This is a genomic window from Sphingomonas qomolangmaensis, from assembly GCF_024496245.1.
Classification (GTDB): Bacteria; Pseudomonadota; Alphaproteobacteria; order Sphingomonadales; family Sphingomonadaceae; genus Sphingomonas; species Sphingomonas qomolangmaensis.
This window is the reverse complement of sequence record NZ_CP101740.1, coordinates 1,632,151-1,688,918: the sequence shown is the minus strand read 5'-3', so window position 1 is coordinate 1,688,918 and position 56,768 is coordinate 1,632,151. Positions and strand designations below refer to the sequence as shown.

53 protein-coding genes, 1 tRNA gene and 2 pseudogenes (2 of these 56 only partly in view) are annotated in these 56,768 nt (G+C 65.3%); 28 read left to right on the top strand and 28 right to left on the bottom strand.

What is annotated here, in order from left to right; all coding sequences use genetic code 11:
- Positions 1–530, top strand: the 3' portion of a protein-coding gene (locus tag NMP03_RS07960) for a sigma-70 family RNA polymerase sigma factor (protein ID WP_256507939.1). Its footprint begins 109 nt before the window's first position; 530 of the gene's 639 nt are visible here — the last part of the coding sequence; its start codon lies beyond the left edge, outside the window; its stop codon occupies positions 528–530.
- A gap of 7 nt (positions 531–537) precedes the next feature.
- Here the strand turns inward: NMP03_RS07960 and NMP03_RS07955 are convergent, their stop codons facing one another.
- The gene (locus NMP03_RS07955) at positions 538–798 is read right to left on the bottom strand and encodes a hypothetical protein (protein WP_256507938.1); all 261 of its coding nucleotides are present in this window, start codon (positions 796–798) and stop codon (positions 538–540) included.
- Here NMP03_RS07955 and NMP03_RS07950 point away from each other — a divergent pair.
- From NMP03_RS07950 to NMP03_RS07925, 6 genes are all read left to right on the top strand, one after another.
- On the top strand, positions 797–3,490 hold the full coding sequence (locus tag NMP03_RS07950) for a bifunctional [glutamine synthetase] adenylyltransferase/[glutamine synthetase]-adenylyl-L-tyrosine phosphorylase (protein ID WP_256507937.1): 2,694 nt from the start codon (positions 797–799) through the stop codon (positions 3,488–3,490). The genes NMP03_RS07955 and NMP03_RS07950 overlap by 2 nt on opposite strands.
- Positions 3,487–3,960, top strand: coding sequence for a peroxiredoxin (locus NMP03_RS07945; RefSeq protein ID WP_256507936.1), 474 nt, complete (start codon positions 3,487–3,489; stop codon positions 3,958–3,960). Before NMP03_RS07950 ends, NMP03_RS07945 begins: the two co-directional genes overlap by 4 nt.
- A gap of 229 nt (positions 3,961–4,189) precedes the next feature.
- Complete coding sequence (locus NMP03_RS07940; protein ID WP_256507935.1) at positions 4,190–5,368, top strand: M23 family metallopeptidase; 1,179 nt, start codon at positions 4,190–4,192, stop codon at positions 5,366–5,368.
- Positions 5,369–5,431: 63 nt separating this feature from the next.
- Positions 5,432–5,773 (top strand): iron-sulfur cluster insertion protein ErpA, encoded by a 342-nt coding sequence (gene erpA / locus NMP03_RS07935; RefSeq protein ID WP_256507934.1) that lies wholly within the window; start codon positions 5,432–5,434, stop codon positions 5,771–5,773.
- A 4-nt stretch (positions 5,774–5,777) separates the two neighbouring features.
- Positions 5,778–6,548, top strand: coding sequence for an exodeoxyribonuclease III (gene xth / locus NMP03_RS07930; protein ID WP_256507933.1), 771 nt, complete (start codon positions 5,778–5,780; stop codon positions 6,546–6,548).
- 161 nt (positions 6,549–6,709) lie between these two features.
- The gene (locus tag NMP03_RS07925; protein WP_256507932.1) at positions 6,710–6,949 is read left to right on the top strand and encodes a hypothetical protein; all 240 of its coding nucleotides are present in this window, start codon (positions 6,710–6,712) and stop codon (positions 6,947–6,949) included.
- A gap of 46 nt (positions 6,950–6,995) precedes the next feature.
- On the opposite strand, the gene NMP03_RS07920 is transcribed toward NMP03_RS07925, so the two are convergent.
- Positions 6,996–8,144 (bottom strand): N-acetyltransferase, encoded by a 1,149-nt coding sequence (locus NMP03_RS07920; protein WP_256507931.1) that lies wholly within the window; start codon positions 8,142–8,144, stop codon positions 6,996–6,998.
- An 85-nt stretch (positions 8,145–8,229) separates the two neighbouring features.
- On the opposite strand from NMP03_RS07920, the gene NMP03_RS07915 reads away from it, so the two are divergent.
- Entirely contained in the window at positions 8,230–9,327 is a 1,098-nt protein-coding gene (locus NMP03_RS07915) for a fatty acid desaturase family protein (RefSeq protein ID WP_256507930.1), read from the top strand.
- A gap of 10 nt (positions 9,328–9,337) precedes the next feature.
- Here the strand turns inward: NMP03_RS07915 and lptG are convergent, their stop codons facing one another.
- From lptG to NMP03_RS07875, 8 genes are all read right to left on the bottom strand, one after another.
- Complete coding sequence (gene lptG, locus NMP03_RS07910; RefSeq protein WP_256507929.1) at positions 9,338–10,432, bottom strand: LPS export ABC transporter permease LptG; 1,095 nt, start codon at positions 10,430–10,432, stop codon at positions 9,338–9,340.
- 31 nt (positions 10,433–10,463) lie between these two features.
- Positions 10,464–11,633, bottom strand: a complete 1,170-nt coding sequence (locus NMP03_RS07905) for an LptF/LptG family permease (protein ID WP_256507928.1) — start codon at positions 11,631–11,633, stop codon at positions 10,464–10,466.
- Between the two features lie 370 nt (positions 11,634–12,003).
- Entirely contained in the window at positions 12,004–13,272 is a 1,269-nt protein-coding gene (gene spt, locus NMP03_RS07900; RefSeq protein ID WP_256507927.1) for a serine palmitoyltransferase, read from the bottom strand.
- 140 nt (positions 13,273–13,412) lie between these two features.
- The gene (locus NMP03_RS07895) at positions 13,413–13,655 is read right to left on the bottom strand and encodes an acyl carrier protein (protein WP_256507926.1); all 243 of its coding nucleotides are present in this window, start codon (positions 13,653–13,655) and stop codon (positions 13,413–13,415) included.
- A 64-nt stretch (positions 13,656–13,719) separates the two neighbouring features.
- Positions 13,720–14,616, bottom strand: coding sequence for an NAD-dependent epimerase/dehydratase family protein (locus NMP03_RS07890; RefSeq protein WP_256507925.1), 897 nt, complete (start codon positions 14,614–14,616; stop codon positions 13,720–13,722).
- A complete protein-coding gene (gene proB / locus NMP03_RS07885) occupies positions 14,613–15,725 on the bottom strand; it encodes a glutamate 5-kinase (RefSeq protein WP_256507924.1) in 1,113 nt (370 codons plus the stop codon). Before proB ends, NMP03_RS07890 begins: the two co-directional genes overlap by 4 nt.
- Before the next feature lie 22 nt (positions 15,726–15,747).
- Complete coding sequence (gene obgE / locus NMP03_RS07880) at positions 15,748–16,821, bottom strand: GTPase ObgE (protein WP_256507923.1); 1,074 nt, start codon at positions 16,819–16,821, stop codon at positions 15,748–15,750.
- Between the two features lie 169 nt (positions 16,822–16,990).
- Positions 16,991–17,569 (bottom strand): TetR/AcrR family transcriptional regulator, encoded by a 579-nt coding sequence (locus tag NMP03_RS07875; RefSeq protein WP_256507922.1) that lies wholly within the window; start codon positions 17,567–17,569, stop codon positions 16,991–16,993.
- A gap of 54 nt (positions 17,570–17,623) precedes the next feature.
- Here NMP03_RS07875 and NMP03_RS07870 point away from each other — a divergent pair, with 54 nt between their 5' ends.
- Positions 17,624–18,478 carry a metal-dependent hydrolase gene (locus tag NMP03_RS07870; protein ID WP_256507921.1) on the top strand — a complete coding sequence of 285 codons (855 nt, stop codon included), beginning with the start codon at positions 17,624–17,626 and terminating at the stop codon, positions 18,476–18,478.
- A gap of 40 nt (positions 18,479–18,518) precedes the next feature.
- Here NMP03_RS07870 and NMP03_RS07865 read toward each other — a convergent pair whose 3' ends face one another.
- The 4 genes from NMP03_RS07865 to hspQ form a co-directional block, all read right to left on the bottom strand.
- Positions 18,519–19,088, bottom strand: a complete 570-nt coding sequence (locus NMP03_RS07865; protein ID WP_256507920.1) for a GNAT family N-acetyltransferase — start codon at positions 19,086–19,088, stop codon at positions 18,519–18,521.
- A 152-nt stretch (positions 19,089–19,240) separates the two neighbouring features.
- A complete protein-coding gene (gene rpmA, locus NMP03_RS07860) occupies positions 19,241–19,510 on the bottom strand; it encodes a 50S ribosomal protein L27 (RefSeq protein ID WP_033920798.1) in 270 nt (89 codons plus the stop codon).
- Between the two features lie 23 nt (positions 19,511–19,533).
- Positions 19,534–19,887: a 50S ribosomal protein L21 gene (gene rplU, locus NMP03_RS07855; protein ID WP_256508058.1), complete on the bottom strand. Its 354-nt coding sequence runs from the start codon at positions 19,885–19,887 to the stop codon at positions 19,534–19,536.
- Positions 19,888–20,002: 115 nt separating this feature from the next.
- Positions 20,003–20,386, bottom strand: coding sequence for a heat shock protein HspQ (gene hspQ, locus NMP03_RS07850; protein WP_256507919.1), 384 nt, complete (start codon positions 20,384–20,386; stop codon positions 20,003–20,005).
- Between the two features lie 133 nt (positions 20,387–20,519).
- Here hspQ and NMP03_RS07845 point away from each other — a divergent pair.
- Positions 20,520–20,609, top strand: a tRNA-Ser gene (locus tag NMP03_RS07845).
- Between the two features lie 552 nt (positions 20,610–21,161).
- Here NMP03_RS07845 and NMP03_RS07840 read toward each other — a convergent pair.
- The 3 genes from NMP03_RS07840 to NMP03_RS07830 all read right to left on the bottom strand — a co-directional run bounded on the left by NMP03_RS07840 (position 21,162) and on the right by NMP03_RS07830 (position 22,575).
- Positions 21,162–21,476, bottom strand: a complete 315-nt coding sequence (locus tag NMP03_RS07840) for a hypothetical protein (RefSeq protein ID WP_256507918.1) — start codon at positions 21,474–21,476, stop codon at positions 21,162–21,164.
- Between the two features lie 110 nt (positions 21,477–21,586).
- On the bottom strand, positions 21,587–21,919 hold the full coding sequence (locus NMP03_RS07835) for a DUF5681 domain-containing protein (protein WP_256507917.1): 333 nt from the start codon (positions 21,917–21,919) through the stop codon (positions 21,587–21,589).
- Positions 21,916–22,575 (bottom strand): DNA-methyltransferase, encoded by a 660-nt coding sequence (locus NMP03_RS07830; protein ID WP_256507916.1) that lies wholly within the window; start codon positions 22,573–22,575, stop codon positions 21,916–21,918. Before NMP03_RS07830 ends, NMP03_RS07835 begins: the two co-directional genes overlap by 4 nt.
- A 62-nt stretch (positions 22,576–22,637) precedes the next feature.
- On the opposite strand from NMP03_RS07830, the gene NMP03_RS07825 reads away from it, so the two are divergent.
- The gene (locus tag NMP03_RS07825) at positions 22,638–23,729 is read left to right on the top strand and encodes a PD-(D/E)XK nuclease family protein (protein ID WP_256507915.1); all 1,092 of its coding nucleotides are present in this window, start codon (positions 22,638–22,640) and stop codon (positions 23,727–23,729) included.
- 420 nt (positions 23,730–24,149) lie between these two features.
- Here the strand turns inward: NMP03_RS07825 and NMP03_RS07820 are convergent, their stop codons facing one another.
- The 3 genes from NMP03_RS07820 to NMP03_RS07810 all read right to left on the bottom strand — a co-directional run bounded on the left by NMP03_RS07820 (position 24,150) and on the right by NMP03_RS07810 (position 26,977).
- Complete coding sequence (locus tag NMP03_RS07820; protein ID WP_256507914.1) at positions 24,150–25,010, bottom strand: HNH endonuclease family protein; 861 nt, start codon at positions 25,008–25,010, stop codon at positions 24,150–24,152.
- Positions 25,010–26,293 carry an AAA family ATPase gene (locus NMP03_RS07815; protein ID WP_256507913.1) on the bottom strand — a complete coding sequence of 428 codons (1,284 nt, stop codon included), beginning with the start codon at positions 26,291–26,293 and terminating at the stop codon, positions 25,010–25,012. The genes NMP03_RS07820 and NMP03_RS07815 overlap by 1 nt, the downstream gene beginning before the upstream one ends.
- A gap of 360 nt (positions 26,294–26,653) precedes the next feature.
- Positions 26,654–26,977 carry a metalloregulator ArsR/SmtB family transcription factor gene (locus tag NMP03_RS07810; protein WP_256507912.1) on the bottom strand — a complete coding sequence of 108 codons (324 nt, stop codon included), beginning with the start codon at positions 26,975–26,977 and terminating at the stop codon, positions 26,654–26,656.
- 89 nt (positions 26,978–27,066) lie between these two features.
- Between NMP03_RS07810 and NMP03_RS07805 the strand changes: the two genes are divergently transcribed.
- Both NMP03_RS07805 and NMP03_RS07800 read left to right on the top strand, forming a co-directional pair.
- Entirely contained in the window at positions 27,067–28,029 is a 963-nt protein-coding gene (locus NMP03_RS07805) for an acyl-CoA desaturase (protein ID WP_256507911.1), read from the top strand.
- 4 nt (positions 28,030–28,033) lie between these two features.
- The gene (locus NMP03_RS07800) at positions 28,034–29,389 is read left to right on the top strand and encodes a hypothetical protein (protein ID WP_256507910.1); all 1,356 of its coding nucleotides are present in this window, start codon (positions 28,034–28,036) and stop codon (positions 29,387–29,389) included.
- Positions 29,390–29,485: 96 nt separating this feature from the next.
- Here the strand turns inward: NMP03_RS07800 and NMP03_RS07795 are convergent, their stop codons facing one another.
- Positions 29,486–30,562, bottom strand: coding sequence for a DUF3616 domain-containing protein (locus NMP03_RS07795; protein ID WP_256507909.1), 1,077 nt, complete (start codon positions 30,560–30,562; stop codon positions 29,486–29,488).
- A gap of 582 nt (positions 30,563–31,144) precedes the next feature.
- Here NMP03_RS07795 and NMP03_RS07790 point away from each other — a divergent pair.
- Entirely contained in the window at positions 31,145–31,420 is a 276-nt protein-coding gene (locus NMP03_RS07790; protein ID WP_256507908.1) for an HU family DNA-binding protein, read from the top strand.
- A 104-nt stretch (positions 31,421–31,524) separates the two neighbouring features.
- On the opposite strand, the gene NMP03_RS07785 is transcribed toward NMP03_RS07790, so the two are convergent.
- On the bottom strand, positions 31,525–32,037 hold the full coding sequence (locus NMP03_RS07785) for a MucR family transcriptional regulator (RefSeq protein ID WP_256508057.1): 513 nt from the start codon (positions 32,035–32,037) through the stop codon (positions 31,525–31,527).
- A gap of 213 nt (positions 32,038–32,250) precedes the next feature.
- Between NMP03_RS07785 and NMP03_RS07780 the strand changes: the two genes are divergently transcribed.
- Complete coding sequence (locus tag NMP03_RS07780) at positions 32,251–32,622, top strand: hypothetical protein (RefSeq protein WP_256507907.1); 372 nt, start codon at positions 32,251–32,253, stop codon at positions 32,620–32,622.
- Between the two features lie 402 nt (positions 32,623–33,024).
- Here NMP03_RS07780 and NMP03_RS07775 read toward each other — a convergent pair whose 3' ends face one another.
- A complete protein-coding gene (locus tag NMP03_RS07775; RefSeq protein WP_256507906.1) occupies positions 33,025–34,062 on the bottom strand; it encodes an HlyD family type I secretion periplasmic adaptor subunit in 1,038 nt (345 codons plus the stop codon).
- 48 nt (positions 34,063–34,110) lie between these two features.
- On the opposite strand from NMP03_RS07775, the pseudogene NMP03_RS16250 reads away from it, so the two are divergent.
- From NMP03_RS16250 to NMP03_RS07715, 12 genes and pseudogenes are all read left to right on the top strand, one after another.
- Positions 34,111–34,818 (top strand): annotated as a pseudogene (locus NMP03_RS16250) (IS6 family transposase).
- 855 nt (positions 34,819–35,673) lie between these two features.
- Positions 35,674–36,543, top strand: a complete 870-nt coding sequence (locus NMP03_RS07765; RefSeq protein ID WP_256507905.1) for an AfsR/SARP family transcriptional regulator — start codon at positions 35,674–35,676, stop codon at positions 36,541–36,543.
- Positions 36,544–36,745: 202 nt separating this feature from the next.
- Positions 36,746–36,886, top strand: a complete 141-nt coding sequence (locus NMP03_RS07760) for a hypothetical protein (RefSeq protein ID WP_256507904.1) — start codon at positions 36,746–36,748, stop codon at positions 36,884–36,886.
- Positions 36,887–36,910: 24 nt separating this feature from the next.
- Positions 36,911–38,092, top strand: coding sequence for a hypothetical protein (locus NMP03_RS07755; RefSeq protein ID WP_256507903.1), 1,182 nt, complete (start codon positions 36,911–36,913; stop codon positions 38,090–38,092).
- Positions 38,082–38,660, top strand: coding sequence for a hypothetical protein (locus NMP03_RS07750; protein ID WP_256507902.1), 579 nt, complete (start codon positions 38,082–38,084; stop codon positions 38,658–38,660). The genes NMP03_RS07755 and NMP03_RS07750 overlap by 11 nt, the downstream gene beginning before the upstream one ends.
- Complete coding sequence (locus NMP03_RS07745; RefSeq protein WP_256507901.1) at positions 38,657–39,253, top strand: hypothetical protein; 597 nt, start codon at positions 38,657–38,659, stop codon at positions 39,251–39,253. The genes NMP03_RS07750 and NMP03_RS07745 overlap by 4 nt, the downstream gene beginning before the upstream one ends.
- Positions 39,254–39,278: 25 nt before the next feature.
- Positions 39,279–39,848 carry a PASTA domain-containing protein gene (locus tag NMP03_RS07740; RefSeq protein WP_256507900.1) on the top strand — a complete coding sequence of 190 codons (570 nt, stop codon included), beginning with the start codon at positions 39,279–39,281 and terminating at the stop codon, positions 39,846–39,848.
- Positions 39,849–39,917: 69 nt separating this feature from the next.
- A complete protein-coding gene (locus NMP03_RS07735) occupies positions 39,918–46,055 on the top strand; it encodes a S8 family serine peptidase (protein WP_256507899.1) in 6,138 nt (2,045 codons plus the stop codon).
- A 24-nt stretch (positions 46,056–46,079) separates the two neighbouring features.
- Positions 46,080–48,407, top strand: a complete 2,328-nt coding sequence (locus NMP03_RS07730; protein ID WP_256507898.1) for a peptidoglycan-binding protein — start codon at positions 46,080–46,082, stop codon at positions 48,405–48,407.
- A gap of 366 nt (positions 48,408–48,773) precedes the next feature.
- Positions 48,774–49,496, top strand: a complete 723-nt coding sequence (locus NMP03_RS07725; protein WP_406698375.1) for an IS6 family transposase — start codon at positions 48,774–48,776, stop codon at positions 49,494–49,496.
- Positions 49,497–49,651: 155 nt separating this feature from the next.
- Complete coding sequence (locus NMP03_RS07720; protein WP_256507897.1) at positions 49,652–50,092, top strand: hypothetical protein; 441 nt, start codon at positions 49,652–49,654, stop codon at positions 50,090–50,092.
- A gap of 149 nt (positions 50,093–50,241) precedes the next feature.
- Positions 50,242–50,667 (top strand): annotated as a pseudogene (locus NMP03_RS07715) (DDE-type integrase/transposase/recombinase); the annotation flags it as partial.
- A gap of 367 nt (positions 50,668–51,034) precedes the next feature.
- Here the strand turns inward: NMP03_RS07715 and NMP03_RS07710 are convergent.
- From NMP03_RS07710 to NMP03_RS07695, 4 genes are read right to left on the bottom strand one after another with little or no spacing between them, the layout of a single operon-like run.
- Positions 51,035–51,640, bottom strand: a complete 606-nt coding sequence (locus tag NMP03_RS07710; protein WP_256507895.1) for a response regulator transcription factor — start codon at positions 51,638–51,640, stop codon at positions 51,035–51,037.
- A complete protein-coding gene (locus NMP03_RS07705) occupies positions 51,637–52,740 on the bottom strand; it encodes a sensor histidine kinase (protein ID WP_256507894.1) in 1,104 nt (367 codons plus the stop codon). The genes NMP03_RS07710 and NMP03_RS07705 overlap by 4 nt, the downstream gene beginning before the upstream one ends.
- A gap of 32 nt (positions 52,741–52,772) precedes the next feature.
- Complete coding sequence (locus NMP03_RS07700) at positions 52,773–53,525, bottom strand: ABC transporter permease (RefSeq protein WP_256507893.1); 753 nt, start codon at positions 53,523–53,525, stop codon at positions 52,773–52,775.
- Positions 53,525–54,430: an ABC transporter ATP-binding protein gene (locus NMP03_RS07695; RefSeq protein ID WP_256507892.1), complete on the bottom strand. Its 906-nt coding sequence runs from the start codon at positions 54,428–54,430 to the stop codon at positions 53,525–53,527. The genes NMP03_RS07700 and NMP03_RS07695 overlap by 1 nt, the downstream gene beginning before the upstream one ends.
- 856 nt (positions 54,431–55,286) lie before the next feature.
- Here NMP03_RS07695 and NMP03_RS07690 point away from each other — a divergent pair.
- Positions 55,287–56,273, top strand: coding sequence for a TerC family protein (locus NMP03_RS07690; RefSeq protein WP_256507891.1), 987 nt, complete (start codon positions 55,287–55,289; stop codon positions 56,271–56,273).
- Positions 56,274–56,634: 361 nt separating this feature from the next.
- Here the strand turns inward: NMP03_RS07690 and NMP03_RS07685 are convergent, their stop codons facing one another.
- Positions 56,635–56,768 carry the 3' end of a hypothetical protein gene (locus tag NMP03_RS07685; protein ID WP_256507890.1) on the bottom strand. Its footprint extends 265 nt past the window's final position, so the window shows 134 of its 399 coding nt (coding positions 266–399); its start codon lies off the right edge, out of view; the stop codon is at positions 56,635–56,637.

Below are 56,768 nucleotides of genomic sequence, written 5' to 3'. Positions count from 1 at the left end.
ATCTTCGCGCCTTCGGGCGGTCTTTGTCGGGCAGCCGTGACCTGGCCGACGATCTGGTGCAGGAAACCTTGCTGAAGGCATGGGCGGCGCGCCAGCGCTTCCAGGCGGGTACCAACATGCGTGCCTGGACCTTCATCATCCTGCGCAACCTGTATCTGTCGCAGATGCGGCGGGCGCGGTTCAAGGGGGAGTGGGACGATCTCGTGGCCGACCGGCTGCTGGCGGCTCCCGCTAGCCAGGACCGTCATGTCGAGCTCACCGATATGCAGCGTGCCCTACTGCATCTGCCGCGCCCGCAGCGTGAGGCGCTGATTCTGGTGGGGGCGGGCGGTTTCGCTTATGAAGAGGCGGCGGAAATCTGCGAAGTCGCGGTCGGCACGATCAAGAGCCGGGTGGCGCGTGGCCGCGTAGCGCTGGAGAATCTGCTGACCGACGGCGCCTTGCCGTCACGCCGCGAACATGATGCCGGCGGGCGCAGTGCGCTCGATACGATCATGGGCGAAGTCGAGGAACTCAGCCGCGATCGCTGAGCATGGCCTAGGCGTCGAGGGCGGGCGAAGCGTCGATCCGTGCAAGAAGCTCGAGCATGTCGCCCGGCAGCGCGCGTTCGCGACCATACACCCGGCGCAGCACCCCGCCGATGGTGTCGCCGGCTTGCGGCATCGCGATGACGACGTGCATGGCATCGTCATTGGTTCCATGATGCGGCGAAAGCATTTTCATACAGGCGACAACGAGCCATTGGCCGATTTGTTGCCGCAATGTTGCAGCTTCAGCGAATTCTTCTGCGGGGCACATGATGAACCCAATTGCTGACGCCCGCGCGCTGTCCGAAGCGCTCGATCGCGCGCGCCAATTCGCGCCTTTTCTCGCCTGGTTGATCGACCGCGAGCCCGACCTTGCTGCTGATGCTGCGGCCGCCCTGGCCGATCCGCTGCGCATCGCGGCGGGGGACATCGACGAGCGACCGGTCGCGCAACGCTTGCGGATCGAGCGCCGGCGGCTGGCGCTGCTCGTGGCGCTCGGTGACTTGGCAGGGGTTTATCGCTTCAAGCAGGTGGTCGGAACGCTGACGAGCTTTGCCGACCACGCGCTCGACACCGCGATCCGCACCGCGATCGAGGAGCGCACGCCGGGGGCGGCGCCCACCGGGTTCGTCGCGATCGCCTTGGGCAAGCAGGGGAGCCACGAGCTCAATTACTCGTCGGATATCGATCCGATCCTGCTGTACGATCCTGCTACCTTGCCGTGCCGCCCGCGCGAGGATGTCGAGGATGCCGCGGTACGCATCGGCAAGCGCGTGGTCGAATTGCTGCAGGCGCGCGACGCCGATGGCTATGTGCTGCGCGTCGACCTCCGGCTGCGGCCTTCGCCCGAGATCACCCCGATCGCGCTGCCGGTCGATGCCGCGATCGGCTATTATGAATCACAGGCGCTGGCGTGGGAGCGCGCGGCGTTCATTCGCGCGCGTTCGGCGGCGGGCGATATCGCGCTGGGTGAGCGGTTCCTGGCCGCGATCCGGCCGTTCGTGTGGCGCCGCGCGCTCGATTTCGGGACGATCGCCGAGATCCGCCAGATTACCGTCCGCATCCGCGACCATCATGTCCAGGGGCAGGCGTTCGGCGCGGGATACGACCTCAAGCGCGGCCGCGGCGGCATCCGCGAGATCGAATTTTATGCGCAGGTCCACCAACTGATCCACGGTGGCCGCGACCCGGTGCTGCGCGCGCCCGCCACGCTCGATGCGCTCGCGGCCTTGGCGGCGGCGGGCTGGATCGACGCCGGCGACGCGGTCCACCTTGCCGAGGCCTATCGCCTGCTGCGCACGATCGAGCATCGCGTCCAGATGATCGACGATCGCCAGACCCACGCGCTGCCGAGCGGCGAGGCGCTCGATCGCGTGGCGCGGCTGCATGGCCTGCAGGATGGCGCGGCGCTGCTCGACCTGCTGCGCCCGCATGTCGAGCGGGTGGGGCGGATCTACGACGCTATCGAACCGCAGGGCGAGACGCGGCTTCCGGGCGGCGACGATGGGCTGGGCGAGCGGCTTCGCGTGCTCGGGTTCGGCGAAACCGACGCAGTGGTGCGGCGGATCGAGCAGTGGCGGACGGGCAACTACCCTGCCTTGCGCAGCCCGCCCGCGCGCGCCGCGCTCGAAGCGGTGCTGCCGCAATTGTGCGAGGCGTTCGGCGACGCGCCCGATCCCGCGGCGGCGGTCGCCCGGCTCGATACGATGCTCGCGCGGCTGCCCAGCGCGATCAACTTCTTCCGCCTGCTCGAAGCGCAGCCGTCGCTGATGCGCCTGCTCGCGACGACGCTGAGCTATGCCCCGACGCTCGCCGACACGCTCGGGCGGCGGATCGAATTGCTCGACGGGCTGATCGACGCCAGCGCGCTCGATCCGGTGGGGTCGGTCGCCGAACTGGCGGGCGAGATGCGGCTGCGCTCGTTCGACGGCGACGGCTATGAGCGCCAGCTCGATCATGTCCGCCGGATCGTCAACGAAAAGCGCTTTGCGCTTGGGGTACAGATCGTCGCGGGCACCGCCGATCCGCTCGACGTCGCGGCGGGCTATGCGCGCGTCGCCGAAGCCGCGATCGTCGCGCTGGGCGATGCGACCGTCGCCGAATTCGCGCGGCGGCATGGCGTGGTGCCCGGCAGCGAACTGGTGGTGCTCGCGCTCGGCCGGCTCGGCGGGGCGGCGCTCACCCATGCGTCGGACCTCGACCTGATCTATCTCTTCACCGGCGATCACGGCGGCGAGTCGGACGGCGCAAAGCCCTTAGCCGCGGTGCTCTACTACAACCGATTGGCGCAGCGGCTCACCGCCGCGCTATCGGTCGCGACCGCGTCGGGGCCGCTCTATCCGGTCGATACCAGGCTGCGCCCTTCGGGAACGCAGGGGCCGCTGGTGGTCTCGCTAGAGGGCTTCGCGCGCTACCAGCGCGAGAGCGCGTGGACCTGGGAGCATATGGCCCTCACCCGCGCGCGGGCGGTCTTCGGCTCGCCCGCCGCGCGCGCCGCGACGCAAGCCGCGATCGATACGGTGCTGGCGGGCGAACGCCCCGAACGCGACATCGTCGCCGAAGCGCGCGCGATGCGGCGCGACATTCGCGCGCACAAGCCCGCGCAAGGCCCGCTCGATGCCAAGCTGCTCGATGGCGGGCTGGTCGATCTCGAATTCGCCGTCCATGTTCGGCAGCTGGTGCATCGCTCCGGCTTTTCGCCCGATCTGCCCACCGCGATCGCGTCGCTGGTCGCCGCGGGGCATCTGCCGGCGGCGATCGGCCCGGCGCATGATCTGCTGACGCGGCTGCTGGTGACGCTGCGGCTGGTCGCTCCCGACGCGCAGCCCCCCGCGGTGCCGACGCAGGCGCTGATCGCGCGCGCGCTGGCACTGCCCGACTGGGGCGCGGTGGTTGCATCGCTCGAGGCGACGCGCCAGGAAGTGCGCGCCGCCTGGGCGGCGATTGGTGGAGACGAAGAATGACGCTCGAACCCGGTGCCCCGATCCCCGACGTCGCGGTGACGCTGCCCGACGGCAGCGTGCGGCGCCTGGCCGACGCTACCGGCCGCCCGCTGGTGGTGTATTTCTACCCCAAGGACGATACGCCGGGCTGCACCCGCGAGGCGCAGGGCTTTTCGGAGGCGATGCCCGCTTTCGAGGCGGCGGGTGTCGATATCCTCGGCATCTCGAAGGATCCGCCCGCCAAGCACCAGAAGTTCGCCGCCAAATATGCGCTCGCTGTACCGCTCGCCAGCGACGTCGACGACAGGGTCTGCGAAGCGTTCGGCGCCTGGGTCGAAAAGAGCATGTACGGCAAGCAATATATGGGGATCGACCGGTCGACCTTCCTGTTCGGCGCCGATGGCCGGCTGGTGCGCGCCTGGCGCAAGGTGAAGGTGCCGGGCCATGTCGACGAGGTGCTCGCGGCCGCCAACGCGCTGCCGCGGGGGTAGCGCTAACGGGATTCGGGCCGGACGTTGGGCTGGAATTCGGCTGATTAAGCCGCCGTTCAACGACTCGCCGTGCCGCCAACCCGGTCTAACGCGCACAAATCATACTGCTATTGCTGTCGATGCGTAGTTTCCGCACAACCCAATCGTCAGAGCGCGGAGGGGCTGCGATCGTGACAAACCTCTCGCAGCCGCCATTCTGGGGGCCGCGCAACATGGTCGCCGGGGAAAAATGAACAATCTTTCCAGCAGCAAGAACGAAAGCCTGTCCAACAGGTTCCGAAGCTTTTTCAGCACCCGCGATTTCATCTTCCATGACGGCCACAAGCTCCGCCGCCTTTCGGTGACCGGCCGTACCCAGGCGATGATGGCCGGGGTCGCCGCGATCACGCTGACCTTCTCGGCGCTCGGCGTCGCTCAGACCGTCGATGGCGCGCTAGAGACCAACGGTTTCGCCGCCGCCGATGCCGAACTGGCGCAGATGGAAGCCGAAGTCGTCCGGATGCGCGCCGACGTCGCGTCGGTGAAACAGACCGCCGAGGCCCATGCCGCCCGCGTCGAGCAGCGCCAGGCACTGATCGCCTCGGTCCTCAGCGGGAAGGGTGACCCCCAGGAACTCGCCGCACTCGCCGAAATCCCCGCCAACCCCGCTGCCGCCTCGATCATCGCCCCCCTCCGCCGGATCGAGAACCAGCAGGTCGCCTTCGCCATCCAGGCCCGCGCCGCCACCGAGCAGCGGATCGCCGCCACCGAAAAGCATCTCCGCCGCCTGGGCGTCCGCCCCGACCGCGTTCTTTCGAAGGCCGGCCTGGCCATGGGCGGTCCGTTCGAGCCGCTCGACCGCGAAGCCGAGGCGGAAGCCGCCGCCGAGCCCAATGCCGATGCGCAGTTCCGCTCGCTGTTCCAGAGCTGGAAGAAGCTCGACACGCTCGAACAGGCGGTGATCGCGATCCCGTCGCTCCAGCCGGTCGAGAACCTCACCTTGACCTCGAGCTTCGGCGTCCGTTCGGATCCGTTCCGCGGCACTGCGGCGATGCATGCCGGCCTCGACATTCCCGGCCCGATCGGCACCCCGGTCTATGCCACCGCCGACGGCGTCGTCAGCCGCGCGCAGCGCGCCGGCGCCTATGGCAACCTCGTCGAGATCAACCACGGCAAGGGCATCCAGACGCGCTACGGTCACCTCTCGCGCGTCATCGTGTCGGACAACACCCGCGTGAAGCGCGGCCAGCTGGTCGGGCTGATGGGCTCGACCGGGCGTTCGACCGGCAGCCATCTTCACTATGAGGTCCGCATCGACGGTCGTCCGGTCAATCCGATGCCGTATATGCAGAGCGCCGACATGCTGCTCGCCTCGCAGGACAAGGCGCTGCGCCAGCGCGCGAACGTCGGCGGTCCGCTGTCGAAGTAAGCCGATCGGTCGGGCAGGGCGCCATCCATTGCCGGTGGCGCCTGCTTCCCCTATCTCTGATCCATGGCCAGTATCGAACCATCCGCGATCGCGTTGACGCCCTCGGCGGCGGCACGCGTTGCCGCGATCGCCGCCAAGCAGGCGAAGCCCGCGATCCTGCGGCTCTCGGTCGAGGGCGGGGGCTGTTCGGGCTTCCAGTATCGCTTCGGACTGGCCGATGGCCCTGATGCCGACGACACGATCGCCGAAACCGATGGCGTGCGATTGATCGTCGATTCGATGAGCCTCGATCTGGTGCGCGGCGCGCAGGTCGATTTCGTCGAGAGCCTGGGCGGCGCCGCGTTCAAGGTGACCAACCCGCAGGCTGCCGCGGGTTGCGGATGCGGCTCCAGCTTCGCGATCTGACCCTGTGCGAATCACGAGTTACAACGTCAACGGCATCAAGGCGCGGCTGCCACGGCTCATCGAGTATCTCGATGAGGTGAAGCCCGATGTCGTGTGCCTGCAGGAACTGAAGTCGAGCGACGAGACCTTTCCCGAACGCGATATCCGCGACGCGGGTTATGGCGCGATCTGGCATGGGCAGAAGGGCTTCAACGGCGTCGCCATCCTGGCGCGCGGCGCGGACCCAGTCGAGCGGCTGCGCGGGCTAGAGGGCGAGCCCGAGGACGAACATAGCCGCTATCTCGAGGCCGAGGTCGACGGCGTGGTGATCGCATCGATCTATCTGCCCAACGGCAACCCGCAGCCCGGCCCCAAATTCGACTATAAGCTGCGCTGGTTCGAGCGGCTGTCGGCGCGCGCACGGGCGCTGCTGGGCGAGGAACGCGCGGTGGTGCTCGCCGGCGACTACAACGTCATCGCCAATGACGACGACACCTATTCGGTGCGCGCGATGGCCAGCGACGCGCTGATGCAGCCCGAATCGCGCGAGGCCTATCGCCGGCTGCTGTCGCAGGGCTGGACCGATTCGCTGCGGACCCGCTTCCCCGGCGGCGGGGTATGGACCTTCTGGGACTATCAGGCCGGCGCCTGGCAGCGCGACGCCGGGTTTCGCATCGATCATCTGCTGCTCAGCCCGATGGCCGCCGATCGCCTGGTCGATGCCGGGGTCGACAAGGCCTATCGCGGGCGTGAAAAGGCGAGCGATCACGCGCCCACCTGGGTCCAGCTACGCTGATTGGCGCGCGGCGCCATGTTATGGCGCGATTCACTGACTACTAGTGTAAACGCCGAGCGAGAATCTCGCTAAGTTGTTGATATTGCTTTGATCGAGTGTCTGGCATGCTTAGTGCACTGCTACACGTGCCGCCGCGTAAGGCGGTTACGGAGGACAAGCCGATGACCCGTTTCACGCCGATTTTCGCCGCCGCCTGCGCGCTTGCAATCGCCGCACCGGCGCTCGCCGAAGACCCCAAGCCGGCGACGCGCGCCACCGCCGCCGAATCGCAAAAGGCGGCGCCCAACCCCAATCAGCGGATCTGCTTCCGCGACACGATCACCGGTTCGCGCATCCCGCGCACCGAATGCAACACCCGCGCCGAATGGGCCAAGCAGGGGATCAAGGTATCCGTACGGTGACGCTTCACGATGCCGGGCCGCGACGATCGCGGCCCGGTATCCGCCGCTACAGCGTGCGTTCGTAGATCGTGTAGCGCTTGTTGATCTTGGCGTGGATCGCATCGGCGATCGCGATCATCCCCTGATTGTCGTCGAGGATCCAGCCGATCTCGCCGCGAGTCGCGCCGAACTTGGCGAGCGTGTCGCGACGGACATATTCGATCATCATGAAGGCCAATTGGCTCGCCATCCGCGAGGCCTGCAGCCTTTTGACCACCCCCATCAGTGGCACGCGCACCGTCCGGCATTGCGGCGGCGTGCGCAGCCACCACAGCAACTTGGCCCAGCCGAAGGGGAAGAGATTGCCGTTCAGCGGCGCGATCGCTTCGTTGAGGTCGGGCAGGGTGATCAGGAACGCGACGGGCTCGCCATCGACTTCGGCAATGCGGATCAGGTCCTCGAACACGATCGGCTTCAGCTTGCGCCCGACATCGGCGATCTCGGGCGGGGTCAGCGGCACGAACCCCCAATTGTCGCGCCAGGCATCGTTGAGGATGGCGAGGATGATCCCAGCCTCTTCGTCGAAGCGCGACTTGTCGACCCGGCGGATGACGATCCGCTGGTTCTTCTCGCCCGCGGCGATGATCCGCTGGACGATCGGCGGGAAATCGGGGGTGATGTCGAGGTCGTAGGTGACGAGTTCCTTGGCGGGGGTGTAGCCCGCGCGCTCGATCCAGCCGCGCTGCTCGGGCAGGTTATGCCCCATCATCACCGTCGGTGGATGATCGAAGCCCTCGACCAGCAACCCCGGCTGTTCCCAGATCGACAGGCTGATCGGCCCCAGCGCACGGGTGAGCCCGCGATTGCGCAGCCATGTCTCGGCGGTGGCGATCAGCGCGTGCGCGACTTCCTCGTCCTCGGCTTCGAACAGCCCCCATTGCCCCGCGCCGGGGCCGAAGCCGCGGTCGGCGGGCATCGTCAGCGCCAGCGTATCGACATGCGCCGAGATGCGCCCGACGACCTGTCCGTCGCGTTCGGCCAGGAACAACTGCCCCTCGGCGTGGCTGAACCAGCCATTCTTGCCGGGGTCGATCGTCTCGGCCACTTCGCTGCGAAGCGGGGCGATCCAGTTGGGATCGCGGGCGTTGAGCCGATAGGCCAAGTCGATGAATTTGCTGCGATCGGCGCGTGTGGCGACGGGGCGGATGGCGATCATGGCAGCGTCGTCCCGCGTCGCCCGGCGGATGTCAACTTATTGAATGCCCATATACTGCCACTATCTGGCGTTAATGACGAGTACCATGAATTCTTTCTCTCTCGACGGGCTCGACGCCACCGGTATCGCCTCGGCGCGGCTGTCGCTGCCACTCGGCCAGGTGGCAGACGACAAGGCGATGTTGCGTACCGCCGCCGAAATGACGCGTGACCTGCTCGCGCCGCGGCCGGCGCTCTATTGGACCGACCTGCTGCTATCGACCGCGGTGGGCTATGCTGCGCTCGCTGGCGCGATCCTGTTCGAACCGCTCGACTGGGCGATCGTGTCTTGGCTCGTCTCGGTGCTCGCGCTCTATCGCGCCGCCAGCTTCATCCACGAAGTCAGCCATATGAAGCATGCCGCGGTGCCCGGCTTCCGGTTGGGGTGGAACGCGCTGATCGGCGTGCCGCTGATGGCGCCGTCGTTCACCTATGAAGGCGTGCACAACCTGCACCACGCCAAGACTCGCTACGGCACCGCCGAGGACCCCGAATATCTGCCGCTGGCGCATATGAAGCCGTGGAGCGTGCCGCTGTTCGTGCTGGTTTCGGCGCTGGCGCCGATCGGCTTCCTGGTGCGCTATGCGCTCCTGACACCCCTGACGATCCTGGTGCCGTGGCTTCGTCGCCCGGTCGAGGCGCGCTTCTCGGCGCTGTGCATCAACCCCGAATTCCGCCGCCGCCCGACCGAGGGCGAGGCGATGCGCCGCTGGTGGCAGCTCGAGATCGCGACCAGCATCTGGGCGATCGGCCTGATCGCCGCGACTGCGACCGGGGTGCTGCCGCTCAAGGCGTTCGTCATTTTGCTCGCGACGATCTCGGGGATGATGGCGATCAACCAGGTGCGCACCTTGGTCGCGCATCTGTGGGAGAATGAGGGCGAGGAAATGTCGCTGACCGCGCAATATCTTGATTCGGTCAACGTGCCGCCGCCCGCCACGCTGCCTGTGCTGTGGGCGCCGGTGGGGCTGCGCTATCACGCGCTGCATCATCTGCTGCCGGGGCTGCCCTATCATTCGCTGGGCGAGGCGCATCGCCGATTGTCGACCGCGTTCGACGGGCATTCGCCCTATCACAAGGCGAGCTACGACGGGTTGCCGGGGCTGCTGAACCGGCTGGTGCGCGGAACGCTGCGCAGCCGCTAGACGCTGCGGATCATTCCTCGGTCCGCACCAGCACCGCTTCGCCGATCAGGAAGAACAGCAGGAACGGTGCCCACGCCGCCAGGAACGGCGGATAGGCCCCAAGATTGCCCATCGCGAGCGCGAAATTGTCGGCGACGAAATAGGCGAAGCCCAGACCCATCCCGATCACCGCGCGGATGAAGAGCTTGCCCGATCGGGCGATGCCGAACGCCGCGACCGCGCCCAGCAGCGGCATCAGGATCGACGACAGTGGCCCCGACAATTTATGCCACAGCGCGCCCTCCAGCGCCTTCGTCGGGCGACCCGCCTGCTCCAGCTCGCCTACCGCGGTCTTGAGCTCGCCGAACGACAGCGCATCGGCCTCGACCGACGACAAGGTGAACTGATCGGGGCTGATCCCGCGCCCGATCACGATCGAGGGCAGGCGCTGCACCTCGCCGCGGCGAACGTCGAACCGCGTCGCGTTGGTCAGCCGCCAGCCATCTCCCTCGCGCACCCCGCGCTCGCCCATGATCACCGACACGATCGATCCGCCCTGGCGCTTATACTGGCTGATGCCGCGTAGTTGCGCCGCATCGCCGCGCCCACGCACTTCGCGCACCTGCACCAGGTCGTCGCCTTCGCGTACCCAGATATTCGCGCGATCGCCGCGATCGACGGGCATCGGCCCGAAATCGACCCGCTCCCAGGCGCTCAGCGTCGCGGTCGCGCGGCTGACGACGCGGTCGTTGAACGCGAACGACAGCACCGCGACGCCCAACGCAGTGACGATCAGCGGCGCCAGCACCTGGTGCGCCGAAAGCCCCGCGGCCTTGAGCGAGATGATCTCGCTATTCTGGTTGAGCGTCGATAGCGTGATAATCGTGCCGAGCAGCACCGCAAAGGGCAGGAAGCGCGCGATGATCTGTGGCGTGCGCAGCGACGCATAGCGCCACACCTCGGCCTGGCCATTGCCCTCATAGGCAAGGATGCGTCCGCTCTCGCTCAAAAGGTCGAGCGCCTGGAGCACCATTACGAGCGCCGCCAGGATGGCGAAGGTGCGGATCAGGAACATCTTGCCCATGTAGAGCGACACCGTCCGCGACGGGAAAAACGACACGTTCATTGCGATAGCGCCTTAAGGAAGCGATCGGGCATCAAGCGGTCCGGCGCCGGCCGGGCAGGCGGCTGGTCACTGCCTTCACCAGCTTGCCCGCCACGCGTTCGAGTCCGCCGATCGGCTGGCCGCCGGGGACATAGGCGATCTGATAATACATCCAGCCGACCAAGGCGGCGAACAGGGCAAAGGGTACCCAAAGCGCAATGATCGGATCGACGCGGCCGAGCCCGCCCACCGCTTCGCCATATTCGTTCACCTTGTGATAGGTGACGATCATCACGATCGACAGGAAGACGCCCAGCGCGGATCCCGACCTTTTGGCGGGAACGCCGAGCGCGAGCGCGAGCAGCGGCAGCAGGAACATCGTCGCCACCTCGACCACGCGGAAGTGGAACGCCGCGCGGCTGGTGTTGCGAAGCTCGGGGCTGGCATCGTCGTCACCGCCCAGCCGCACCAGCTCGGGCAGGGTGCGCTCGAGATTGCGGTCGCCGCGCGCGCGGAAGCGCCCGAATTCGGGCAGCGGGATCGGCAAATCATGGCTGGTGAAGGTCAGCACGCGCGGGCGCACGAAGCCGGGTGAATTATGCACCAGCGTGCCGCGCGTCAGGCGAAACAGGATCGTGTTCGGATCGTCGGTCGCGAGGAACTGGCCCTTCTCGGCGGAGGCGGCGTACCAGCCGCCCTCCTTGTCGCGAAAATTGACGAAGATGCCCGAGAGGTCGCGGCCGCTGTCGCGGCTGTCCTCGATCCGCATCGTCATGTCAGCGCCGAAGCTGGTGAATTCGCCGACCTTGATCGACGCGCCGAGCGCGCCCGATCGCAGCTCGAAGCGGAGTTCTTCGTAGGCATAGCGCGCGGTCGGCTGGACATAGCCGACAATCGCCAGGTTCAGCGCCGCCAGCACGATGGTGTAGAAATACGGCACGCGCAGCAGCCGCCAATAGCTCATGCCGACGCCCTGGAGCACGTCGAGCTCGGACGAGGCGGCCAGCTTGCGGAACGCCAGCAGGATGCCGAGCAGCAGCCCGATCGGAATGCCCAAGCCCAAATATTCGGGCAGCAGATTGGCGAGCATCTTCCAGACGACGCTTACCGGCCCGCCCTCGGTCGCGACGAAGTCGAACAATCGGAGCATCCGGTCGAGCACCAGCAGCATCGCCGCGATCACCAGCGTCGAAAACAGCGGCACCGCGATCAGGCGTGCCATGTAGCGGTCGATCGACTTCATGTCGGGAAAAGCGTGCTTTCGCTACGGGGTGAACGCCCGGCTATACCCGGCAGAGACCAAGGCGTCAGCATCGAATTCGCCATCGGTACGTCACCCCGGCCCTGGGCGAGGGGGCTAGCGCCGAGCGCCCAAGACGCGGCCGGATGCCGTAACCCCTTATTCCTCCCCCGCCAGGGGGAGGTGGCGGACGCTTCGGCGTCGGTCGGAGGGGGCGGATGGGGTGCGGTCGGTGGTTGTGCATTTTGGCTAACCAGCGCGTGCAGGTCGCGGGCGCTTCGTGTCCGCCCCCTCCATCAGACTTCGGCTGCCACCTCCCCCTGGCGGGGGAGGATGGAACGAACCCCAAGATTTACGAAATCACCCCCACCGCACGCCCCGCCGCGCCGAACATCGCCAGCACCCGCTCGATCTGTTCGGGGGTGTGTTCGGCGCATAGCGAACAGCGCAGCAGGAAGGTGCCTGCAGGCGTCGCCGGCGGGCGCGCCATGTTGACGTACAGGCCGCCTTCGAGCAGCGCCTGCCACATCACCACCGCCTGCTGCTGGTCGTCCAGGATGATCGCAATGATCGCCGAATCGGGCTGCGCGGTGCCGAGCTTAAACCCCATGTCGGTCAGCCCGCGATGCAGCGTGCGCGCATTGTCCCATAATTGCGCGCGCTTCTTGTCGGCGGTCATCAGCTTGCGGATCGAGGTCGCCGCAGTCGCGACCACCGAGGGGGGCAGCGAGGCGGTGAAGATATAGGGCCGGCACGACAGCCGCATCACTTCGAACTTGGGATGGTTCGACACGCAGAAACCGCCGACGGTGCCCACCGATTTCGAGAAGGTGCCGATCACGAAATCGACATCGGTGCCGAGTTCGAGCCCGACTTCCTCGTACACGCCGCGGCCATGCTCGCCGAAAAAGCCCATCGAATGCGCTTCGTCGACCAACACCATCGCACCATGCTTGCGCGCGACCTCGACCATTTGACGAAGCGGGGCGATGTCGCCGAGCATCGAATACACGCCTTCGAGCACTACCAGTTTGCCGGCTTCGGCGGGCAGCCGGCCGAGGCGCTTGTCGAGATCCTCGACCGAATTGTGGCGAAAGCGCACGATCTCGGCATTGCCCAGCGCGCAGCCGTCATAGATCGACGCATGGCTGTCGGCGTCGAGGATGATGTACTCACCCTTGGTGGCGATCGTCGACAGGATGCCGAGATTCGCCTGGTAGCCGGTCGAAAACACCATCGCGTGGTCGGCCCCGTAGAATTCTTTGAGCGCTTCCTCGGCATCGACATGGTCGCGGAAGGTGCCGTTGAGCATCCGGCTGCCATTGGTGCCCGATCCGAACTGGTCGAGCGCCGCCTTGCCCGCGGCGATCACGTCGGGGTCGAAGGTCATGCCCATATAATTATAGGTGCCGAGCAGGATCGTGTCCTTGCCGCGGATCACCGCCTCGGTCGGTGATTTCACGCGCTCCATCACGATCGCGAACGGATCGCGCACGCCCGTGGCCAGCAGCGCCTCGCGCTCGGCGATCAGCGGGTCGAACTTGCTGAACAGGTCGCGCGCGGGCGGCGCGGTCGCGGGTTCGACGGGCAGGGCATGGGGCGCGGTTGCGGCTTCGGTCATCTCAAATCCATCCTGGCCCGTTCGTCCTGCGTAAGGGCTGAGCTTGTCGAAGACCCGTATCGAAGGAACATGCCCAAGACGACCCGGTCCTTCGATACGCCATTTCGACGGGCTCAATGGCTACGCAGGACGAACGGTGGTTACTGCTTCAGCTTCTGCACCGCATCGACCAACTGGCCGACGGTTTCGATCTCGGCCTGCATGTTCATCGTGATCAGCACGTCGAACTCGTCCTCGACCGCGGCGACGAAATCCATCACCGTCAGGCTGTCCCATTCGAGATCGCCGGCGAAGGTGGTGCCTTCCTCCAGCGCGATGCCCTTCTTGTTGAAGGGTTCGATCTGGGCGGTGACGGTGTCGAAGATCGCCTGACGGTCGGACATTCGGTGCTTTCTGGCTAAGTTGCGTATCGGCCTGCCAGCAAAATGCGGCGGCTTTCCGGCGCTGCTATAGCAGGCCGTTGGCGCGATACCACTGGGCGGTGGCAGGTAGCCCCTCTGCAGCGGTGATCCGCGGTTGCCACAGCGCAGCGGGCGGGCGGCGATCGGGGTCGGCGGTCCAGTCGGGATGGCAGAAATAGGCGACGCGATCGGGGGTCAGCTTGGCCTTGTCCCCCTGTACCGCGCGCGCGACCCGCGCCGCGATCGCCAGCAACGGGCGGGGCAGCGACAGCGGCATCACCCGCTGGCCGACCGCACGACCGAGCGCGCGCGCGAAGCTGTCGTGCGTCCAGGCGCCGGGGGTCTGGTCGTCGACTTCGTAGATCTCGCGCGCGCCTTTGCTGCCCGCGAGCGCGAGCAGCAGCCGCACCAGATCATCGACGTGCAGGATCGAAAGCTTGCCCGGCGGCGGCAGCGGCATCACCCCGCGCGTCGCCAGCCAGAACATATCGCGCAGCTCCATGTCGCCGGGGCCATAGATCGCGGGCGGGCGGACGATGTCCCAATCGCGGTCGCTCGCGGTCACCAGCGCGTCACCCTGCGCCTTCGACCAGCCATAGGTCGAAAGATCGGGCTCGCGCGCCGCGAGCGACGAGACATGGACGAAGCGTGCGACCCCCGCCGCCTTGGCTGCGTCGAGCACCCCGCGCGTGCCGTCGATATTGCCCGCGACGAACCCCGCGCGGTCGGGGGCGTTCACCACGCCAGCGACGTGGATCACCGCATCGGCGCCCTCGCAAAGCGCGCCGATGCGATCGAGCGCGCCTTCGATCCAGGTCACCCCCTCACGCGGCGGCTGCGCGCGGCGGGTGAGGGCGCGCACCGGGTGGCCATCGGCGAGCGCCCGCGTGATCAGCCGCGACCCGACGAAGCCGGTCCCGCCGGTGATCGCCAATACGCTCACAGCAACGCCATGTGGTTGCGATGCACCAACGCCGAGCGCGGCGCGTAACCGAGCAGGTCACCCAGTTCGTCGCTCCGCCGCCCGATCACCAGCGCGGCATCGGCATCGCCATATTCGGTTAACCCCCGCGCGACATGGCTGCCATCGGGTGCGACCAGCAGCACCAGGTCGCCGCGCGCGAATCGCCCGTCGATCCGCTGTGCGCCCGCAGGAAGCAGGCTCTTGCCCGCGCGCAACGCCTCGACCGCGCCGGCATCGATATGGATCGCACCGCGCGCGGTAAGCCCGCCGCGCAGCCACGCCTTGCGCGCAGGCGCGCTCGCGGGGGCGACGAAGACGGTACCATGGCCGCTGTCGGCGAAGCGTTGCAACGGATTCAGCCCATGCCCTCCTGCGATCGCCAGATGCGCGCCAGCCGCCGTCGCGATCCGCGCCGCCTCGACCTTGGCGAGCATGCCGCCCGATCCCATTCCCGATCGCGACGACCCATCGGCCATCCCCTCGATCGCGGCGATCGTCTCGACGCGCGGGATCAGCGTCGCCGCCGGGTCGGTCGCGGGGTTGGCGGTGTAGAGCCCGTCGACGTCGGACAGCAGGATCACCCCCTGCGCCATCGCCGCGCCGGCGACCCGCGCCGCCAGCCGGTCATTGTCGCCGAAGCGAATTTCCTCGGTCGCGACCGAATCATTCTCGTTGATGATCGGCACGACGTTCAGCCGCAGCAGCCGGTCGAGCGTCGCGGCGGCGTTGAGGTAGCGGCGGCGATCTTCGAGATCGTCGAGCGTCAACAGCATCTGCGCGGCGGTTAGCCCTTGTTCGTGGAGTAGCCCCGCCCAGGTGCCCGCCAGCGCGATCTGCCCGGTCGCCGCCGCCGCTTGCGCATCCTCGAGGCTCGCGCGGCCGCCCTTGGCGAGCTTCAACCGCCGCGCCCCCAGCGCGATCGCGCCCGACGACACCACCGCGATTTGCTGGCCCGCACGCGTCCGCTCGGCGATGTCGGCGACCAGGCTCGCCAGCCAGTCGCGGCGAATCTCCCCCGCCGGATCGACCAGCAGCGAAGACCCGACCTTGACGACCAGCCGCGGACAGGCGGCAGGCGAAAAGGTCACGCTTGGGCCTGCGAGTGCGCGATCAGATCGGCGACCATGCCTTCACTTCTCCAGCACCCTCGTCGTCCTCGTCATCATCATGGTCGAGCTCGTAATGCGTCCGCTCGACCGGGCCGATCGTCTCGATCATCCGGTCGAGCAGCGGTTCGATACCCGCGCCGGTCGCGCCCGAAATCGCGAAGATCTCGGCACCGCCCGATGCCTCGCGCAATTCGGCGGTCATCGCTTCGACCAGTTCGGCATCGAGCAGGTCGCATTTGTTGAGCGCGATCACCTCGGGTTTGTCGTCGAGGTCGGCGCCATAGGCGGCGATCTCTTCGCGAACGATGCGATACGCTTCCATCACGTCATCGCCATTGGCGTCGACCAGATGGAGCAGCACGCGGCAGCGCTCGACATGGCCCAGGAACCGGTCGCCGATCCCCGCGCCATCGGCGGCACCCTCGATCAGCCCCGGAATGTCGGCGAGCACGAATTCGCGCGACTTGTGGCTGACCACGCCCAATTGCGGGCGCGTGGTGGTGAACGGATAGTCGCCGACCTTGGCCTTGGTGTTGGTCACCGCGTTGATGAAGGTCGATTTGCCCGCATTGGGCAGCCCCAACAGCCCGGCATCGGCAAGCAGCTTCAGCCGCAGCCACACCCACGCCTCGTCCCCCGGCCACCCGCTGCCATGCTGGCGCGGGGTGCGGTTGGTCGAGGTCTTGTAACTGGCGTTGCCGCGCCCGCCATCGCCACCGCGCATGAACACCTGGCGCTGGCCCGGCTTGGTGAAGTCGGCGAGCACATGTTCCTTGTCCTCGCTGATGATCTGGGTGCCGACGGGCACCTTGATCACCAGATCCTCGCCGCCGCCGCCGGTGCGGTTGCTGCCGGCGCCGCCATTGCCGCGCGGCGCGCGGAAATGCTGGGTGTAGCGAAAGTCGATCAGCGTGTTGAGGCCGGGGACGGCCTCGAAGATGATGTCGCCACCCTTGCCGCCGTCGCCGCCGTCGGGGCCGCCATATTCGATATATTTCTCACGCCGGAAGCCAACCGCTCCGCCGCCGCCCGCGCCCGATCGGACGAAGATCTTTGCCTGGTCAAGAAAATGCATGGGGTGCCGATAGCGCAGTTACGGGGAAATGTCGAAGCCTACGGAGTCCTCCCCCGCAATGGGGAGGTGGCAGCCCGAAGGGCTGACGGAGGGGGCGGAGTACCAACGGCCGCTCGTGCCCGCCCCCTCCACCGCTTCGCTGGTCCCCCTCCCGCTGGCGGGGGAGGATCTAGGCGTTCACCCCGTGCGATCGCACCAGCGCCTGCAACGCCAGTCGCCTGGCGGTATCGCGCGGCAGGCCGAGCGCCTTGGCCATCGGCCCACCCATCAGCGCATCGCCCAGCGCCATCAGCACCAGCTGCAGCGTGTCGTCATGGATCGGCCGGTCGCCATGGCCCGCCGCCGAAAGATCGTCGACCAGCCGGTGGATCGCCTCGAGGATCGGGTCGAGCGCGTCGTTGTTGCCCGACAGGATCATCCAGCTCGCCAGCGCGCCGGCGCCTTCCTTGTCGAACGCATCGAACGTCAGCTCGACCACCTCGCGCGGGTCCTGCTCGGCGCGCGCGCGCAAGGCCGCGGCACCGATCTTCGCGGTGATCGTATCGGCCATGCTCTCGGCCAGCGCCTTTTGCAGCCCCGCTGCCGATCCGAAATGGTGGAGCAGATTGGCGTGGGTGCGCCCGATCCGCGCCGCGACCGCCTTGAGCGTCACCGCCTGCGGGCCGGCTTCGATCAGCAGCTCGCGCGCGGCCTGCAGCGCAGCGACTCGCGACTGCTCCGGGCTAAGCCTTTTGCGTTCTATTGACATGAATGTAAGTAGCGATTATCTCGGGCCATCTGTCGCAAACCGTGGAGGATTTCGGTGTCGAAAGCAAAGACTCCCGCCGACCTGACGATCACCCCGCGCGATCGTCGCTTCGGTCGCGGCGGCGATCGGTATCGCCGCTGGTGGCTGAACGACGATCCGATCGCGACCGCCTTCTACAACGCGCTGTCGGTCACCTTCCCCAAGGGGGAGGGGTTCTTCGTCGATTCGGTGCGCAAGTTCCGCGACGATGCGCCGCCGCGGCTTGCCGCCGAAATAAACGCGTTCGTGAAGCAGGAAGTGCTCCACACGCGCGAACATGTCGCGTTCAACCGCCACGTCACCGACCAGGGCTATGACGTGTCGCGGCTCGAGCGGCGCGTCGATGACGAACTCGCGATCACCAAGGGGCGGCCGCCGATCGCCAATCTGGCCGCGACAATGTGCCTCGAACATTTCACCGCGATCCTGGCGCACGAGCTGGTCGCGACGCCGGCGCATCTGGCAGGCGGCGATGCGGAGGCGGTGGCGATGTGGCGCTGGCACGCGATCGAGGAGATCGAGCATAAGGGGGTCGCATACGACACCTGGATGCACGCGACGCGCGACTGGACCCGGCTGAAGCGCTGGTATGTAAAATCGCTCGTGATGGTGATCGTGACCGCCAAGTTCTTCCACGGGCGGACCACCGGGATCCTTGACCTGCTCGACCAGGACGGGCTGCGCGGGCCAGCGGTGCAGTGGCGGCTGTTCCGCTACGCCTTCGGCCGCCCCGGCATGGCGCGCAAGATCATGGGCGCCTGGGCAAGCTTCTTCCTGCCCGGCTTCCACCCCTGGAACCACGACGATCGCGCGCTGATCGGCAAGGTCGACAGCAATTATGCCGCGGCGAGGATGCCGGCGGTGGCGTAAGTCCCCCTCCCGCTTGCGGGAGGGGTTAGGGGAGGGCCTGTCACGCCGCCGCTTCGACAAGCCCTCCCCCGACCCCTCCCGCAAGCGGGAGGGGAGAAGGCGTTCTGCTTTCATACAGCACGCACGGCACCGCGACACCGCGGGCGCGCGACCAGCGCGGCTCGACCGCCCCGGTCGGCACAAACCCGAGCTTTGCGAGCACCCGGCCCGACGCCGGATTGTCGATGAAACGCCCCGACCCGATTCGTTCGATCCGCAGGCTGGCGCGCAGCGTATCGAGCACCGCCGCGCCCGCCTCGGTCGCATAGCCGCGCCCCCAGGCATCGCGCCTTAGCCAATAGCCGAGCTCGAGCGCGCCGGCGTCGTCGCGGTGCACGCCGATGCTGCCGATCAGCCGGACCGCGCGATCGACATGCTCGAAGATCAGGAAATTGGGTTCACCCGCGCGCGCAGGCTGCGCCAGGAATGCCGCCGCGTCGACGGGGCCATAGGGCCAGGGCGCCCGTGCGAGCATCTTGACGATGCCGCGATCGGCGATCGCCGCGCACAGAGCGGGGGCGTCCTCGGGCCAGCCGGGCCGCAATGTCAGTCTTGCCGTTCGTATGAACATGCTCGCGCTCCTCGCAAACGCCGTCGCCGGCGAGCGGCGGGGCAGGGGAGGGAGCATGAAAAAAGGGAGACCGGGGTGACCCGTCTCCCTTGTTCGCTGGTTCCTTGACGGAACACCGGGTCGCCCTGGTGGGCAACCCGGCCGGTTGCCCGTTATTCTGCGGCTTGCGCCATCGGCTGGACCGCACAGAAGGTGCGGCCGAGCTTGCCCTTGTTGAACGCGACATGGCCGTCGACCAACGCGAACAGCGTGTGGTCCTTGCCGATGCCGACGTTCGGGCCGGGATAGAATTTGGTGCCGCGCTGGCGCACCAGGATGTTGCCCGGCACGACCAGCTGGCCGCCGAACTTCTTCACGCCAAGGCGCTTGCTCTCGGAGTCGCGACCGTTGCGCGACGAGCCGCCTGCTTTCTTATGTGCCATTGTCTATGCTCCTCGTGCTCGGATCAGGCCGTAGCGTCTTCGCTGGCGCCGGCCTTGGCCTGCTCGCCCTTGGCCCGCTCGCCGCCGATCGCCACGATCTTGAGGATCGTGTGATTCTGGCGATGGCCGTTCTTGCGGCGATAATTGTGGCGGCGACGCTTCTTGAAGACGATGACCTTGTCGCCCTTCGCCTGCGCAATGATCTCGGCGGCGACGGTAAGCCCGCTGCCAGCCTTCAAATCGCTGCCTTCACCGGTCATCAGGACATCGCCCAGCGTGACCGAATCACCAGCTTCACCGTCGATCTTCTCGACGACGATCTTGTCTCCGGCGGCAACGCGATACTGCTTGCCGCCCGTGCGCACGACTGCGAACATGGGCTTTCGACTCTTCTTCAATGCGTAATCCCCGCGAAAAGCCAAAGCCCCGCGAGAAGGAAAGGTGCGGTTATGCCAAGGGGCGGCGGCTGTCAACCGCCTGCGCCCCTGGATGTCAGTGCCGATGGCTCTGTTTCAGCCGATATCGACCGTTATCGAGCTTGTCGAACAGCCCGCCGATCGCCGGATGGTCGATCGGCTCGTCGCTGTCGTCGGTCACCAGGTTCTGCTGGCTGACATAGGCGACATAGCTCGAATCGGCATTTTCAGCGAGCAGGTGGTAGAAGGGCTGGTCCTTGCGCGGACGAACGCTCTCGGGGATCGCGTCATACCATTCCTCGGTATTGGCGAAGACCGGGTCGACGTCGAAGATCACGCCGCGAAAGTCGAACAAGCGGTGGCGGACGACTTCGCCCACGTTGAAGCGCGCATGCGCGATCGGCGGCAGCGGCACGCCGGGGTCGAGCGGGTGATCATGGGGAAACTGGTTTTGCGACATGCCCCCAATCTAATGGTTGTTGCGCAGTGCACAAGCAGCCCCTTGCACGGCTGTCGATTGTCGATTAGACGCCCGCCTTCGTCGACCGGAGCCGGTCTCGGACACGCTGTCCGCCGGCACCAAATGACCTCGCGGAGAGGTGGCAGAGTGGTCGAATGTACCGCACTCGAAATGCGGCGTGCCCTTGCGGGTACCGTGGGTTCGAATCCCACCCTCTCCGCCAAACAGTCTTCGAATTCCTCGGGTCCGAAGAATGCGCCTGGTAACTGGCGCGTTCCCGGGCCGTTTTGGCTAGGTGAGGTACTGCAGAGACGCATCGGCGGCCAAAGGTAGCGCGGTTTCCCGTCCGATTCTCTGCAAGGGGTCACGGCAGTACCTCATCCGTGCGATGTACGCGGACGACGATAGCCTGAATGTGCCGTTCCTTCGCGGGTTTTCGGCATCTCACCGGGCAGTACGGTTCCGCGCCTGGGCCCCGTCCCACCAGAACCAAATTTCCAACGGCCGGGATCCACCGATGGATGGGGGCTGGGACTAGACCAAGTGGTTGATCTGTATTGAAACTATTCGCCGGGCAGAGGGTGAAGCTCGCAATAAATTGCAGGTAGGTTGCAGGGGCTATTTGGCAGGTTAGACGGCTTTGGCAGGAGGCCGAACGCAATCTGGCAGGCCGCGTTTACCAGACTGGGTCAACGGCGTTTTGCAAGTCACGTCGGCGGGAAATCTGGCTGATCAAGCCGTTTACTTTGCACCCAACAGCAATCAGACAATTGGATCAGCGGGCGGTGGGCAGCGCTGCCATGTAAGCGACGATGGCGTCGTCAATCGCCGCATTGGTGTTGGACATGATGGCAGCGTCGAGTTGCTGTCTCGCGCAAATAAGCGCTGGGTTAGGGGTTGGTGCTGGCTGATCCGGTTCGGGTTCCACGGCGGCGCACTCGATGACCAACCGCAGGAACGCGGTCGGCGAAGTGCGGCGACTGGTCTGACCCGTAGCCAAGCGCAACAGCAGTGCTTCGAACAGCGGAACGGTACGTCGGCGACCGTTGGAAGTGCGGACTGCGGTCGGCGCGTTCGCGACCAGCAGCACCGAAGCCCGCCATGCTTCATGCGCTGCGATGGCAGGAGCGGCTGCTGCCCGGCCGCGCCCCCGGTCCGGCGAGAAGCCAGGAGCAAAGCGCCCGCCAGCGTCCCGTCCGTTCAATACCCCCGCTCCCGCCGCTTTTCTCGGCGTTCGAGCTCCTCCAGAAAGGACGCTGCGTCCTTCGTCAGCTCGATGACGTCCTTCGACGCAAGGCGATTAGACGGCTTGCCGGACGCCAGGCCCCATACATTCGCCTCCAAGAGGGTAACGTCCTGCGGCTTTCCAGCGATCATCATCTGCGTCCGGCTGGTAAAAACACGGAGGATCGTGCGATTGATTTCTTCCAAGTTCATTAGCTCCCCCCGCCGACGGGTACGCGCCCCCTCGGGGTTGCCAGACTGCCCCTTGGCAAACCGGCCATTGCCGCCGCGCGCGACGCTGCCACTCATGCCGCGTCCTCCAAGGCAAGGGTCGCGACGCGGTCCATCTCTGCGTTGCGGCGTGCGTACACCTCGGCGAACGTTTCTCCGGTAGCCACGAGCACCGCGTCGCGCTTTGCAAGCTTCTCCCAACGGCGGATCGTAACCGCGCAATAGTTGGGCTCATACTCGATCAGTCGGCCATGGCGGCCCGTCTTGTGAGCGGCAATAAGAGTGGAGCCCGAGCCACCGAATGGGTCGAGCACGATCTCGCCGCGCTTCGAAGTGTCCTTTATAGCATCCATGATCATCGTTACCGGCTTCACAGTCGGATGCAGCGCAAGCTCGGGGTCCCGTCCCGTCCTGGTTGCACCGCGATAGTGCCAGACGTTGGTCCGATAGCGCCCGTTCCTGCCGAGCTCGACCGTGTTGAGGTGTGGCGCCTTACCCACCTTCCAAACGAATACCATTTCGTGCTGGCTTCGGTAGAAGCTTCCCATGCCGCCATTGTCCTTGACCCAGACGCACAGGTTCTGAAGACCTGAATACACCTGCCGGCCGGCCCTCTGCATTTCCTCTACGTGCCCCCAGTCCATGCACTGAAAATGAATAGCGCCGTCGATGCTCACTGCCGCGGCATTAGCGAACACGCTGCGCAAAAACTCGGCGAACTGTGCTTCACTCATCTCGCCGCTGGCTAGCCTCGCAAGCAGTCGGAGCGCAGCCGCAGAGCCGACACCCGGACGCTGTGCAGGTGCTCACCTACCATCAAGCGAAGGGCCTGGAGTGGCCGATCACGGTGTTGGTTGAACTAGAATCCAAGGCGAAGGGTTCGCCGTTCGGCATCGTCGCCGAAGACGAAAGTCCGCCGGACTGGCGTGCGCCGCTTGCAGCGCGTGTCCTACGTTACTGGCCATGGCCCTATGGCGAGCAGCAGGTAGGTGTAGGCCTGGACGTCTCGGCGCCAGCAAGCCCTCAGGGCATCGAAGCGCTTGCCGCTGAACGGCTTGAACGCACACGGTTGCTATATGTCGGCATGACGCGACCGCGCGACCACTTGGTTTTCGCGCTCACGGGGCAGCCGGCGGAATGGCTGGACGAACTAACGGGTGACGACGGTGCGCCCCTCGTCGCTGCCAGCAGCGGCGTCGTCAGTGTGGGCGGAAGACGGTTTGAGGTGCGCACGCCGTCTCCAGCTTGCGATTCAACGCCCCCCGCGGCCGGTGAGTTCGTCCGACCATTGTTTGAGCGCACTGCGCACCCGCCGCTGCGGCTCCGGCCCAGTGCGACTGCGGCCGACGGTATCGTCGCGGTAGTGGAGACCATCAGCGTGGGACCAAGGATCGCGCTTGTTGGCGATCCCGACCTTCAAGCGCTCGGAGAGGCCTTCCATCGATTTCTTGCCTGTGACGACCCAAGCATCGACCCGCAGACGCGACGCGAGGTGGCTACTGACATGTTGTCCCGGTGGGGTGCTCTGCAGGTCAATCCGAATTATCTCGTCGCCGTCTCGGACCGTTTTCATTCCTTCCTCAGCGGGCGCTTCGGAGATTCTGCCAGGCTGCGGGAATGGCCGGTCCATGCGGCGGTGGGTATGCAGACAATCGGTGGCCGCATTGATCTCCTTATTGATGACGGAAACGGCTTCGTCGTGATCGACCACAAGAGCTTTCCTGGGTCTATGGCTTTAGACGAAAGCAGATTGCGTTCCTTCGCCGGCCAAGTCGCACTGTATTCTAGGGCGCTCGAGGAGGTGACCGGGCGCCTGTGCAGAGAATTCTGGGTGCACCAGCCGGTCGCCGGCGTCATGACGAGGGTCGAACTGCTGGGAGCGCAGTGATCGTCAATGGGTTACCATCGGCAGTTACCGGGGCTTTGCCGCTACCTCACTGCCGCATGCTTGATACTATTCGAAGAAGCACGGTGACCCCCAGTGCAGAATTGCTTGTGTCTCAATGTCGAGATTCTCTAACCGGGCAGCTAGCTCCCGGTCCGGTGCGACCGCGCGGACCGCCTCCGTGATTTGGTCGATTGGCGCGCGGATAAAAGCCAGCGGTACTGTCAAACTAACCAGCATCTGGTTCGTTGTGCCTCCGCTTCGGAAAAAGACGCATTTTCGGCGGGAGGCGAACGCGATACAAGCCAAAATCAAATAGTGAACATACGGTGGTTGCGAGCGCTCCAATCACAGTTTGAACCAACCTGGATAGGGGCGGTGCATCAGCTCTGACAGTACCTTCCAAAACCTTCTTGGCATCAGCTACGTTGCAGCGTCAGGTACGACCTTCCAGTCTAACATTTCTGGCGCGCGAGCGAACAAGTCGAGCAGGTCTGGTAAGAGACTTCGTTGCCGACGTATATCCTCGAACACACTCAAATGCGGCGTCTTGAGGAGATCGGTCTCCAAATGCGCCAGTTCGTGCGCGTCGGCCTCGTTTTCCTTCGAAGCAACATATTGATGCATTCGTGCCGAGAACCCGCCGAACGCGTTTTTGCGCGCTTCGCGGATTGCTTCGCGGTTGAGGCCAAGAACATCGATCGTGAAGGTTGCGCGGGCAAGATCGGCCTCGCCGAGCCCGTCCAGCGGCAGAATGTCAAAAGTGCCTTGAATGCGCGTTCCCCCGGGCGTCACACCTCCAAGGTCAATCTCGAGGAACGAGAACGGGTCCTCTGTGCGCGGATCGATGAAGCCCGGTACGCCCGCTGCAGGCGGTACGACTGCGTCATTGCGCCCGCGCATGAACTCGTCGACGATCGTTCCGTTCAGCACGCCGTAGCGGTTGCTTTTCGGACCGTTACAGGGACCACAAGCGAACAGGTAGTTACCCCAAACAAAGGCGTGCTCGGGGAACAGGTTTTTTGGTTGAATGTGCTCGATTTCGTCAGCAAGGGAATCTTCGCAGTAGCTGCAACGTGCCGAGCCGACGCACATTTTGGCGAGGGTCTCACGTATCGTCTTGAAAGCATCCTTCTTCGCATTAGAACTGATCTTTGCATCCCACTCACTCTTGGCCTTGGCCACGCGTGCGGGATAGTCCGCTGGTTTATCGACGATCGCCTGGATCGCATTTAACGTCTTGAGAGCCGATTCAGGCAGATCACGCACAGCAATCTTAAGCATTAGGCTGCGACCGTTGCCGCCGTCGTCGGCAGCATCGATCGTAGATCTTCCATACGATCTTCGTCGCCCGCGGCGAGTTGGCCTTTCAGCGCCTTGCGGTTCAACTGCGCCAATTCGTTCATAAGCTGCTTCGAGTCCTCGGAGCGCGCAATGTCGCGACCGAAGAATTCGGTTCCAAAAGCGTCTAGGATCGACCCATGTATGAGGCGGTTCAACGCCACGCCCTCGATCAAGCCGGATTGCTCTCCGCTCCCCGGACTCGCCAGCCGCCAGACAGTCGTCGCGTTCCGGCAGATGATCGGACTGTGGGTCGTGACGAGAAATTGAACCTTCGGGAAGCAGCGGGTGAACCAGGGCCCTATGTCCCGCTGCCAAGACGGGTGCAGATGGGCATCGACTTCGTCGATGGCGACGACGCCGGGTAGGTTGACGGAGCTCCCCGCGATGTCGAGGGCGTTCACAACGGCATCGACCCCGTACGACCGGGTCATCTGCCGGAGGATCTCGAAAATCATCGAGAGGACGGAGCGATAGCCGTCGCTCAATTGCTCTACGATTACTCGCGCTCCGTTCGCATCGGTGATCACGATCTCTTCGCTTCGGACCTCGGAAATTTTCGCCCCATGCGGGAGCAGCTCCGAGCTATTCAAAAACTTGATCAGATGCTCGAGCAGATGGCCGTCCTCCGAACTGCTTTCGAGCTGGCGTACGCGCAATTCGCGAAGCCAGCGCAACCCTTCGGTAAGCGCGACATCCTCGCCAAACGCGGAGAGGTGGGGAGCCAGACGGGGATTGGAGAAGAACAGTCGGTCATACTGTTGGTCGCCGCCCGTGAACCGCCGAAAAGGGCCGAAGGATGCCGAGAACCAGCCCGCATTTGTGCCCCAGATTGAGCGAGCGCCAACCTGCTGACCGGTCCCAGGTGTGACGTCCACCCGGGGTCCGCCGATCGAGGATTCAACCGCTTTGAAGAGCAGCTCCACGTCGATGGTATCCGTGCGCCGGCCAGTCTTCGTGAAAATGTCTTTCGGATCGACTTCGACCTGAAGTTTGATCGAGGCATCCTCCGATCCGTAACGTTGCCAGTTACTCCAGTTCTGTCTGAGCGCGGCGGCTTCTTTAGGGCCGGAGAGCGCTAGCGCAAGCGAACGCACCACGCTCGATTTTCCTGCGCCGTTAGAGCCAAGAATAACATGCCAGCCTGCGGTCTGTGTCGACGCGAAACGCAGGTCCAAGCTGTCGATCGACCGGATGTTCGCGATCTGGAGGCGTCTGACATACATGATAGCGGATCCATCGGCGGGAGGGCTGGCATAACTTTCAGCGACTAGAACTTCTAGCGAATTACCCCGTCGGAACCAACAGCCGTCATCCCCGAAACGCTGGGTGGTTAATCAGAGCAATCTGCCGCCTATTTGACCCTTATCTCAGCGGCCTACCAAGCGGATCGGGTTGATCGCGCGTTTGAGGCTTTTGACGGAACGCGCGTCCGGTTTTTGCTAGCGCGGTCATTCGTGGTGACCGCTATGCTCCATTTTTCGCCGTTCTAACGGCGCTGCGGGGTGATCGAGAACTGATGAATGGACGTCGGAAATTGGGAAGGCGATTAGCCGCCGGGAGTGGCCGGGTTTGGCTCGAACTCGCTACTTGTCGCCGGAAGCCGCCTGTTTGCGCGCTTGGTTGGCGCTTTCCGCCTTCAGGGGGCGCGACACGGGGCAGACTTCCTGGACGTAAGCGTTGAGGGTATTGGCGAGATTGTCCGCGACCAGTCGGTAGAACACGAACTGGCCGCGCTTCTCGCTCGCCACCAGTCCAGCGTTCTCCAGCACGGACAGATGCTGGGATACCGCGGGTTTGGACATTTCGAAGCGCGACGCGATCTCGCCCGCGCTCAGTTCGGCATGCGCCAGATAGGCTAGGATCTTGCGGCGGGGGATGGAGGCGAGTGCCTCGAAAACTTTCTGCATGCCGATTAATTAAGGGATGAGCTAACCACTTGACAAGGGGCGCCGTCTCGTGGGTAATTAAGCCCTGAGTTAAACACCTGGAGGCTGGCATGACACTCTATCCCGATCGCTGCCACGTGAACACGCTGGTTGAGCTGCCCGGAAGCAGTCCGGTTGCGGGCGTCGTACGGTGGGATTCAGTGCATTCTCTGTGGACCGGCACCATGATGGCCGCTTCGTTGGTGGTGGCGCCATTGCTGTTCAGCTGGGGGGCGCTGGCGGTGTGCTTGCTGCTCACTGGCGCGACGCTATTGCTGGGCCATAGCGTGGGTTTTCATCGCCGGCTGATTCACCGCAGCTTCGAATGCCCGTTGTGGCTGGAGCGGCTGCTTGTCTGGATCGGCACGCTAGTCGGCATGAGCGGGCCGTTGCGGATGATCCGCACCCACGACCTGCGCGACTGGGCGCAGCGGCGGAGCGATTGCCACGACTATCTGGCGCACCGCCGCCCGCCGCTTCACGATGCATGGTGGCAGCTGCATTGCCGGCTGGAGCTGGCGCATCCGCCCGCGTTCGATCTGGGCCGGGCGGGGCGGGACCCGTTCTACCGTTTCCTGGAGGCGACGTGGATGGCGCAGCAGCTGCCGATCGCGGCGTTGCTGTTCGCTGCCGGGGGCTGGAGCTGGTTGGTCTGGGGCATCTGCGTACGTGTCACGCTGTCGGTGACGGGGCACTGGTTCGTCGGACACATGGCACACCGGACGGGGCCGCAAAGCTGGTTGGTGACTGAGGCGGGCGTGCAGGCGCACGACGTCCCCTGGGCGGCAATCGCGACGATGGGCGAGGCCTGGCACAACAATCACCACGCGTTTCCGGGATCAGCGCGGATCGGTCTCTACCCCGGCCAGAGTGACTGGGGGTACGCGTTCCTGCTGCTTCTGGAGAAGGCCGAGCTTGTCTGGGATATCGCGCTGCCGCAACATCTGGCGCGAGAGGGTGCGTTGACCCGGGTTGCGCCTGAACATGGGCATCCGAGCCCGCCGGCTGCGGTCGCTGTCGTGGGAAGGGGTTGAGCCGATGCCTCGTTTGCCTTCCTTCGCCGGCACGACGCGCCCGGCCGATTACGCGATCCTCGCGCCGGTGCTGCTACTGGTGCCGCACCTTGCCGTGTTCCTGATGCTTGTCGGGAGCGGCGGCTCGCTCGTCCCCGATGCAGGCTTCTGGCTGTTGCCGCTCCGGCGGTTCGCGATGCGCCCCGATCTGCCGGCTAGCCAGGCCGCGTTGGCCTTTGCCATCTCGCTGACCTCGGCCGGCGTCCTGGCGCTGGTGTCGTTCCGGCGCGCAAACTGGTCGGGCGGGGGGCATGCGCTCGCGGCGGTGGCGGTCGTGCCCGCGCTGCAGTTCGCCGTCGTGCTGGTGCTGGCGTTGCTACCACGCTTTGCTCGACGGACGGAGGCCGCACCGGAGCGCGTGCCGGGGGCGGATGTCGCGCATGTGATCCAAGGCGTGCTGGCGGGTGTCGGGCTGATCGTCGCGGCGGTGCTGATCTCCGCGCTGACGCTCGGCAGCTATGGCTGGAGCCTGTTCGTGGCGACGCCCTTCCTGGTGGGCGTGACCACCGGCTATCTGGCGAACCGGCGGTTGCTGCTTACGGGGCGCAGCACCGCGCGGCTCGTGCTGATCTCGGCGGCGCTGGGGACGGTTGCGCTGGTCGCGTTGGCGCTTGAGGGCCTCGTCTGCATCCTGCTGGCCGCTCCGCTCGGTGCGATCGTTGCGGTGGTCGGCGGTGCCGCCGGGCGTGCGGTGGCACGAGCGGCGCTCGGCAACAGCCGGCCGCTGGCGAGCGTGGCGCTGTTGCCCGCGCTGTTCATGCTGGAGGCCGCGATGCCGCCCGAAGTGCCGATCGCCAGCCGACAGTCGGTCGACGTGGCGGCCCCACGCGCGGCGGTCTGGGCGGCGCTGATAGGCAACGGAACGATCGCGGGCGGCCCGGGACTAACCGGTGCGGCGGGCCTCGCCTATCCCGTGCGCGGGCGGTTGCTGGGGCAAGGCGTCGGCGCAGTGCGACTGGGCGCGTTTTCGACTGGTATCGCGCGCGAGCGGGTGACGGAATGGGTGCCCGGTCGGCAGCTTGCCTTCGCCGTGCTGACCCAGCCGCCCGCCATGGAGGAGATGAGCCCGTATCGCCGCGTCCACTCACCGCACGTCCAGGGCTATTTCGACACCGGCACGACCCGCTTCACGCTCCTGCCGCTTCGGGGTGGGGGCACCCGGCTTGTCATCGACGCCCGCCATGTCCTTCGCATCGATCCGGGGCTGTACTGGGAGCCGTTGGCCCGGCTTGCAATCCGGATCAATTTGTCCCGGGTGCTCAACGACCTGAAGCGGAAAGCCGAACAAGTCGCCAAGGCTGATCGAGTTCTAGATGTGTAGCTCCGTTCGCCAGGACAGGCTTCGATACCCCGATGAACAAACGGCTGTTTTCGGAGAATGAATGATGCCTGCTGAGCGTCCGGTTGTGGGTCGTCACTACCGGAGCCGATCCGAGCTCGGGTCGCCCGCTTTTTGCAACCCTCGCTGTTTGATAGGCATGCGGAATCGATCGCACCGCACGCTGCGCGTCGCGGGATCGAGGCGGCTCGCGGCAGGACTGTCGCAGATCACGAGCACGTCGCGTTCGCCGTTGATCCCGTCGAGTAACACCAACCCCTCCGGGTGATCGTCGCCGCGACCAAAGGGGAGGTCGATGATCCGTTCCGGCCTGTGCCGTCGCACCACTGTATAATCCCGCGGCGGATCGCCGAGCCAGTCTGCCCAACGGTAAATGGCGCATGGCCCGTCGAGCCCGGTCGTCGGTCCCGCAAGGATCAGGAGATCCGCGCCATCACGCTTCAGGTCGCGGATACCCAAGCCGTCCAGCTCGAGAAGGCGCATGTGAAGTTGGCCGGCGATCGTCAGGCGCCCCGAAGGCTTCGGAACGATCTCCACCTCCAGCAGCACGGCGTAGGTCTGGATGACCGGCCCGCGCATGCCGATCGCCACCCTACCGCCCGCAACGGCAATCCCCTCCAGATCGACGCCGCCTTCCTTGGCCGCGATCCGGGTGAACGGCTTCAGAAGCGCGCTATCCTTCATCATATGCGCCAGGCGATTGCCGTGTTTGGTCTGGCGCACCATGCCTGCACGGCGCTCTCCATCGAGCCGCACCGGCCGCATCGTGGCCGGAATGTTCGGGTCTACGGCCAGCGGCACGCGCGCGAGGAGACAGCGGGGGCGGGTATCTTTCAAGGTCGCGAATGCGGACAAGTCGATGTGGTCATTGTCTGCTTTCCCCACCTTGGGGCGCGTTCGGGCGTGCGACCCCAGCACCCAGAGCCAGCCACCGTCCTCCGCAAGCCCTTCGATATCGGCCTCCTCTGAGGCATCGAGATCGAGGATAGCATCAAGCGGGAAGCGCTGGTGGTCTGCCCACGCGGCCGCGCCGCGGCTTAACCGCTCCAGACAGACACCCTCGTCACTACCAAGGAACAAGGTGTTCCCGTGCCGAGCGGCGGCGGACAGATCGAGGGTCGGATCGTCCACACCCCCGCAGTCGGCATCCAGCACCAGATCTTCCTCCCCCGCAGGTTTGGTCGTGGAAGCCCAAGGCGAACGCAAGGAAGGGGATTTGGGCATCTACGGCTTTCAACGGCGATTGGGCTTTGCGCGTTTCCTCTTATGAACCAAATCCGTCGTCCAAACGAGATGAACTAACGTCCGCTTGCGGGCCGGGCCGAGAATAGGCTGAACGTCCGCTTGTGGGTCGTGATGTCACGTAGCTGCCCGTCGGCATTGCGCCCCAATTCCTGCCGTCGAGCGACGCTCTGAGCGACGCCAGAAGCTGCCAAACGCTCCGCCCGCGGCTTCTGCATAGAAGCGGCTCGACAATTCCCCCCAGGCAATCATCGACCTAGTTTCGGCCCGAATTATCTGGCCTCGCTCGCCCATTTCCCGAAGCCTGAGGCATAGGGCGAGTCCGGGTCGAGCAGCTGAACCAGGTCGCGCATCGGTGGTGTAAGCGAGGGTGAGTTGCGACCAGTCGCATCACGGCGCTGGAGCACAGCGCAACGGCCTAAGGGGCAAGCAGCGCTGGACGCCGATCGCTACCGAATCTAGAGGGCGCGCCCCAAGCAAACGGAGCATAATGCCATGAACAATTCCGATCTCGCCGACCGCGTTTCCGAGGCGCACGAACTTTCGAAGGCCGATGCGCGCAAGCTGGTCGACGCCGTCTTTGCCGCGATCACCGAAGCCGCCGCCGCTGGCGACGAAGTGTCGCTGAACGGTTTTGGAAAGTTTAAGGTGAGGGAAAGCGCGGCGCGCGAAGGTCGCAATCCCGGTACCGGTGCAGCGATCCAGATTGCTGCTTCGAAGAAGCTTGCCTTCACACCGGCCAAGGCGGTGAAGGACAAGCTGAACGGCTGATCCGAATTACGGCAGTCGGCGCCGCCGACGCAGTCATGCGCCGGCAGTAATCGGCTGGAGAACGGCTGGCGGCGCGCGACCCAAGGGTCGCGCGCCGCTCGCATTCATGCAGTCGCGACCTTGAGGCGTGTGCGCGCTGCGGGCTTTGCCGCTTCGGCAGGGGTGGCCGCTGCGGCGCGGGCCTGGCGACCCTTGCTACCGAGCCCGATCTTCTTGGCCATCGCGCGACGCGCTTCCGAATAGCTCTCGGCGACCATCGGATAGTCGGCCTTGAGGTTATAGCGTGCGCGATATTCCTCCGGCGTCATGCCATGCGTGTTGAGATGCCGGCGCAGCGTCTTGTACGGCTTGCCGTCGATCATCGACAGAATGTGATCCTTCGATGCCAACGACTTACGCGCGGTAACTGCCGGAACATATTCAGGCGCCGCGGCCTCGGCAGTGTTCTCATCGCTCTGAGCAGAGACGCCATTTGCGAGCTCGGTGACCGTCGCGTGCATCGTCCGCAGGAAGGCCGGAACGTCATCTGCAGCCGCGCGGTTATTCTGGTTACCGAGCCATGCGATCGTCAGTTCGGTTGCGAGGTCGACTGCATTCGATTGTACTTCGTCGGTCATTTTGATCTTTCGAAAGGGAAGGGAATCGCTGGCGCTGTTTCCGCCGCGCTGAAAACAACCATATCGGCTGTAATCCGAATGTCGAATGGTCTTTCCAGCGCAGCGTTCCATGCTTGAACCATATCAGGAAAATCGAACCGTCTGACCTTCTCACCGTACTGAACCCTGCACACTCGCCGGGTGAGTGGTTGTTCGACATTTACAAGCCAGGCATTGCTTGCCAGCCGTACCGCGCCCGATGCGCTCCGTCCGCATGAGCAGAGCGATCTGGAGACTGCGCTCGCGAAAGACTTGGGGCTCATCGCTGAAGCCGCCGAGGGTCGCACGTCGACGACAATCCGGGCGATTCGGATGGAAACCGAACTTCGGGTCGCGTCGGCGGTGCGGCGGGGCCATTCCCACTCTTTGGGGATGCTGGTTGCGCAGGCAAGCTACGGGCAGATGCCGTCGCTTTCCGCCGCAGGCGCCCGCCGTGGCGGCCCTCCTTCTAAATTCGCGGAGGACGACGATGACCCTGGCGGACCAATCAGCATCGTTCGGCTGAATTTTACAAACCGCGAGCACATTGAAGACGATGGAGCCTGATTGCTCATCATTTGATCGCACCGCTTTATGCGCCCGAGACCCAGCAATGCGGCGGTGGCAGCACCGATGTGCCATGTATCGAGCACCAACCGTATCGCATGAACGAATGGCATAAATCCGAGAGCGCGGAAAGGCGTCCAAATGTCCGCATCTGGGTCATGATGCCGAGTAGCTGCCATTCGGCTTTGCGCCCCAACCCAGTCATTCGCGCCACGAGGCAGCAAGCCTAAATCCTGCCGTCCGATGATGACCCCACGTCACCGCCATGATGGTCTGAGATTGGGGGCTTTCATGCCGGTCAGCTTTCAGGATTGGAACGGTCAAAGCCGCCGGTACGTGGTGTCACAACCGTTCGGTTGTGACACCGGCATGGCCTCTGTTGGCAAATCAAACTTGTTGTTCTTACTGTTCGCGGAACGACGACCAGAAGCTGCCGACCAGCGGTTCGAGCGCGTAATCGACCGCGGTGCGTTTGCGTAGCGGCACCAGCACTTCGACTGGCATGCCGGCGCGCAGCGGGAAATCCTCGCCGCGCAGGTTGCTGATCAGGCGTAGCTGGTCGCGAGGCACGGTAACCTCGCCAGTGTAATAGCTTTGCCCGGTCTTCTCGTCGGTAAAGCTGTCAGCCGATAGGCGGGTGAGTCGGCCCTGAAGATTGGGTAGCGTCCGTTCGTGCAGGCCGGAGAACTTTACGAGCGTTTGCTGCCCGAGGCGCAGGTCATCGGCATCGCTAGGTGCGATCCGCGCTTGGATGCGTAATGGCGTGTGTTCCGGGACTATGTCCATCAGCTTTACCCCCGGCGCGATGACGCCGCCGGGGGTAAACACCGTCAGTCCGACCACCTCGCCGGTCGCGGGGGAACGGATCGCGGTGCGCTCTAGCTGGTCGCGCGCGGCGATCCATTTGGGCATGACGTCGCCAAGACTGGTCTCGACATCACGCAATTCGGCGGCGGTGCGCTCGCGAAAGCTTTGCTCGGCCTCGAGCACCTGTATCTCGTTCTCGCGCGCGGCCCCCCGGCTCTGCGCTACGCTGGCGCTGTACTGGCCGCGCTGTCCCTGAATCTCGGCGCGCGCGCGTTCGAGTTCACGCATCCGGGTCTTTGACACGAAGCCGCGATCGGCGACGGGCTTCAAAGCGGTAATCTGTTCGTCGATCAACCGCAGCTGTTCGGCGGCAGAAGTCGCTTGGTCGCGATATCCGCGTCCCTGCTCACCCGACTGTGCCACCCGCTGCCCCAGCGCCCCGCGCTGCGCCGCGAGCACGGCGGTGCGTGCTGCCAGTTCAGTCCTCTGCAAGCGCATCGCCAAGGTTGCATCGGCGCGGTCCTCTGGCGACAGCGCGGTGAACGCACGCGGCGTATCGATGCGCATGGTGCCCAGCTGTTCGGATTCGAGCCGCGCGCGCTGGGCTAGCAGTCGGATCGCCTGCGAGGGCATTGTCAGACCAACGTGGCAGCGTTGGTAGAAGGGTGATAGGCGGCATTCATGAGCCGCAAATCCCGCGCCTTGCCGCCTAGCCCGTTCCGCCGTTTCAATTCGTCGCCCGAGGTGGTCCGCTTGGTGGTGATGATGTACGTGCGGTTTCCGCTGTCGTTGCGGAACGTCGAGGACCTGCTTTTCGAGCGCGGCATCGAGATCTGCCATGAGACAGTGCGGATGTGGTGGAACCGGTTCGGCCCAATGTTCGCCGGTGACATCCGGCGTCAGCGGGTCAGCCAAATGCGGGGCTTTCGACACTGGCGCTGGCACCTGGACGAGATGTAAGTGAAGCTCAACGGCGAGATGGTCTACCTCTGGCGAGCGGTCGACCACGAGGGCGAGGTTCTCGAAAGCTACGTCACCAAGACCCGAGACAAGGACGCAGCGCTGCGCTTCATGCAGAAGGCGCTCAAGCGCCACGGTTCACCAGCAGCGATCACCACCGACGGCCTGCGCAGTTATGGCGCGGCAATGAACGAGCTCGGCTGCCGCGATCGCCAGGAAGTGGGACGCTGGGCCAACAACCGGGTGGAGAATTCGCATCTGCCATTCCGACGACGAGAGCGGGCGATGCTCCGCTTCAGGCAGATGAAGACCCTGCAAAAATTCGCCTCGGTTCACGCCAACGTCCACAACCACTTCAGCCTGGAACGTCACCTCGTCGATCGACAAACCTATCGCGAACGACGCTCCGCCGCACTGGCGGAGTGGTAGCTCCTGGCCAGCTAGGCGGCCGCGCTCAAAGATCGGAGTCCATCGTGTGGAGAGCGGTTCGCGTTAGACTGACAGCACCGCCAACTAGTCCCAGCTATCTGAAATCAAACGAGATTTCCCCAGAACGGGCGCGTATTCGCGACGGTTCCGGCAGACTTGGTAGTGCAGAGAGCCAGCTGCAAACCGAAGATACCCGATTTTGCCGCCGTATTCTCCGGCGTATTACCGAGTGGTACCAAGCGGTAATGCTGTACTCAAGTACCGCAAGTTCGAGATTGTCATTCTCCGCCACCTAGTCTTCAGGGGGCCACCCGAAAGCGTGAGACTGCCTTCTATGGCGCAGGTACGCGGGTAATTCGCGGCCGCCTAGCTCGAGAGGATCTGCCGCTCCGCCAGTGCGGCGGAGCGTCGCGGGTCTGTCGCCTGAACCCCAGCAATGCCTTTTTGGCGATCGCACCTACGCTGCAGCCTCCGTGATCCTTAAGCCGCATTGCTCGTTGTACTCGAGGTTCGAGGCGGGCTCTGACGCGATCCGGAAGTCAATGCACCGCGATCGCATTTACGTGCGCACAAACGTTAGCATAGCGGTAATCTTAAGCGCGATACGGCGGAGATCATATAATTCTCCTAGGCAGACTGTCAGGCAAACGCGCTATCTCCGATGTAACATCAGTCATGAGCATAGGCTAACGCCTTCCATTGTGCACCGGGACGAAGTATGTGGTGGGAAAGTAAATCTATTGGCTGTAGAATTAAACTGTAAACGAATGCGAACCGGATTCGATTTTAACATCCGGCTTATTCGTTCAATATTTTGTTTGAAAATGTTACGCCGGCTGCCGAGGAGTCGTCGCATTGCCCAACTGGTCGATTTCGGTATTGGGAGACTCCTCGCTACATTTTAGCGGCTCGGGCAGGTGCGAGCTGCCCGCATCGGGCTGGTCGCTGATAGGGCTGCTTCTGTGTCGTCCCGGGCATCGTGCGAATCGCGCGCAGCTCGCCGCTGCACTGTGGCCCGACAAAGATGAGAACGGCGCGCGTCACTGTTTGGCTACCACGCTCTGGCGCTTTAAGCAGGCTTCCCGGCATCGGGCCGCGCCGGTGGTGACCGAAGGTGATACGCTGCGCTTGCCACCAAATGCGTGGATCGACTCGGAGGCATTCGCGTTGCGCGTGATGCGCGCACGCGATCAGCGCAATTCGGTGACTCGACCCGGGCGCGCGAAATTGCTGCGGGCGGGGCTGCGCCTGTATCGCGGCCACTTTCTCGGCGAGAGTTTCGCCGAATGGGCGTTGCTCGAGCGCGAGCGATTGGCGTGCCTGCGGCTCGACGCACTCTACGACCTCGCGACGATCGAAGCCGAGGATGGCAATTGGGAGGCAGCGGTGGGGGCGGCGCGCTTGCTTTGCGCGATCGAGCCGTTGCGGGAGGACGGGCACCGCCTTTTGATGAAGGCTTATGCCGCAACGGGCAATCGAGCGCTCGCGCTGCAGCAATATCGGCGGTGCATCGAAGTTCTCGGACGTGAACTCGCGGTGGATCCAATGCCCGAGACAACTGCGCTGGCGCGGGCATTGGCAGATGCGCGCCCCCCTGCGCCGCCGCCGATCAGGCAAGTTGGTTCAGCGTTGACGGCACTGGTGGCTACCCGCGCCACACTGGTCGAAGCGATCGGGTCTATCGACGCCGCGATCCGCGCTTCGAAGCCGGAGCCGGTGCCGTAGAGACGGTGCCGTGATGCGCGGGTGACGATGCGGTGACCGGCGCATGCCAAGATGCATGCGACTCGGAGATCCCGAGCCGGAACAGCGCATGGAACGTGGCAATGAATGGCACGAAAATGATAGCAACAGGCCGGTTCCGCAGCGCACGCGGATATTCGTCGTTCGCATCTGGTTTGAGCCTAGCGGCAGCGAGACAGGGCCGATGCGCGGAACGCTCACGCGGCTGGGCGGTCCCGCGATCGGCGCCTTTCGGTCGATGGCCGGGTTGCAGGCGCTGCTCGAGCAAGCGCTGGCAGATTGCGACGTCGCTGATGCGACGCACCCCGGCGGCACGCACAACTAGGCTCGGCCTTCTGGGAGCAGCGCGATGACCGTCCAAGGCGACCAGGAACATGACCTGCGCTACTTGCGCGAAGTCGTCGACCCATCGCTGGCGGCACTGCCGACATATGCGTTGCGCGAGCACGTCGATTCGGCGTTCGGCGAAGGTTTCGCCGAGGCGATCGATGCCGACCTCGAAGGCGTGTTCGACGGAATCGGCCGAGCATTTTCCTCTGCAGCCCGCGACGTCGGCCGCTTCGCGCAGCGCGCCGCCCCGGCAGTCGCGCATGTCGGCGGCGGCGTGATCCAAGGTGCGATGTCGGGGTCCGCCGCGGGCATCCCGGGCATTATTGCGGGCGCCGCTGTCGGCGGCGCCGGTGCCGGACTAAGCCGCTACGGGTCGGGGGCGGCGCGTCAGGTTGGCCAAGCGATGACCGGCGTGACCCAGATGGTCGGCCAATTCTCCCCGATGGGACGCGCGGGTGGTGCCGTCGGATCGGTTGTCAGCGGTCTGGGAGGGCTTGCGCGCGGCCGCGGCGGCGCCGATTTCGGACAGATCGCCGGCCAGGTCGGCCAAATTGCCGCCGGCGCCCTCGGCAGCGCGATGGGCGGCGGGGCGATGGGGCGTGGTGCAGCGATGGGGCGTGGTGCAGCGATGGGGGGTAACGCGATGTCGCAGGTCGCCGGCCTGTTGCGGTCGCCCCAGGCTGCCGGTGCGCTCGGGCAACTCTTCGGCGGCGCGAGTGGCCCCGGCCAGCTGGCAAGCGCGTTGCGGCGACCCGAAACCCAGCAGGCGCTGGCTGCATTGCAACTGGGGGCGATGGGCCGCCCGAGCATCCCGATGGGCCCGCAACAGGTGCCCGTTCCTACCAGCGCCTTCGCCCAGCTGCTGACGCACCTTGCGCAACAGGCCGGCGGTGCGGCGGCTCGGGAAGGCGAAAGCGAGGGCGAAGCCATGGCTTTCATGGCCGATGCGGAAGGGGCGTTTTACGGCGATCCGGCCAGCGCCGAGGATCGCGCCGCCCGGTTGTGGGACTTGATGAACGATGCGCAGGCCGAGCGGCTGATCGACACGTTGGAACATCAGTCGTGGCCGAGCGACGGCGATAGCCAAGACGGTGATGGCGAATTTTACGACGCGGACGGCGAATATTACGACGCACTCGACTTGGCCGATGCTGCAGCGATCGAATTCGCGCTGGAATCGGAGACGCGTCATGGCTGGTGAGGCCGACCTCCTCGAACCCTTGGATACGGTCGCCGACAATAGCACCGCCGAGACGGGGGCACCAACGATGGCGCTGCTCGACGCGATCCGGGGGGGGGCGGGCGACCCGCGCAAGGCGATGTTGGCTGCGCTGGCGGGTGGCGCCGGCGGTCCGCAGATCGACATGATCATGAAGCTGATCGACGACCAAGGCGAGGACGCCAATACGGCGCTCCGCGAGGAATTGATGGCAGAGGTGCGGGAGGAACAGGCCGAAGCGGTCGCCGAACTCGCGGCAACTGCCCAAAGGCTTTTCGATGCGCAGGCGGTTTGCGCCGAGCGCCTGGAGGACCTGGCGGCTGCATTGGGTGCCTGCTCCGCCTGTTTCGGCGACAACCTGCTGTGCGAAACCTGCCACGGCGCGGGACGGCCCGGCGCACGCGCGCCAGAGGCCGCCGAGTTCGCACGCTATGTGATGCCCGCGGTCGAGCGCGTGCGGGGTGCGCTGCGGCGCGCGGCGCGCCGCAAAACATGGCCGCGACCCGCCGCGCCGACGATGCCAACCACCTCCACGATGGGAGCCTCATGATGAGCTACGATTATGACACCAGCGTCTTCGAAAACATCGAGGGCGAAAGCTGGCCCGACAGTGTGTTCGATTGGAGCGACGGTGAGGACGAAGGCGAAAGCCTCGAATCGCGCCGGCGCCGGCGCCCCCCCGCCCGCCCGGTGCCCACCGCGCGCGGTGGAAACACCTTCCGTCCGCGGCCCGGCGGTGGCGGCGCGGCCGGACCAGTGACACAGGCCCAGCTCGAAGCCGCGCTGGCGCGGGTCCGGGTCGAAGTGCGCGCCAACGCCACCGGCATCAAGACGCTCGATGGCCGCGTACGCACCGCGATCGCCGACCAAGACCGTTTCCAGGCTGCGACGCGCAAGCAGGTCGATAAGCTGCGCGGCGATCTCAAGACCACGCAGACGCTGTCGGCGCTGATTCCGCTGATCGCCAAGCCAGGATCGAGCATTGGTCAGGTGGCACCCCTTCTCCACCTGGTCGGGTCCGACCTGATGGGTGGCGGCGGAGCGGGCGGCGGTGGCGGCTCCAGCATTTTGGGTAGCAACAACAACCTCGTGGCGATCGGCGCACTGCTGTACGCGAGCAACGCCTTCGGAAGCACGACCTGATCGCAGCTAGCAAGAGGAGGCTTACATGGATTTTCTCATGCCGCTTGCGGCAAGCGTGGTGTGCCGCGAGGGCGGCCTTTCCCCCGAGGACAGCATCGCGATGACCGCTGCCGCGCTCGTCATCGACGGACCGTTAGCGTTGGCACCCGCCATCGTCGCGGTCGAAAATCGGCGCGTTGCGTCCAGGGCCTCAGCGGCGTCGGGCGAAATCGGGCCGGCGCTGGTGAAGGTGCCCGATGTTGTCAACAAGCTCGAGGATGAAGCGGTCAAGACGCTCGAGGGCGCGAAGCTGAAGTGGCGAGTCAGCTACAACCGCGCGACCGACGATGCCTTGCTCGGCCGGGTGCTGCGCCAATCCCCCTCGGGTACATCCACCGAGCTGGTGCCAGAGGGCGCGGTGGTCGAACTCAACGTCGCCAAATCGCCGGTGGCGGCTGCCGTCGCAGACGAGGAACAGGTGACCGAAGCCGAACTCAAGGCCGGCCTCGATGGTGTGACGGCTGTGATCGACAAGCGGTTGAGCGCGATGGAGCAGAGACTCGATCGCGCACTTGAACTGCTGGCCGCAGGTAACAAGGGGCAGACCAAGGCCTGACCGCCGCGCTGCAAAGCGATCCAGCGCGACGTCCGCGCACCCGGCGCGCGTCGCCGACAGGAGAACAGCGTGGAAAGCGCCCTGCTCGAACTTGCGGAAGAAGGTGGCCCGGATGAACTGGTCTCGGTCATCGTCCGTCTGCGCGAGGGCGGCGGAGTGCCGGCACCGATCCGGGTCATCGCGCGCTTCGGGTTGATCGCTACGTGCCGGCTCCGCCGCGGCGATATTGCCGCGGTTCGAACACAGGTCGCCAGCATGAAGCGGCCGCAATATTACACGCCGACCCCCGACACCCCAACCCCTGACACCGCTGCCGAAAACAACGCCGCCGACGATGAGGAGTGGAGCGTCGAGGCCAGTAGCGATGTAACGTTCCGGGCCGCCGATGTACGGCGGAACGGGGAATTGCCAACCGGAGCCGGCGTCGTCGTCGCGCATCTGGATTGGGGGTTGGATTTTGCACATCCGGCGTTCCGTCGCCCCGATGGGCGGACGCGGCTGCTGGCCTTGTGGGACCAAGGCGCGCGATACGACGCCGCGCGGCCGAACCATTATGGCTTTGGCCGAATATTCACGCGCGAAGAGATCGACCACGCGCTCACCGCCCCCGATCCGCGCGCAGCGTTGGGCTATCGCTGGTGGACATCGGATCGCGGGTCGGGGAGCCACGGATCGCATACAATGGGCATCTCGTCCGGTGCGGAATATCCGGGCGGGCTCGCCGGCCTGGCATCGGACGCCGATCTCATCTTCGTCGACCTCACAACCCGCACTCCGCAAGGACCCCAGCCGCTGGGGGATTCGACCGATCTGATCGAGGGCTGCGATTTGGTCCTGCGTGTCGCTGGCGATCGACCGGTCGTGCTCAATGCCAGCTTGGGCCGACAAGCGGGTCAGCACGACGGTCAGACGCTGACCGAACAGGCGCTCGACGCGATGCTTCTCGAGCAGCCGGGTCGCGCGATGGCAATGAGCTGCGGCAACTATTTCGCCAAAGCCGCGCACGCCTCGATCACGCTCGACCCGGGTGAAGCTCACGCCTTCGACCTCGACCTGGCAGTGGGTTCGCGGCCCGCCGAGGTCGATCTATGGTACAAAAAAGGCGATGCGATCGACCTGTCGCTGACCGGGCCGGGAGGCATAGCCATTGCCCCGGTCGCGGGTGACGGCCGGGCCGATGTGATCTGGCAAGGCCGGGTCGTCGGTCGGCTCCACAATCGCCTGAACGACCCCAATAACGGTGACTCCCAAGGATCGCTGTTTCTCTATGCCGGCGCCCCGGCGGGGCGATGGCAGCTCGTCGGTCATGGGCGGGCAATCGGCGACGGCCGGTTGCACGTCTGGATCGAGCGCGATCCGGCAGGCGCGGGTCGCCTGCGCCTTGCCGACCATGCGGTCGACACCGCGACGACGCTGGGGACGATCTGCAACGGTTACCGCACCATCGCGGTCGCCGCCTATGACGCCCATCGCACCGACCGCGCGCCGGGGCGCTTCTCGAGCGCCGGACCGACCCGAGATGGCCGCACGGCCCGCCCCGGCTGTTCGGCGCCCGGCGTGCAGGTGCTCAGCGTGCGCTCGATGCCGCGCGATGGCCGCGAAGCCCCGCCCTCGAGCCGGATGTCGGGCACCAGCATGGCGGCGCCCTATGTAGCAGGCGTGATCGCGCTGATGTTCGCAGCAGCGCCGCGGCGCTTGCAGATCGACGAAACGCGCGCGGCGCTGTTCGGTACGCTTGAACCGGTGCCCGCCACCGAACGGACCCGGCTCGGCGCCGGCTATTGTGACGCGGTGGCCGCGGTGAAGGCGGCCCGCGCGATCGACACCCCGACGCTGATTTCTGGCGCCCCCCCTCAGGAGGTTAAGATGGAAGAGGATTTCGACAGCTCCGAGGACGAGGACTTGGCCTGCAACGCCGACGACGAGAGCGAGGCAGCCGCGATCGAGGCGATCGCCCAAATGACGCCGTCCGAAGCCGACGACGCGATTGGTCCGGTCATGGAAGGTGATGGGGACACGGCAGAGGGTGGCAAGTGGGATTTCGAAGACGGCGCCGCCGACGACGGCGACGGCTACCGCGACGACAGCGATGAGGTGAGCGGGGATGGCGACGATGAGGCACAAGGCGCGCGGCCTATGCGCCATGGGCGGCGTCCACGGCGCGGCGGCGGCGGTGGATTGCCGTTCCAGTTTCAGATTCCGATCGGCGGTAGCGGCGGGCTGGGGCTGGCAGTGCCGCTGGGCGGGCGTTCGAGCCCCTTCGCGCTGAGCATCCCGCTTTCGTCGCCTGCACCCGCGCCCGCGCCCCCCGCACCAGCGGTGCCGGCGATACCGGTGCCGATGGCCGCGACACGACCCGAGGAGCCGGCGATCACGACAGCGCTCGATCTGCCGGCCGACCCTGTCGTCGTGGCGACCGAACTCGCGGCCGAAAGCGGCGAACTCGAGCAAGCCGATTCGGGCTGCTGCGCCGAATGCGACGGCGATGCTGCCGAAGACGAAGCAACCATCGCCGAGGCCGCGGCGATCGAAGCGATCGAGGCATCCTACGCAACCGCCGACTTCTCCGAGGTCGACGCCCGCTACGCCGGCGAACAACTGATGGCCGCGGTCGGGCGTGCCGACGGCACATGGCGATCGTCGACCGAAATGCTGACCGGCTTGAGCGAGGCGATGGGCGTCGAAGCCGGCGACGCCGAGAGCCTGGCGCCTTCGCTCACCGCGTTGTTCAATGATGTCGCGCGCGGCGGCGATGTCCGGTCACTGCTGGGCCGGCGCGTGCGCGTGCTGCTTCGGCCCGGCGAGCCGATCGGCAGGACCAGTCCTATCCGCGGCGACCTGCTGCTACGGACGGTGCCGGGGCATGGCTGGACTCAGTTGGGCTTCGTTGCCGCACCTGGCTTTGCTTCGGGGGTTCGCACCCTCGAACTCGGGCTCCGTCCCGAAAGCGACCCGCGTACATCGCCGGGCCGTTATGTGCATGTCGTCGAACTATGGCCGGTGCGGCGGGGGGAGGACGATCGCTTCGCACGGCGCGTCGCCAATGCTGCCGATCTGATGCTCAACGACACGATGTTGCTACGCCTGGTAGCCGGCGACGGCAATGAGGCTGCCGAGTCCGGCGATCTCGAAGCGGGCGAGTCTGCGCTTGGTCCGGGCGCGCGCGGGCCTGCGGTGGTCGAACTGCAGCGACGCCTCAACGCGCTCGATGCCGTGCGGACGCGCCGGGGGCTGATGGGGCTCGGCGACATGCCGCTGCAGGAAGACGGTTCCTACGGCCCGCGCGTGCGCGCCGCGGTGCTGGCACTACAATCGCTTGCGCCCGCCGGTATCGTTCCGCGTGCCGATGGCGTGGTCGGTGCGGCGACATGGCGCGCGCTCGCGTTGCTCGAGGCGACCAGCGCCGCGGTTTCGCCTTCGCCGCCGCTGCGGACCCGGGCGGCCCCGAGCAGCGATAGCACCGAGAGCAATGGCGTTGCGGCAGGTGAGATCATCGAGCCGCGCATCGCGTTATTGACGCCGCACCGCGGCACGCCACCCGATCTGGTGCTGCGGTGGAACGCGATGGCTTCGCTCCCCGAGCGGCTCGACGTGTTGGTCCATCTGCACGGCTTTTCGGGGCGCGGTGCGGCAATGCGGATCGACCGCGACAAATTGCCCAATTCGGGGCTTGATTTCGTCGACCCCGTGAACCCCGCAAGCGCCGGGCGGTCGTCGCCGTTGCTCGCCATCCTGCCCCGTGGCAATTTCTACGGTGGACGTTCGGGAATGGGCTATGACTTTCCCGCGCTGACCACGCCCGGTGCGCTGGGACGGCTGATCGCGCTTGCGCTCGCCAGGTTCGCCGCCGCTACCAATACGACAATAGTCCAGCCGGGGCGGCTGATCCTTACCTGTCATTCAGGCGGCGGCGCGGCGCTGATGCGGTTATTGCCGCACACCGACCCCGACGAAGTCCATTGCTTCGACGCTTTGTACGGCGCGCCAACGCCGCTGATCCGTTGGGCGCAGGCCAGGCTTGGCGGTGCCAGCGTCCAGAATGCGGCGTTGCGGGTGCTCTATCGCGCCGGCGAAGGAACCGCGGCGCACAGCCGGCAAGTCGAGCAGGCGCTGGCTGGCATCACCGCGAACGACCCGGCGCTAGCCCGCAGGTGGCGGGTGGAGCCGGTGGCGGCCGCGCACAACGAGATCCCCCGCCGCTACGGCTGGCGGCTGCTTGCCGATCCAGCGGTGCAGCTAGCCAGTGGCGGGAACGCGCCGGTGCGGCGGGGCGGGGCCGAATCCGAACTGTGGGAGGTGCCGACCGAGGTGGGGCCGACACCGCCCGCTGGCCTGTCCCAAAGCGAGGTCGACGCGCTGGCGGCGCGCGAATTCGGCAGTGCTGCCGAGCTCGAGGCCTATTTCGCGAGCGCCGGCGGCTTTGCCGACTGGTTCAACCGGATGCTGTCGGGCCAGGGTCCGTTTACGCGCGGTCGCGGCGGCGCGCTGCGGGTGCCGACCAGCGCGGGCGCTCGCGCACGCTTTGCCGGCTTCTGGGACCGGATGGCGACCACCTATGACCGGCCGCGAATCTCGTTGCTCGAGTTTTCGGCGCTGGTCGCCATCGTGCTCAACGAAACCGATGGTGACTTCGCCGGCAAGACCGAATCGAGCGGACGTGGCGGTGGCGGGCGTACCGATGCGCGAGGCCGGCACCCCGGGCTGGCCTATTTTTTCGATCGGATCGAGCTGCGCCCCGGCCATTTCAAGGCAAGCTATAACCACATGAGCGGGGGTCGAACCGCGGGGTCGCTGTTCGACGACGCCGTCTTTGTGCGCGCGCATGGCGCGCTGGGGGGCGCACGGGAGCTGGCCAATCGCGGCAGCGACTTCGACGGCGCGTGGAACAGCCACTATTATCCGCAGGCCATATTCTCGACCCGCGAGAACGATCCCGACACCGCGTTCGTCCGCGAGACCGACTTCTACAAGTTTCGCGGCCGCGGCATCATCCAGACGACCGGCCGCGCCAGCTATTTGCGGCACGCGGCGTTCATCCGCGGCTATCGCGGACCCGAACCCGCGCTCCAGGGACTTGCCGCGCGCTGGTCTGCTGCGAGCGAGCAGGAAATTTGCACGATCAGCGCCAATACCGACTGGGACCAGTATTTCGCGGTACCCGAAACATTGGGGCTCGGGCTGCGCTTCCATGCAGGGGTCAGCCGCTATCACCATATGAGCCGCCAGGCCGACGTGCTCAATGATGTCGGCGTTGAGCAGGCGCTTGGCCGGTCGGGTTCGATCTACCGGATGGGCCGGCAGATCAGCGGCAGTGGCGGTTATGGCCGAGGGGTCTATCGCGATCGCGTGCTGGGGTTGATGCGCGCGATGCTGACATTGTCGGCCCCCGCCGGCGCGTCCCGCCCGACCCCGGGCACCCCAGCGGAGCCGCCGCGCGCGCCGCAGGAGCTTCAGCATCGTCCGCGGCCCGTTTCGCAAAGGGATGGGTCGCGATCGGACCTTCATCTAGGCGAAGTCACCGCACCCGACGAGGCCGCCGCGCGGGTGCAATGGGAAGCCAACCCCGGCATTCATGGCTATTTCAGTCGAAGCTTCGCCAGTTATCTCGAATTCGCTCCACTGTTCGCGCGTCGCGGGGTTGCCGACGCGGCGGCCTATCTTGCGGCGAACATTACCGGTTTGACCTTCCTTGGCCGCCGGCAGATGGGGCATCGCGGCTTTGTCGAACCCCTGCGCGCAGCCGAAGCTGCACTGCAAGGCCAGAGGCTCGATCCGCCGGTCACGAGCTTCGGGGTATTGAACATCCGCCGCATCGCCGGCAACCAGACGCTGAGTCTTCACGCGCTGGGCCGAGCGATGGATCTAAATCCGCGCACCAACCCGCATATGCGCGATCCGCGCGACTTTCTGGTGATCCAGGCAGTCACCGGCACCGATCTGCGGCGCGAACGCACCCCGGCCAGGTTGCGCGAACTCAGCACCCAGTTTCAGCGTGACTTCACCCCCGCCTGGGCGAGCGCGCAATCGATGCCCGACGTGGTGCGCGCGCTGGCCGATCGCGCCACCCGCGCGCGCCTCGATCGCTATGCCAGCGACGGATTCTGCACGCTCGATCCGGCGTTGATCGAGGCGCTGATCGCAGCCGGGCTCGGCTGGGGCGGCGGATGGGTCAGCAGCAAAGACTTCATGCACTTCCAACTGGCCTGACCGAACACGAGAGGGGCGCCTGCGATGATGTATTCCAAGTTAGGCTGGCCAGGCGACGCGAGCGCGGTCGATTGGGCCGCGCCCCTGGCCGGCTGGGACGGCGAGGCCGCCGGTGGCGACGCCAGTGTGCGCTGGCTTCAATCGACCCTCAACCAGTTGATCGGTGCCGGCCTCGCGGTCGATGGCATCGCCGGGAACGCGACCCGGAGCGCGGTGCGGACCTTTCAGGCGCGGAACAACCTGGCGCAGGACGGTGTGGCCGGCCCGCTGACGATGGCGGCGATCCGTGCGGCGCTGGCCACCGGCCCGACCGCGGTGCCCGTGTCCGGGGCCACCTGCACCGGGTTGCCCGTCCGCCAGACGCTCGATCGCTTCGCCTTCGGCCGGCATCAGATCGAGCCGCATCATCAGCCCCAGATCGATGGCATCGCCGCGTGCCTGCTCGCCAGCCTCGACACGCCGACACCGATCGACGGGTTGGCGCTGGTCGGGCACGCCGACCCGGTGGGTGACGATACCGCCAATACCGGCCTTGGCCAGCGCCGCGCCGAGGCCGTTGCCGAAGCGATCGATGCCAGCCTGCGGCGTCAAGGCCCAGGGCGCCGCTTCAGCTTCGTTTTCACGCCGTCGTCGCGGGGCGAGAGCGAGCCGGTGCCGGGCGATCCGGCGCGTAGTCGCCGCGTCGACGTCATCGCGCCGTTCGCCTTTCCCCCGCCGCCCTCCCCGGGTCGCGACCGCCCACCGCCGTTTCACTCGCCGCTAGACCCGCCGCGGTGGGGGCCGCTATTGGCCCGCGTCATCAGTCCACGCACGGCGATCAGGACGGGCAACGCGGTCCGGCATCTCGTCGATGCCGAAAACCCCGCTGTGCCAATGCTCGGCGGCTACAACGCCATGGTCGATGCGATCCGCTCGGTCCGCGGGGGTCGTGCGTTCATCTATCTGCTCGGTTGGATTTGCGTTGACGATTTCGACATGATCACTTGCGATCCCGACAGCAAGCTACAGCGGCTGCTCGCAAAAGCCGCCGAGGACGGCGTACAAGTCCGCGCGGCATTTTGGGAAGCCGCGATCCATATGCGCGCGCAACGTGCGCAGACGCAGGCATCGGCCGACCATATCAATGCACTGCCCGGCGGCGCGGCGATCATCGACGGCGAGACGCTGAGTCTTGGCTCGCATCACCAGAAGCTGCTGGTCGTAGGCGATGGCGAACGGCTGGTGGGTTTTTGCGGCGGGCTCGACGTCAATCCCGATCGGATCCTGCCCTCCACCATCGCGTGTCCGACGCAGCCCTCGGGGCCGATCCGTGTCGCGCGGCGCGCCCGTGAAAGCTTCGAAACCAACTTCGACGGTGACAGCGACGCCGAAAGTTTGAGCGGGGGCGGCGGCAACCCGCTCCACGACGTGCATTGCCGTGTCGAGGGACCGGCAAGCGCGGATTTGCTGGGCACCTTCATCACCCGCTGGGACCATCACCCGGCAAGTCGCGCGATCGAGTCGCGCGCGCCGTTGCGGGGGCGCGGGCTTGCTGCGCCGAGTGGATTAGCCGCACCGTTGACGCCGACCAGCAGTTCGACCCCCAGCAGTTGTTCGGTAGTCATCGGCCGGACCTTCAATCCGCGCCGAGGCTCGGGCATGCCCCGCGAGCGCGACATCCGGGCCATGCTGCTCGCCGGTATCCGTCATGCGCGCCGCTTCATCTATATGGAGGAGCAATATTTGATCAACCTGGAAGCGGCGCGGGCGCTGCGCGCGGCGTTGCCCAATATCGAGCATCTGACGATCGTGATCGCCGCCACCGACATCAACAGCGACACCCCGTGTATCTGGACGCTGCGGCGCGAGTTCATCGAGGCGCTGTCGAGCGGGCTGCCGGCCGATCAGGCGGCCAAGGTGCGGATCTTCCAATTGGTGACGCCCCCGATTCCGGCAGCCCCGCCGCCCTGCGCTTCGGGATCGCGGCGTTTCGTGCCAACCTTCGGAAGGCATACCTATGTCCATGCCAAATGCTGGGTGTTCGATGACGAACTGGCGGTGATCGGATCGGCCAACTGCAACCGGCGCGGCTGGGAGCATGATACCGAGATCAATGCCTTCGTCTTCGATGACCGGGTTCCCGCCTCGGCGACCGCCCGAAGCTTTGCGCAAAAGATGCGGATGGATTTGTGGTCGGAGCATCTATCGCTGCCCGCTTCGCGCTTCGTCGACGGCGTTGCCTCCGCCGCGCTATGGCTGCGTCCGGCGACGACCGCGCGGGTGCTGCGCTATTGCCCCAACGAAGGAAGCGACATCTTCCCGCCGCAATGTGGGATACTTCGGGACACACTGGTGGACCCTGCCGCGCCGTGACCGCGCATGCTCAGCACCATAATGCCGAATGCCGAGAGTACTGTCAGAGCTAATGCGCCGCTCGGTACCGTCAAACTAACCAGCATTTGGTTCGTTGTGGCTTCGCTTCGGAAAAAGACGCACATTCGGCGGGCCGTGAACGCGATACAGGTCAACATCAAATGGAGAACATACGGTGGTTGCGAGCGCACCAATTAGGCCATGAACCACTGGGATAGGGGCGGTGAATTAGCTCCGACAGCACCATCGATAGCTTTTTCTAGCCGAGCTCGGCGGTAGGCGCGGCCTATTCGTTGCGTCTTCGACTTTGCAGGGCATTGTCAGACCAACGTGGCAGCCTGGGCAGACGGGTGATAGGCGGCATTCTTGAGCCGCAAATCCCGGGCCTTGCCGCCTAGCCCGTTCCGCCGTTTCAGTTCGTCGCCCGAGGTGATCCGCTTGGTGGTGATGATGTACGTGCGGTTTCCGCTGTCGCTGCGGAATGTCGAGGACCTGCTTTTCCAGCGCGGCATCGACATCTGCCATGAGACAGTGCGGATGTGGTGGAACCGGTTCGGACCGATGTTCGCCGGCGATGTCCGCCGTCAGCGGGTGAACCGGATGCGCGGTTTTCGCCACTGGGGCTGGCACCTCGACGAGATGTACGTGAAGCTCAATGGCGAGGTGGTCTACCTATGGCGAGCGGTCGACCACGAGGGCGAGGTTCTCGAGAGCTACGTTACCAGGACCCGCGACAAGAAGGCGGCGCTGACCTTCATGAACAAGGCGCTCAAGCGCCACGGTTCACCAGCAGCGATCACCACGGACGGCCTGCGCAGCTATGGCGCCGCTATGAACGAACTGAGTTGCCGCGATCGTCAGGAGGTCGGGCGCTGGGCTAACAGCCGGGTTGAGAATTCCCACCTTCCATTCCGACGACGAGAGCGGGCGATGCTCCGCTTCAGGCAGATGAAGACGTTGCAAAAATTTGCGTCGGTTCATGCCAACATCCACAACCACTTCAGCCTGGAGCGCCATCTGATCGATCGACAGACCTACCGCGAACGACGCCCCGCCGCACTGGCGGAGTGGCAGCTCCTCGAAAGCTAGGCTGCTGCCCTCAAAGACCGAAATGCATCGTGCCGAAAGCGGTTCGCGTTCGATCGACAGCACCCGGATGGGCTTTTCGGTCGCTGCTTGTGCGCGTATGTCATTGCATCGATAACGCGAAACCGCGGCGGGTTGGAGAGGTAGTCATGGGACGAATGCACATCATCGCGATACTGGCGGCACCGCTGATTATGACCGGCACCGCCCATGCACAGGCAGGGGCGCCCGACAGCATTGCCGGCGTGACCGATCCGACGGTGGACGTCGGTTCTGACCGGCAGCAGCAATATGCCTATGACACCATCGTCGAAGATGTCGGTGCTGAAAAGCGCGCGACGGGCCGCGTCGACCGCAGCAGGGTGAAGCGCAACCGCATTGTTGAGGCGACGTCCGCCGACCTGATGACCGGCGCGGTCGTGCTGGATTCCGGCGGTGCGATGCTCGGTACGATCGAGGCCGTGAAGCCCGAAGGCGTCCAGCTTCTGTCGGGCAGCATACGCGCGATGGTGCCCGCCGATGTGTTCGGCATGAAGAACGGCAAGCTGATGCTGAACGTGACGAAGGCTGATTTCGAGAAGCAGACCGCCGGCCAGTAATCGGCGCCACGGACGGTTCTGCCACCGTTTGCTTCGGCGCGGCGTGGACATGTTCAGGAACGCTCCACCGCGCCATTTCGCTCGGTATCCGCAGCGTGTCCTCACCAAATGCACCGGTTGGTAATCGGGGGCGGGTAAGGGGGATGCCGCGTCCCTACCTCTGGCGAGCGGTCGATCGGGAGGGCGAGGAGCTCGAGAGCTACGTCACCAAGACCCGCGATAAGAGGGCGGCGCTGACCTTCATGAAGCAGGCGCTCAAGCGCCGCGGTTCACCCGCCGCGACCACCACCGACGGCCTGTGCAGCTACGGTGCGGCGACGAACGATCTCGGTTGCCGCGATCGCCAGGAGGTAGGCCGCTGGGCAAACAATCGGGCGGAGAATTCGCACCTGCCATTCCGACGACGAGAGCCGGCGATGCTCCGCTTCAGGCAGATGAAGACGTTGCACAAATTCGCGTCGGTCCACGCCAACATCCACAACCACTTCAGCCTGGAACGTTACCTCGTCGATCGACAAACCTATCGCGAACGACGCTCCGCCGCACTGGCGGAGTGGCAGTTCTTGGCAAGCTAGGTGGCCGCGCTCAAAGACCGAGGCGCATCGTGTGGCGAGCGGTTCGCTTTAGACTGACAGCACCGCTGCCTTGACCGGCTTTGATGCTGGTGTGCTTGAGGCGCGGCTTGGCGCGAGTGATACGCCTGCGAACGATGCTGACGCGTACTGTCAGAGCTAATGCACCGTACCTATCCAGGTTGGTTCGAGCGCCAATTCGAGCGCTCGTAAGCATTCTATATTCCCCGTTTGATGTGGGCCTGCATCGCGTTCACGGTCCGCCGAATATGCGTCCTTCTCCCGAGCGGAGCCCTAACGAACCAAATGCTGGTTCGTTTGTCAGTACCGCCGGGATCCGTCTAGCTCGCGTCGCTCGTAGGTGGCGCGGTCAAAGCCAACCACTATCGCGAGCGATTCGACCGGCTTCGATCCGGTTCGATGCCCCCAGCTTGGCCGCCGCCTCCGACAGGTAATTGCGTACCGTCCCTGGCGACAGCGCGAGCGAGCGGCCGATTTCCTTATTCGAGCGGCCGTCGTGCGCAAGCCGCAATATCGCGCGTTCACGATCGGAAAGCGGGTCCGACGGGGCGAACGCCGCGGTGGCGGCGAGCTCCGGATCGATAACGCGGCCGCCCGCGGCGACGCGGCGGATCGCGTCGGCCAGTCGATCGGCGGGGCTGTCCTTGAGCAGATAGCCCGACACGCCGGCGTCGATCGCGCGGCGCAGATAGCCCGCGCGGCCGAAGGTCGTCACGATCAGCACCCGCGTCGCCGAGCGTTGCTGCGCTAGCTGCGCCGCCACCTCGATCCCCGTCAGCCCGGGCATCTCGATGTCCGACAGCAGCACGTGCGGCCCGAGCGATCGCACCATATCGAGCGCCTTCACCCCGTCGGGGGCGCGTCCGACCACCGCGATGTCGGGCTCCAAGGCGAGCAGCGAAGCCAGCGCACCGAGCACCATCGCCTGATCCTCGGCGATCACGATGCGGATCATGCCACTGTCGCCGGCACCGCGGCGGTGACCTGGGTGCCGCTACCACGCGCCTCGACGCGTAGCCGTCCGCCCGCCGCCGAAAGGCGAGCGCGCATGCCGCGCAGGCCCGAACCCTCGCGAAACTGGCCGCCTCGGCCATCGTCGGACACGATCAGCGCGACGGCGGTTCCGTCGTCCTGCAGCGCGATCGTGCAACTCGTCGCGGCGGCGTGGCGGATGACGTTGGTGATCGCCTCGCGCAGCGCCATCGCAAGCACCGCGCTGTTGGCGGCGGCGGTCGCAAGTTCCTCACCGGTGACGGTGCACGCGACGCCCGCGGTCTGCAGCGCAGCGCGCGATGCCTCGATCTCGCGCGCCAGGCCGGTGTGGTGCATGTCGGCGACCGTGGCACGGACCTCGGCCAGCCCGGCGCGCGCAGCCTGGGCCACTTCGTCGATCTCGCGCTTGGCCGCGGCGGGATCGGTATCGGCGAGGCGCGACGCCAGATCGGATTTGAGCGCGATCAACGTCAGCGTACGTCCCAGCAGGTCGTGCAGATCGCGCGCGATCCGCTCGCGTTCGGCCTCTCGCGCCAGCAGGCGAACTTCCTCCTGCGCCCGCAGGAGCGCCCCATGCTTTTCACCAAGCGCCAGCCCCGCCATCTTGCCGTATACGACCATGGCTTCGAACAGCGGCACCATCACCGCGACATACCAAGGCAGGCCCCCGCCGATCACTGCGACGACCGACACCAGCATCAGCCCGCCGACGAGCCGCACCGCATGGCGCGCGGGCCGCAGCTCCGCCGCCGTCGCACACGCGTACACCGCTAGCACCGTCCAATTGCCCCCGAACGGGATCATCGCGAGCGCCAGCGCCATCATGAGGATCGCCGAAACGATGATCCGCCGCCCCGAAACGCGTGCGGCGTAGATGTAGAGAGCTAGAAACAGCGCCAGCCCGGTGGCGGACACGACCAGGTCGAGCGTGCCCGGCGGATTGCCGAGCCAAGGCACGCCGAACAAGGGAAGATAGACGAGCCAGATCCATGGGCCACGAACGTCGGCCAGGCGCTGGTACCAGCGCTGGCCGCCAACCCATGGAGTCGCGCTCGGTTGCATATGGGCGATGGTCGCTGGCGGTTGGGCTGCGGTCAAGCCGGGCTTCGCCGCCAGCCGCCCACCGCGAACCAAGCTGCGGCGGCCGAGATCGCGATCAGGGTGAGCAGGTGCAGCCAAATCGCACCCTGCGGTGGAACGCCGATCGACGCGAGCGCGAGCTGCCCCAGATGGAACGACGGCGTCGCCCACGCGATCTGTTGCATCCAGCCGGGCAGGATCGTGATCGGCATCCAGAGGCCGCCGAGGATCGAAAACCCAAGATACAGCGCGTTCGCCGCAGCGATCGCCCCCTTCGAGCCGAGCCGCATACCAACCGCGAAGCCCAGCAACGCGAACGGCACGACCGAGAGCATGTGTACCGCCACCAGCAAGCTCCATTGCTCGGGACGAAGGCTGACCCCGCCGAGCAACGCCAGTCCATAGATCAGAGCGAGCGCCATCGCCGCCATCGCGCCCGCCGCCACCAGCTTGGCGAAGACATAGGCGCCCGCGGGAAGCGGCGAGACCCGCTTCAATTCGATCAGCCCGTTTTCGCGTTCGACCGCGACACCTGCGCCGAAGCCGAACAGGGCAGGGCCGGTGGCGGCAAACACCCCGAAGGTCGCGAGTGAATACGCCGCGGCGTCGGGCCCCGCCCTGTTTAGCGCGATCGCGAACAAGCCGTAGAAGACCGCGGGGGTGATGATCGTCGGCAGGGTGAACTGGGGCAGGCGAAGGCTCTTGCGCAGTTCGGCGATGCTTTCGCGGCCGAAGACGCCGAGCGGATCGGCAATCGCAGTGTCCATCACGCTGCCCTTTTCATGCTGGAGAGATGGCTGAGGGCGTCCTCGAGCGAAGCCGCGGTGATCGTAAGGTCGCAGATCGTGGGATCGGTGCCGAGCAGCGCGCGCGCCGTCGACGCGCCGTCGGCGACCATCAGTGTGGCAGCGGCGCCGTTCCGGTCGATCGAGCGCACGCCGGGGAGTGTCGCAAGCTCGCGCTCGGACAGCGCGGTGCGGCAGCGGATCGTCGAACCCGCGACCCGCGCCTTGATCGCGGCGGGGGCGTCGTCGGCGATGATCCGTCCCTCGTCGATCACGATGATCCGGTCGGCCAGCGCATCGGCCTCTTCGAGATAATGGGTGGTCAGCAATACCGCCGCGCCGTCATCGGCCTCTTCGCGCACCGTCGTCCAAAGCTGCCGTCGCGCTTCGTGGTCGAGGCCGGTGGTCGGCTCGTCGAGCACGAGCAGGTCGGGCCGGCCGCAGATCGCAAGCGCGTAATGGAGCCGGCGCTGCTGCCCGCCCGAAAGCTTGCCCGCGGGGCGCGCTTCGAGCCCCTCGAGCCCCGCCAGCGCGATCGTTGCCGCCACCGCGCGCGGATATCGGTAATAGCCCGATTGCAGCGTGACGAGCTCGAATACCGTCAACACGTCGGGCAGGCCGCCGCTCTGGAGCATGACCCCCATGCGCGCGCGCGCCGCGGGCCGGGTGGGGTCGAGCCCGAAGAGCTCGACCCGGCCGCTGGCTGGCGCAAGCCTGCCGGTCAGAATGCCCACGCACGTCGTCTTGCCCGCGCCATTTGGCCCCAGCAGCGCGGTGACTTCGCCTGCGCGGACCTCGAGCGCGATGTCGTCGAGCACCAGATGATTTTCGAAGTGCTTCGATATACGCTCGAGCCGTGCGACCACGGCCATGGTGTCTGTGCCCATTGCTTACTCCCTTGCCGGCGCCACCATCGGCGGGAGACCGGTCTTGGGCCAGTGCGGCTTGTCAGGCCGGATGGGTGACAGATGTCACTGGAGCCGAACCGTGCTTGAACGGCTTGGATCACGCTTCCCGATCATTTGCGGCACAGCAGTGATCGCTTGTTCGCGGCCCGAAAGCCGCCGGTCGGCGAGCCACCTACTTCGCGACGCATAACCCGGGGTCGCGGCGTCGATGCCGCGATCGAGGCGCTGGGCCGGCAACCGACCTTCGAATGGGCGCTACCATGCCTGCGGCCGGGCGGTACGCCGTCGTCGCTCGATGCAGCGGCTGAGCGTGAGGCCGTGCACGGCTCGATGGAGGCGACGATCGCCATAGTCCGGTTCTATTGGCAGCCGCTCGTTAATCGATTGGCCGTTCGGACATGAAAAGCCTACGTAGAATATTGAGCATCAGCTCCCCTGGTACCCCGTATGTGCGTGATGAGCACAATGCGGCTGAGTAATCGTGCAGAAGGCTAGCGTAGGTATATCAACAAGCTGAACCTGGGGAGCACTGACCGACACATCCTCGATTGGATATGTGCGATGGATACCGTTTTCTACAGGATCACCGTGGTTCACTGGAAGCTCGACGACGAAATGCGAAGAGAGACGCGGGCCCACTTTACAGGCAGGATCAGGATCCTAAGGCTGGGAACGCTTCGACTTGCTGGCAACAATCAGATCCTTCAAGCAGTTCGCGGCAACAGGCTTGCGCGAGTAAGAAGTGGAGATCGAAACCGAATGGGGTCGAGTTTACCCTTGTCGGACGGGTTATTTCCTTCCCGCCGAGCAAGCGCGGTTTTGATCGGGTGAAACCATGGAAGTCCTGGCCCTAGATTTTCTCGGTAAGCCTGCCTGGATGTGGCTGGCCTTCATCGGAATCGTCGTCACGCTGCTCGCCCTGGACCTCGGCGTGCTGCACAGGAAGCAGCGCGAGATCGGAGTGCGCGAAAGTCTATTTCTGTCAGCGGGATACATTGCACTGGGAGCCAGCTTTGGCGCTTGGGTGTGGTGGTACATGGGCGAGACGGCTGGGATGAACTATCTGACAGGATTTGTAATTGAAAAAAGCCTGGCGATGGACAACGTGTTTGTCATCGCAATGATCTTCAGCTACTTTGGAATTCCCCGCGTCTATCAGCACCGTGTCCTATTTTGGGGAATCCTTGGCGTCATATTGCTACGGGGTATCATAATTGGTTTCGGTGCTGCGATAGTCGAACAGTTTAGCTGGGTGCTATACGTATTCGCGGCTTTTCTTGTATTCACTGGCATCAAGATGTGGGTCATGGCTGATCAGCCATACGACATCGCCAACTCGACTGTACTGAGATGGGTGCGGCGACGGTTCCGCGTTGCCGATAAGCTGCACGGTCACTCCCTCTGGGTGATGCAAATCGATCCCAATACCGGTAAGTCATCCCGGTTCATAACGCCACTGTTCCTTGCGTTGATTATGGTCGAGTTTGTTGACGTCATATTTGCCGTTGATTCGGTGCCGGCAATCTTCGCGATCACTACTGATCCGTTCATTGTTTACACATCGAATATATTCGCAATCCTGGGTCTCCGTGCTTTATATTTCGCACTTGCGGCTATGGTGGACCGGTTTCATTATCTTAAATACGCACTGGCAGTATTGCTAATATTCATTGGCTCTAAAATATTTGTTGCGGATGCGTTTGGGCTAGCAAAAATTCCTCCGTCCGCGTCACTGGGCATTACCTTCGCTATTCTTTCCTTCGGAGTGGGCTGGTCGCTATGGAAAACACACGAGACGCCTTCTTCGGTTTCCTCGGCCTAGCTTGGTAACAGCCACGTCGTGCATAACAATGTTAGCTGGGGCGCTTCTGGCGCCTCGTGGTTCCCGGGTTGTCGGCGGCGTGCTCGGCGAGCGAGAATTCGGCGGGATTACCGGCGTTCCAACCGGAATCGATAGGCGCTCAATTTGGTGTGCGTCAGCACATCAGTGACGATTGCCCATTAGCGTCCGGTATCCCAGGCGGACAGCAGTCCGGGGTGACAGGCCGGTTGGATAGGCCGAGGCCAAATCCCGCCTAAAATGGCGCGCCATTGCCAAAAGGGTTTTGCGATCGGGAGTGGAAGCGTCGCGTATCGTCGCCACGAGAGCGGCCGGGAATAGCTGCCCCTCAATGACAGGGGGCCTATCGGACGACATAGACGAAATCTGTAATCGTTCTGCCGGTCCGGGCTTCGCAAACCGCATTGCCCCGCCGCTCAGCCCGCGGCTTCAGCTTCTTCCAGCTTGCCGAGTGATCGGCAGTTGCAACATGGAAGA

Coding starts and splice junctions, on each gene's coding strand:
- NMP03_RS07950 (WP_256507937.1), top strand. CDS start 797: ATGATGAACCCAATTGCTGACGCCCGCGCGCTGTCCGAAGCGCTCGAT.
- NMP03_RS07955 (WP_256507938.1), bottom strand. CDS start 798: ATGTGCCCCGCAGAAGAATTCGCTGAAGCTGCAACATTGCGGCAACAA.
- NMP03_RS07945 (WP_256507936.1), top strand. CDS start 3,487: ATGACGCTCGAACCCGGTGCCCCGATCCCCGACGTCGCGGTGACGCTG.
- NMP03_RS07940 (WP_256507935.1), top strand. CDS start 4,190: ATGAACAATCTTTCCAGCAGCAAGAACGAAAGCCTGTCCAACAGGTTC.
- erpA (WP_256507934.1), top strand. CDS start 5,432: ATGGCCAGTATCGAACCATCCGCGATCGCGTTGACGCCCTCGGCGGCG.
- NMP03_RS07925 (WP_256507932.1), top strand. CDS start 6,710: ATGACCCGTTTCACGCCGATTTTCGCCGCCGCCTGCGCGCTTGCAATC.
- NMP03_RS07920 (WP_256507931.1), bottom strand. CDS start 8,144: ATGATCGCCATCCGCCCCGTCGCCACACGCGCCGATCGCAGCAAATTC.
- NMP03_RS07915 (WP_256507930.1), top strand. CDS start 8,230: ATGAATTCTTTCTCTCTCGACGGGCTCGACGCCACCGGTATCGCCTCG.
- lptG (WP_256507929.1), bottom strand. CDS start 10,432: ATGAACGTGTCGTTTTTCCCGTCGCGGACGGTGTCGCTCTACATGGGC.
- NMP03_RS07905 (WP_256507928.1), bottom strand. CDS start 11,633: ATGGCACGCCTGATCGCGGTGCCGCTGTTTTCGACGCTGGTGATCGCG.
- spt (WP_256507927.1), bottom strand. CDS start 13,272: ATGACCGAAGCCGCAACCGCGCCCCATGCCCTGCCCGTCGAACCCGCG.
- NMP03_RS07895 (WP_256507926.1), bottom strand. CDS start 13,655: ATGTCCGACCGTCAGGCGATCTTCGACACCGTCACCGCCCAGATCGAA.
- obgE (WP_256507923.1), bottom strand. CDS start 16,821: ATGCATTTTCTTGACCAGGCAAAGATCTTCGTCCGATCGGGCGCGGGC.
- NMP03_RS07875 (WP_256507922.1), bottom strand. CDS start 17,569: ATGTCAATAGAACGCAAAAGGCTTAGCCCGGAGCAGTCGCGAGTCGCT.
- NMP03_RS07865 (WP_256507920.1), bottom strand. CDS start 19,088: ATGTTCATACGAACGGCAAGACTGACATTGCGGCCCGGCTGGCCCGAG.
- rpmA (WP_033920798.1), bottom strand. CDS start 19,510: ATGGCACATAAGAAAGCAGGCGGCTCGTCGCGCAACGGTCGCGACTCC.
- rplU (WP_256508058.1), bottom strand. CDS start 19,887: ATGTTCGCAGTCGTGCGCACGGGCGGCAAGCAGTATCGCGTTGCCGCC.
- hspQ (WP_256507919.1), bottom strand. CDS start 20,386: ATGTCGCAAAACCAGTTTCCCCATGATCACCCGCTCGACCCCGGCGTG.
- NMP03_RS07835 (WP_256507917.1), bottom strand. CDS start 21,919: ATGAGTGGCAGCGTCGCGCGCGGCGGCAATGGCCGGTTTGCCAAGGGG.
- NMP03_RS07830 (WP_256507916.1), bottom strand. CDS start 22,575: ATGAGTGAAGCACAGTTCGCCGAGTTTTTGCGCAGCGTGTTCGCTAAT.
- NMP03_RS07820 (WP_256507914.1), bottom strand. CDS start 25,010: ATGCTTAAGATTGCTGTGCGTGATCTGCCTGAATCGGCTCTCAAGACG.
- NMP03_RS07815 (WP_256507913.1), bottom strand. CDS start 26,293: ATGTATGTCAGACGCCTCCAGATCGCGAACATCCGGTCGATCGACAGC.
- NMP03_RS07810 (WP_256507912.1), bottom strand. CDS start 26,977: ATGCAGAAAGTTTTCGAGGCACTCGCCTCCATCCCCCGCCGCAAGATC.
- NMP03_RS07805 (WP_256507911.1), top strand. CDS start 27,067: ATGACACTCTATCCCGATCGCTGCCACGTGAACACGCTGGTTGAGCTG.
- NMP03_RS07800 (WP_256507910.1), top strand. CDS start 28,034: ATGCCTCGTTTGCCTTCCTTCGCCGGCACGACGCGCCCGGCCGATTAC.
- NMP03_RS07790 (WP_256507908.1), top strand. CDS start 31,145: ATGAACAATTCCGATCTCGCCGACCGCGTTTCCGAGGCGCACGAACTT.
- NMP03_RS07785 (WP_256508057.1), bottom strand. CDS start 32,037: ATGACCGACGAAGTACAATCGAATGCAGTCGACCTCGCAACCGAACTG.
- NMP03_RS07775 (WP_256507906.1), bottom strand. CDS start 34,062: ATGCCCTCGCAGGCGATCCGACTGCTAGCCCAGCGCGCGCGGCTCGAA.
- NMP03_RS07760 (WP_256507904.1), top strand. CDS start 36,746: ATGCGCGGAACGCTCACGCGGCTGGGCGGTCCCGCGATCGGCGCCTTT.
- NMP03_RS07755 (WP_256507903.1), top strand. CDS start 36,911: ATGACCGTCCAAGGCGACCAGGAACATGACCTGCGCTACTTGCGCGAA.
- NMP03_RS07750 (WP_256507902.1), top strand. CDS start 38,082: ATGGCTGGTGAGGCCGACCTCCTCGAACCCTTGGATACGGTCGCCGAC.
- NMP03_RS07745 (WP_256507901.1), top strand. CDS start 38,657: ATGATGAGCTACGATTATGACACCAGCGTCTTCGAAAACATCGAGGGC.
- NMP03_RS07740 (WP_256507900.1), top strand. CDS start 39,279: ATGGATTTTCTCATGCCGCTTGCGGCAAGCGTGGTGTGCCGCGAGGGC.
- NMP03_RS07730 (WP_256507898.1), top strand. CDS start 46,080: ATGATGTATTCCAAGTTAGGCTGGCCAGGCGACGCGAGCGCGGTCGAT.
- NMP03_RS07720 (WP_256507897.1), top strand. CDS start 49,652: ATGCACATCATCGCGATACTGGCGGCACCGCTGATTATGACCGGCACC.
- NMP03_RS07710 (WP_256507895.1), bottom strand. CDS start 51,640: ATGATCCGCATCGTGATCGCCGAGGATCAGGCGATGGTGCTCGGTGCG.
- NMP03_RS07705 (WP_256507894.1), bottom strand. CDS start 52,740: ATGCAACCGAGCGCGACTCCATGGGTTGGCGGCCAGCGCTGGTACCAG.
- NMP03_RS07700 (WP_256507893.1), bottom strand. CDS start 53,525: ATGGACACTGCGATTGCCGATCCGCTCGGCGTCTTCGGCCGCGAAAGC.
- NMP03_RS07695 (WP_256507892.1), bottom strand. CDS start 54,430: ATGGGCACAGACACCATGGCCGTGGTCGCACGGCTCGAGCGTATATCG.
- NMP03_RS07690 (WP_256507891.1), top strand. CDS start 55,287: ATGGAAGTCCTGGCCCTAGATTTTCTCGGTAAGCCTGCCTGGATGTGG.